This window comes from Streptomyces antioxidans, from assembly GCF_000968685.2.
Lineage (GTDB): Bacteria > Actinomycetota > Actinomycetes > Streptomycetales > Streptomycetaceae > Streptomyces > Streptomyces antioxidans.
Genome location: NZ_LAKD02000121.1, coordinates 1 through 56,591 on the forward strand (window position 1 = coordinate 1; position 56,591 = coordinate 56,591).

50 protein-coding genes and 2 pseudogenes (1 of these 52 running past the window's edge) are annotated in these 56,591 nt (G+C 70.7%); 25 read left to right on the forward strand and 27 right to left on the reverse strand.

Going from position 1 to position 56,591, the window contains the following annotated elements; translation table 11 throughout:
- Window positions 1-112: 112 nt before the first annotated feature.
- From VT50_RS34625 to VT50_RS40755, 4 genes are all read right to left on the reverse strand, one after another.
- Entirely contained in the window at window positions 113-1,585 is a 1,473-nt protein-coding gene (locus tag VT50_RS34625; protein WP_046089970.1) for a GntP family permease, read from the reverse strand.
- A gap of 196 nt (window positions 1,586-1,781) precedes the next feature.
- Window positions 1,782-2,195 carry a RidA family protein gene (locus VT50_RS34630; RefSeq protein WP_046089969.1) on the reverse strand — a complete coding sequence of 138 codons (414 nt, stop codon included), beginning with the start codon at window positions 2,193-2,195 and terminating at the stop codon, window positions 1,782-1,784.
- Window positions 2,192-3,022, reverse strand: coding sequence for an IclR family transcriptional regulator (locus tag VT50_RS34635; RefSeq protein WP_046089968.1), 831 nt, complete (start codon window positions 3,020-3,022; stop codon window positions 2,192-2,194). The genes VT50_RS34630 and VT50_RS34635 overlap by 4 nt, the downstream gene beginning before the upstream one ends.
- Complete coding sequence (locus tag VT50_RS40755; RefSeq protein ID WP_240529423.1) at window positions 3,019-4,629, reverse strand: PfkB family carbohydrate kinase; 1,611 nt, start codon at window positions 4,627-4,629, stop codon at window positions 3,019-3,021. Before VT50_RS40755 ends, VT50_RS34635 begins: the two co-directional genes overlap by 4 nt.
- Before the next feature lie 146 nt (window positions 4,630-4,775).
- Between VT50_RS40755 and VT50_RS34650 the strand changes: the two genes are divergently transcribed.
- The 3 genes from VT50_RS34650 to VT50_RS34660 all read left to right on the forward strand — a co-directional run bounded on the left by VT50_RS34650 (window position 4,776) and on the right by VT50_RS34660 (window position 9,848).
- Window positions 4,776-6,074, forward strand: a complete 1,299-nt coding sequence (locus VT50_RS34650; RefSeq protein ID WP_046089967.1) for an alanine racemase — start codon at window positions 4,776-4,778, stop codon at window positions 6,072-6,074.
- 536 nt (window positions 6,075-6,610) lie between these two features.
- Window positions 6,611-8,218 carry an N-acyl-D-amino-acid deacylase family protein gene (locus VT50_RS34655; RefSeq protein ID WP_046089966.1) on the forward strand — a complete coding sequence of 536 codons (1,608 nt, stop codon included), beginning with the start codon at window positions 6,611-6,613 and terminating at the stop codon, window positions 8,216-8,218.
- A gap of 85 nt (window positions 8,219-8,303) precedes the next feature.
- On the forward strand, window positions 8,304-9,848 hold the full coding sequence (locus tag VT50_RS34660) for a hypothetical protein (RefSeq protein WP_046089965.1): 1,545 nt from the start codon (window positions 8,304-8,306) through the stop codon (window positions 9,846-9,848).
- A gap of 156 nt (window positions 9,849-10,004) precedes the next feature.
- On the opposite strand, the gene VT50_RS34665 is transcribed toward VT50_RS34660, so the two are convergent.
- Window positions 10,005-10,706 (reverse strand): TetR family transcriptional regulator, encoded by a 702-nt coding sequence (locus VT50_RS34665; RefSeq protein WP_107424951.1) that lies wholly within the window; start codon window positions 10,704-10,706, stop codon window positions 10,005-10,007.
- 99 nt (window positions 10,707-10,805) lie between these two features.
- Between VT50_RS34665 and VT50_RS34670 the strand changes: the two genes are divergently transcribed.
- Window positions 10,806-11,792, forward strand: a complete 987-nt coding sequence (locus tag VT50_RS34670) for a quinone oxidoreductase family protein (RefSeq protein WP_046089964.1) — start codon at window positions 10,806-10,808, stop codon at window positions 11,790-11,792.
- Between the two features lie 298 nt (window positions 11,793-12,090).
- Here VT50_RS34670 and VT50_RS34675 read toward each other — a convergent pair whose 3' ends face one another.
- Entirely contained in the window at window positions 12,091-12,954 is an 864-nt protein-coding gene (locus VT50_RS34675; RefSeq protein ID WP_420822254.1) for an SDR family NAD(P)-dependent oxidoreductase, read from the reverse strand.
- A gap of 84 nt (window positions 12,955-13,038) precedes the next feature.
- On the opposite strand from VT50_RS34675, the gene VT50_RS34680 reads away from it, so the two are divergent.
- Complete coding sequence (locus VT50_RS34680; RefSeq protein WP_046089962.1) at window positions 13,039-13,710, forward strand: TetR/AcrR family transcriptional regulator; 672 nt, start codon at window positions 13,039-13,041, stop codon at window positions 13,708-13,710.
- 45 nt (window positions 13,711-13,755) lie between these two features.
- On the opposite strand, the gene VT50_RS34685 is transcribed toward VT50_RS34680, so the two are convergent.
- The 6 genes from VT50_RS34685 to VT50_RS34715 form a co-directional block, all read right to left on the reverse strand.
- Window positions 13,756-14,394, reverse strand: coding sequence for a TetR family transcriptional regulator C-terminal domain-containing protein (locus VT50_RS34685; protein ID WP_240529424.1), 639 nt, complete (start codon window positions 14,392-14,394; stop codon window positions 13,756-13,758).
- The gene (locus VT50_RS34690) at window positions 14,391-16,406 is read right to left on the reverse strand and encodes a CocE/NonD family hydrolase (RefSeq protein WP_046089960.1); all 2,016 of its coding nucleotides are present in this window, start codon (window positions 16,404-16,406) and stop codon (window positions 14,391-14,393) included. The genes VT50_RS34685 and VT50_RS34690 overlap by 4 nt, the downstream gene beginning before the upstream one ends.
- Window positions 16,407-17,055: 649 nt before the next feature.
- Complete coding sequence (locus VT50_RS40765; protein WP_276207362.1) at window positions 17,056-19,173, reverse strand: dipeptide ABC transporter ATP-binding protein; 2,118 nt, start codon at window positions 19,171-19,173, stop codon at window positions 17,056-17,058.
- Window positions 19,173-20,093 (reverse strand): ABC transporter permease, encoded by a 921-nt coding sequence (locus VT50_RS34705; RefSeq protein ID WP_107424952.1) that lies wholly within the window; start codon window positions 20,091-20,093, stop codon window positions 19,173-19,175. Before VT50_RS34705 ends, VT50_RS40765 begins: the two co-directional genes overlap by 1 nt.
- Entirely contained in the window at window positions 20,090-21,049 is a 960-nt protein-coding gene (locus VT50_RS34710) for an ABC transporter permease (RefSeq protein ID WP_046086923.1), read from the reverse strand. Before VT50_RS34710 ends, VT50_RS34705 begins: the two co-directional genes overlap by 4 nt.
- Window positions 21,049-22,692: an ABC transporter substrate-binding protein gene (locus tag VT50_RS34715; protein ID WP_240529425.1), complete on the reverse strand. Its 1,644-nt coding sequence runs from the start codon at window positions 22,690-22,692 to the stop codon at window positions 21,049-21,051. The genes VT50_RS34710 and VT50_RS34715 overlap by 1 nt, the downstream gene beginning before the upstream one ends.
- 264 nt (window positions 22,693-22,956) lie before the next feature.
- Here VT50_RS34715 and VT50_RS34720 point away from each other — a divergent pair, with 264 nt between their 5' ends.
- Window positions 22,957-24,168 carry a pyridoxal phosphate-dependent aminotransferase gene (locus tag VT50_RS34720; RefSeq protein ID WP_046086922.1) on the forward strand — a complete coding sequence of 404 codons (1,212 nt, stop codon included), beginning with the start codon at window positions 22,957-22,959 and terminating at the stop codon, window positions 24,166-24,168.
- 71 nt (window positions 24,169-24,239) lie between these two features.
- A complete protein-coding gene (locus tag VT50_RS34725; RefSeq protein WP_046086921.1) occupies window positions 24,240-24,650 on the forward strand; it encodes an SCO4983 family protein in 411 nt (136 codons plus the stop codon).
- A gap of 74 nt (window positions 24,651-24,724) precedes the next feature.
- Here the strand turns inward: VT50_RS34725 and VT50_RS34730 are convergent, their stop codons facing one another.
- Window positions 24,725-26,575 (reverse strand): phosphoenolpyruvate carboxykinase (GTP), encoded by a 1,851-nt coding sequence (locus VT50_RS34730; protein WP_046086939.1) that lies wholly within the window; start codon window positions 26,573-26,575, stop codon window positions 24,725-24,727.
- 269 nt (window positions 26,576-26,844) lie between these two features.
- On the opposite strand from VT50_RS34730, the gene trhA reads away from it, so the two are divergent.
- Entirely contained in the window at window positions 26,845-27,546 is a 702-nt protein-coding gene (gene trhA / locus VT50_RS34735) for a PAQR family membrane homeostasis protein TrhA (RefSeq protein WP_046086920.1), read from the forward strand.
- Between the two features lies 1 nt (window position 27,547).
- Entirely contained in the window at window positions 27,548-28,249 is a 702-nt protein-coding gene (locus tag VT50_RS34740; protein WP_053048602.1) for a TetR/AcrR family transcriptional regulator, read from the forward strand.
- 599 nt (window positions 28,250-28,848) lie between these two features.
- Here VT50_RS34740 and VT50_RS34745 read toward each other — a convergent pair.
- A complete protein-coding gene (locus tag VT50_RS34745) occupies window positions 28,849-30,882 on the reverse strand; it encodes a thioredoxin domain-containing protein (RefSeq protein ID WP_046086919.1) in 2,034 nt (677 codons plus the stop codon).
- 240 nt (window positions 30,883-31,122) lie between these two features.
- On the opposite strand from VT50_RS34745, the gene VT50_RS34750 reads away from it, so the two are divergent.
- Window positions 31,123-31,689: a Uma2 family endonuclease gene (locus tag VT50_RS34750; protein ID WP_046086918.1), complete on the forward strand. Its 567-nt coding sequence runs from the start codon at window positions 31,123-31,125 to the stop codon at window positions 31,687-31,689.
- 908 nt (window positions 31,690-32,597) lie between these two features.
- On the opposite strand, the gene VT50_RS34755 is transcribed toward VT50_RS34750, so the two are convergent.
- The 3 genes and pseudogenes from VT50_RS34755 to VT50_RS34765 all read right to left on the reverse strand — a co-directional run.
- The gene (locus VT50_RS34755; protein ID WP_240529426.1) at window positions 32,598-33,224 is read right to left on the reverse strand and encodes a DUF4365 domain-containing protein; all 627 of its coding nucleotides are present in this window, start codon (window positions 33,222-33,224) and stop codon (window positions 32,598-32,600) included.
- A gap of 209 nt (window positions 33,225-33,433) precedes the next feature.
- Complete coding sequence (locus tag VT50_RS34760) at window positions 33,434-33,631, reverse strand: hypothetical protein (RefSeq protein WP_046086917.1); 198 nt, start codon at window positions 33,629-33,631, stop codon at window positions 33,434-33,436.
- A 44-nt stretch (window positions 33,632-33,675) separates the two neighbouring features.
- Window positions 33,676-33,846, reverse strand: a pseudogene (locus VT50_RS34765) (DUF255 domain-containing protein); the annotation flags it as partial.
- A 122-nt stretch (window positions 33,847-33,968) separates the two neighbouring features.
- Between VT50_RS34765 and VT50_RS34770 the strand changes: the two are divergent.
- Window positions 33,969-37,247 (forward strand): tetratricopeptide repeat protein, encoded by a 3,279-nt coding sequence (locus tag VT50_RS34770; RefSeq protein ID WP_206269533.1) that lies wholly within the window; start codon window positions 33,969-33,971, stop codon window positions 37,245-37,247.
- Window positions 37,248-37,298: 51 nt separating this feature from the next.
- Here the strand turns inward: VT50_RS34770 and VT50_RS34775 are convergent, their stop codons facing one another.
- Both VT50_RS34775 and mca read right to left on the reverse strand, forming a co-directional pair.
- Entirely contained in the window at window positions 37,299-37,571 is a 273-nt protein-coding gene (locus tag VT50_RS34775; RefSeq protein WP_046086936.1) for a hypothetical protein, read from the reverse strand.
- A gap of 7 nt (window positions 37,572-37,578) precedes the next feature.
- Window positions 37,579-38,451, reverse strand: a complete 873-nt coding sequence (gene mca, locus VT50_RS34780; protein ID WP_046086916.1) for a mycothiol conjugate amidase Mca — start codon at window positions 38,449-38,451, stop codon at window positions 37,579-37,581.
- Window positions 38,452-38,547: 96 nt separating this feature from the next.
- On the opposite strand from mca, the gene VT50_RS34785 reads away from it, so the two are divergent.
- Both VT50_RS34785 and greA read left to right on the forward strand, forming a co-directional pair.
- Window positions 38,548-38,952, forward strand: a complete 405-nt coding sequence (locus tag VT50_RS34785; protein ID WP_046086915.1) for a DUF4307 domain-containing protein — start codon at window positions 38,548-38,550, stop codon at window positions 38,950-38,952.
- A gap of 188 nt (window positions 38,953-39,140) precedes the next feature.
- Window positions 39,141-39,638 (forward strand): transcription elongation factor GreA, encoded by a 498-nt coding sequence (gene greA, locus VT50_RS34790; RefSeq protein ID WP_046086914.1) that lies wholly within the window; start codon window positions 39,141-39,143, stop codon window positions 39,636-39,638.
- Window positions 39,639-39,739: 101 nt separating this feature from the next.
- Here greA and VT50_RS41570 read toward each other — a convergent pair.
- Window positions 39,740-40,303: pseudogene (locus tag VT50_RS41570) on the reverse strand (phage terminase small subunit).
- Window positions 40,304-40,500: 197 nt separating this feature from the next.
- On the opposite strand from VT50_RS41570, the gene VT50_RS34805 reads away from it, so the two are divergent.
- Entirely contained in the window at window positions 40,501-41,100 is a 600-nt protein-coding gene (locus VT50_RS34805) for a hypothetical protein (protein WP_046086913.1), read from the forward strand.
- Between the two features lie 357 nt (window positions 41,101-41,457).
- Here VT50_RS34805 and VT50_RS34810 read toward each other — a convergent pair whose 3' ends face one another.
- Both VT50_RS34810 and VT50_RS34815 read right to left on the reverse strand, forming a co-directional pair.
- Window positions 41,458-41,685 (reverse strand): DUF397 domain-containing protein, encoded by a 228-nt coding sequence (locus VT50_RS34810; protein WP_046086912.1) that lies wholly within the window; start codon window positions 41,683-41,685, stop codon window positions 41,458-41,460.
- Window positions 41,678-42,562 carry a helix-turn-helix domain-containing protein gene (locus VT50_RS34815; protein ID WP_046086911.1) on the reverse strand — a complete coding sequence of 295 codons (885 nt, stop codon included), beginning with the start codon at window positions 42,560-42,562 and terminating at the stop codon, window positions 41,678-41,680. Before VT50_RS34815 ends, VT50_RS34810 begins: the two co-directional genes overlap by 8 nt.
- A gap of 237 nt (window positions 42,563-42,799) precedes the next feature.
- Here VT50_RS34815 and VT50_RS34820 point away from each other — a divergent pair, with 237 nt between their 5' ends.
- From VT50_RS34820 to VT50_RS34830, 4 genes are all read left to right on the forward strand, one after another.
- Window positions 42,800-43,243 carry an ATP-binding protein gene (locus VT50_RS34820; protein WP_046086910.1) on the forward strand — a complete coding sequence of 148 codons (444 nt, stop codon included), beginning with the start codon at window positions 42,800-42,802 and terminating at the stop codon, window positions 43,241-43,243.
- Between the two features lie 673 nt (window positions 43,244-43,916).
- The gene (locus VT50_RS40770; protein ID WP_075200379.1) at window positions 43,917-44,174 is read left to right on the forward strand and encodes a helix-turn-helix domain-containing protein; all 258 of its coding nucleotides are present in this window, start codon (window positions 43,917-43,919) and stop codon (window positions 44,172-44,174) included.
- A gap of 301 nt (window positions 44,175-44,475) precedes the next feature.
- Window positions 44,476-44,661 carry a hypothetical protein gene (locus VT50_RS39180; RefSeq protein ID WP_143645310.1) on the forward strand — a complete coding sequence of 62 codons (186 nt, stop codon included), beginning with the start codon at window positions 44,476-44,478 and terminating at the stop codon, window positions 44,659-44,661.
- Between the two features lie 86 nt (window positions 44,662-44,747).
- Complete coding sequence (locus VT50_RS34830; protein WP_046086935.1) at window positions 44,748-45,617, forward strand: aKG-HExxH-type peptide beta-hydroxylase; 870 nt, start codon at window positions 44,748-44,750, stop codon at window positions 45,615-45,617.
- Window positions 45,618-45,622: 5 nt separating this feature from the next.
- On the opposite strand, the gene VT50_RS34835 is transcribed toward VT50_RS34830, so the two are convergent.
- The 4 genes from VT50_RS34835 to ilvA form a co-directional block, all read right to left on the reverse strand.
- Window positions 45,623-46,306: a pentapeptide repeat-containing protein gene (locus VT50_RS34835; protein WP_046086909.1), complete on the reverse strand. Its 684-nt coding sequence runs from the start codon at window positions 46,304-46,306 to the stop codon at window positions 45,623-45,625.
- Between the two features lie 232 nt (window positions 46,307-46,538).
- On the reverse strand, window positions 46,539-47,336 hold the full coding sequence (locus tag VT50_RS34840; protein WP_046086934.1) for an ABC transporter permease: 798 nt from the start codon (window positions 47,334-47,336) through the stop codon (window positions 46,539-46,541).
- A gap of 5 nt (window positions 47,337-47,341) precedes the next feature.
- The gene (locus tag VT50_RS34845) at window positions 47,342-48,316 is read right to left on the reverse strand and encodes a daunorubicin resistance protein DrrA family ABC transporter ATP-binding protein (protein ID WP_046086908.1); all 975 of its coding nucleotides are present in this window, start codon (window positions 48,314-48,316) and stop codon (window positions 47,342-47,344) included.
- A 231-nt stretch (window positions 48,317-48,547) separates the two neighbouring features.
- Window positions 48,548-49,888: a threonine ammonia-lyase gene (ilvA, locus tag VT50_RS34850; RefSeq protein ID WP_240529428.1), complete on the reverse strand. Its 1,341-nt coding sequence runs from the start codon at window positions 49,886-49,888 to the stop codon at window positions 48,548-48,550.
- A gap of 338 nt (window positions 49,889-50,226) precedes the next feature.
- Between ilvA and VT50_RS34855 the strand changes: the two genes are divergently transcribed.
- The 3 genes from VT50_RS34855 to VT50_RS34865 all read left to right on the forward strand — a co-directional run bounded on the left by VT50_RS34855 (window position 50,227) and on the right by VT50_RS34865 (window position 51,728).
- Window positions 50,227-50,727 (forward strand): MarR family winged helix-turn-helix transcriptional regulator, encoded by a 501-nt coding sequence (locus VT50_RS34855; RefSeq protein ID WP_206269534.1) that lies wholly within the window; start codon window positions 50,227-50,229, stop codon window positions 50,725-50,727.
- Between the two features lie 72 nt (window positions 50,728-50,799).
- A complete protein-coding gene (locus tag VT50_RS41490) occupies window positions 50,800-51,477 on the forward strand; it encodes a sigma factor-like helix-turn-helix DNA-binding protein (protein WP_167396652.1) in 678 nt (225 codons plus the stop codon).
- Window positions 51,474-51,728 (forward strand): hypothetical protein, encoded by a 255-nt coding sequence (locus VT50_RS34865; RefSeq protein ID WP_046086906.1) that lies wholly within the window; start codon window positions 51,474-51,476, stop codon window positions 51,726-51,728. Before VT50_RS41490 ends, VT50_RS34865 begins: the two co-directional genes overlap by 4 nt.
- A gap of 69 nt (window positions 51,729-51,797) precedes the next feature.
- On the opposite strand, the gene VT50_RS34870 is transcribed toward VT50_RS34865, so the two are convergent.
- Window positions 51,798-52,961, reverse strand: coding sequence for a cystathionine gamma-synthase (locus tag VT50_RS34870; protein ID WP_046086905.1), 1,164 nt, complete (start codon window positions 52,959-52,961; stop codon window positions 51,798-51,800).
- 231 nt (window positions 52,962-53,192) lie between these two features.
- Here VT50_RS34870 and VT50_RS34875 point away from each other — a divergent pair, with 231 nt between their 5' ends.
- The 4 genes from VT50_RS34875 to VT50_RS34895 all read left to right on the forward strand — a co-directional run.
- Window positions 53,193-54,290 (forward strand): hypothetical protein, encoded by a 1,098-nt coding sequence (locus VT50_RS34875; protein ID WP_046086904.1) that lies wholly within the window; start codon window positions 53,193-53,195, stop codon window positions 54,288-54,290.
- Window positions 54,291-54,455: 165 nt separating this feature from the next.
- Window positions 54,456-55,142 carry a peptide-methionine (S)-S-oxide reductase MsrA gene (gene msrA, locus VT50_RS34880; RefSeq protein ID WP_046086903.1) on the forward strand — a complete coding sequence of 229 codons (687 nt, stop codon included), beginning with the start codon at window positions 54,456-54,458 and terminating at the stop codon, window positions 55,140-55,142.
- A gap of 299 nt (window positions 55,143-55,441) precedes the next feature.
- Entirely contained in the window at window positions 55,442-55,795 is a 354-nt protein-coding gene (locus tag VT50_RS34885) for a DUF6247 family protein (RefSeq protein ID WP_046086902.1), read from the forward strand.
- A 621-nt stretch (window positions 55,796-56,416) separates the two neighbouring features.
- Window positions 56,417-56,591 carry the start of a hypothetical protein gene (locus VT50_RS34895; protein ID WP_046086901.1) on the forward strand. Its footprint extends 218 nt past the window's final position, so only the first 175 of its 393 coding nucleotides appear in the window; the start codon lies at window positions 56,417-56,419; its stop codon lies beyond the right edge, outside the window.

Sequence of the window (56,591 nt, forward strand, 5' to 3'; positions counted from 1 at the left end):
TTCATCTCCGCCGTCAAACACGGGGAATTCCCCGCCTCCTGAACCGACCGGCCCCCCACCGCAGAAGCGAACGGCCCCCGACCGGGGGCCGTCGACATGTGGGCGCCGCCCGCTAGATGACGATGCTCAGCAGGGCCGCGACCACGAAACCGGCCACCGACAGCACCGTCTCCAGGACCGTCCACGACTTCAGCGTGTCGGTCTCGGAGATGCCGAAGTACTTCGCCACCATCCAGAAGCCGCCGTCGTTCACATGCGAGGCGAAGATCGAGCCCGCCGAGATCGACATGATGACCAGCGCCAGATGGGCCTGTGAGTAGTCGCCCTCGGAGAGCATCGGGGTGACGATGCCCGCCGTCGTGACGATCGCGACCGTCGCCGAGCCCTGGGCCACCCGGAGCACCACCGAGATCAGCCAGGCCAGCACGATGACCGGCAGGCCCGCGCTGTCGAAGGCGTCGGCCAGGGCCTGGGCGACACCGCTGCCCTTGAGGACCGCGCCGAAGACCCCGCCCGCGCCGACCACCAGCAGGATGTTGCCCACGGGCTTGAGGGAGGCGGTGGAGACGGTCTCCAGGGACTTGCGGGACCAGCCGCGCCGGATGCCCAGCAGGTAGTAGGCGAGGAGCAGGGCGATCGTCAGCGCCACGAAGGGGTGGCCGAAGAACTCGATGACCGAGCGGCCGGTGCTCGGGTCCAGCGCGACCGAGGAGAACGTGGCCAGGAGGATCAGGACCAGCGGGGTGCCGATGATCGTGAGCACCGTGGCCACCGAGACCGGCCGCTCGGCCGGGGTGGCGCCGGAGGCCCGCTGCTGGGCCGCGACCGCCTCCCGGGACTCCTCGGCCGCCTCCACCATGTCCTGCGGTACGGGCACGAAGATGCGGTTGCCGATCCAGGCCGAGTAGCCCCACGCGGCCAGCACCGACGGGATGCCCACGACGATGCCCATCAGGATGACCCAGCCCAGGTCGACATGGAGCAGTCCGGCCGCGGCCACCGGGCCGGGGTGCGGCGGCAGGAAGGCGTGGGTCATGGACAACCCGGCCAGCATCGGCATCGCGTAGAGCAGGATGGACTTGCCGCTGCGCTTGGCGGCCGCGTAGACGATCGGCGCGAGGACGAAGATGCCGACGTCGAAGAAGACGGGTATGCCGAAGATCAGACCGGTGAGCCCCATCGCGAGCGGCGCCCGCTTCTCCCCGAAGAGGCCGAGCAGCCGGGCACTCAGCGCCTCCGCGCCGCCGGAGACCTCGAGGATCGCGCCGAGCATGGTGCCCAGGCCGATGATGATGGCTATGTGGCCGAGGATGCCGCCCATACCGGATTCGATGAGCGAGACGGCGTCCGACTTCTGGACCGTGCCGAAGAGTTCGGTGACCGAGAGACCGGCGGCCAGACCGACGGCGATGGAGACGCCGAGCAGCGCCACGAAGGGCTGCAGCCGGACCTTGATGATCAGGTAGAGCAGTAGCGCGATGCCGAGGGCGGCGACGGTCAGCAGACCGGCGGTGCCGTCGATGAGGGCGAGCAGACCACCGGTGTGGGGTGGGGTCTCGGCAGCGGGAGCGGCCGCGAGCAGCATGGGGAACTCCGGAATGTGGGTAGGGGGTACCGCCGCACGGCGGGGGGCCGCGCGCGGGGAAAGCCTGGGTGCGGGTGATCAGGGCGCGAGCTTCCGGCGACGGGGACGGGGACGGAGGTGGAGGTCGAGATGGGGATGGGGAGTTGGAACCCGTGGCGGGCGGGGAAAGCTCCCGCCCGCCACGGGGGTTCGGGGATCAGCCCAGTACGGCGAGGGCGTCGATCTCGACGAGCAGACCGGCAGGGAGCCCGACGTAGACCGTCGTACGGGCGGCCGGGGCCTCCTTCAGGTCGGCGAAGAACTCGTTGTAGATCTCGTTGAGTTCGGCGAAGTGGCCGGTGTCGGTGAGGTAGATCCGCACCATCACCACGTCCTCCCAGCTCGCACCGCCCTCCTCCAGCACGGACTGCACATTGCGCAGGGTCTGCAGGGTCTGCTCGCGCAGGGTGGGCCCGACGGGGGCGGGGGCCTGGCCCGGGACGGCGGGGCCGAAGCCGACCTGACCGGCGACCTGGAGGATGTTCCCCTTCTTCACGCCGTGGGAGAACTTGGCGGGCGGGGTGGTGTGGGTGGCCGGGGTGATCGCGGTCTTCTGCAGCTTCTCGGTCATGAGGAGGTCTCCTCGGCTCTCTTCTCGGGGGTTTGGTGCGATGGTTCGGATGAGGGGGTGGCGGCCGACGCGTCGAGGGACACGGGGGCACCGCCCGAGTATTCCCGGCTGATCTCCTCCGCCGTGCGGCGCACCAGCGGCAGCAGGGAGAGGAGTTCGTCGGCGCTGACGACGACGTTGGGCGCCGATACCGAGCAGGCGGCGACGACCCGTCCGTCCGCTCCCCGGATCGGTGCCCCGACGCAGTTGATCGACTCCTCGTGGCCGCCGAAGTCGGTGGCCCAGCCCTGGTCGCGCACGGTCGCCAGCTCCTTGAGGAACGCGGCGGCGTTGGGCGTCGAACGGGGCGTGTACGCGGGGTAGGTGAGCCGTTCGGCCAGCGTCCGCCGCTCGGGCTCGGGCAGATCGGCCAGCAGCAGCTTGGCCACGGCGGCCACGGTGATGGCCACGGGCTTGCCGATCCGTGAGTACATCCGCACCGGGTAGCGGCTCTCGACCTTGTCGATGTAGAGCACCTCGTTCTCCTCGTACACCGCGAGGTGGACGGTGTGCCCGCAGCGTTCGTTGAGCGCCACCAGATGGGGGTGGGCGATCTCGCGCACGTCGAGGTTCTCGACCGCCTCCTGCGCGAGCGCGAAGAGGCGGGCGCCGAGGCGGTAGCGCTGGTCCTGCTGGCGGTAGACCATGCCGTGCTCATGGAGGGTGCGCAGCAGCCGCAGCGCGGTCGACTTGTGCACGCCCAGCCGCGTGGCGACCTGCTCCAGATTGGCCGGTCCCTCCGCCAGCAGCGGCAGGATGGTCAGCGCTCGGTCGACGGTCTGGCTCATGAGTCGGTTACCTCCACCGCTGCGGTCTCGGCCCACTTTTCGGCGGGACTCGGCAGATCTGTCCAGCCGGGGCCGAATCGCAGTGTGCCCCACCGCGTGGCATCGAGTGCCACCAGGTGGTCGGCGTACTCGCGGGCGGGCGGGGTGCCGAGGTCGCCGGGGACGGTGAGGGCGGCGGCGGCCATGAGGTGGCCGTGGCGCAGCCGTTCGGCGATGGGCAGTCCGCGCAGGGTGCCGGAGAGGAAACCGGCGGCGAAGGCGTCGCCCGCGCCGACGGGGGCGACGACGTCGACGTGCGGGGCGGGTTCGAAGGTGATGTCGTCGGCGCGGTCGCCTGGGCGGCGGGCATCGGTGTCATGGCCTGGGCGGCGGGCATCCGCGCCGCCGTCCGAGCGGCGGTCGTCGGCGCGGTCGCCTAGGCAGCGAGCGTGGACGTCATCCCCTGAGCGGCGCGCATCGGCGTCACCGTCCGAGCGGCGCGCGTCGGCATCGGGGCCTGAGCGGCAGACGTCGGCGCCGTCGCCTGAGCGGTGGGCATCGGCGCCGTCGCCTGAGCGGCGGTCGTCGGCGTCATCGCCTGGGCGGCGGTCGTCGGCGTCATCGCCTGGGCGGCGGGCATCCACACCGTCGCCTGAGCGGCGGGCGTCAGCGCGGTGGTCTGAGCTGCGCGCGTCGGCGGCGGCGCCTCGGCCGCGGGCGTCGGCGCCGTCGCCTGAGCGGCGCGCGTAGGCCGTGGCCCCGGCGCCGCCCTGCTTGACGACCAGCACCTCCGGCTCGGGCAGCGCCGCCCGTATGGCCTCCGGGCCGCGTACCCCCCAGACCGCCGCGGCCTCGTCCTCGCCGACGAAGACGAGGTCGCAGCGGCGGGCGAGGTCGAGCAGGACCGCAGGGCCGGTTTCGCCATCGGCTCCCGCTCCCTCCACCTCCCCCTCCCCCTTCTGCCAGAGCGAGACCCGGTAGTTGAGGTCGAAGGAGACGAGGGGGCGACCGGGGGCGCAGGCGGTCAGCTCGTGCATCAGCGCGCGGCAGTCGCCGGAGAGGGCCGGGGTGATCCCGGTCAGGTGGAGCACCCGGCCGGACCAGGCCCGCGCCCGGGGGATGAGCGCGGGGGACATGGCCGCGGCGGCGGATCCGGCCCGGTAGTAGACCACCTCGGCGAGCGGTTCCGGGGCGGCGCCGCCGTCCCGGTCGGCCGTCTCGGAGCCGACGGCCCGCTCCCCCGCCGTACGGAAGTAGATCCCGGTGGGGCGGTACGGGTCGCGCTGGACGTACGCCGTGTCCACGCCGGTGGCCGCGATCTCCCGTACGAGGTGCTCGCCGAAGCCGTCCGTGCCCACCCGGCTGATCCAGCGCGCGCTGTGCCCGGCGCGGGCCAGACCACAGGCGACATTGGACTCGGCGCCGCCGATGCCCCGGGCGAAGGAGGGGACATCCGCCAGTCGGCCCGGTCGGGACGGCACGAAGGTCACCATCGACTCGCCGAGACATACGACGTCGACACCATCGGCGATGACGTCGGCGTCGACGACATCACCGACAACATCACCGACAACATCGCCGGCGTCAGCGACGCCTTCGGCGGCCTCGGCGCTGGAGAGAGGGGACACGGTTGGGTCTCGCTCCTCGTGGATGGGCGGATGGGGGGCAGCCACACACCGTTGACCCGGTGCTGGGCGGGATGTTAGACAGCGCTAAGCGTTATGCGCAATGAACGTTGCAGAGATTGCAACCGAAATCGTTATGGAGGCGCTCCATGGCCACCGACCATCGCGACCAGGCCGTCGCCGCCCTCGCGCGGGAGCGCGTCGACCACCGCTTCAAGGGGCTGCCGCCTAGCGCCGAGGGCCTTACGGTCGGCGAGCTCGCCGCCGAGCGGCGCTCCCTGTTCACCGGTGGCTTCACCACGCCCGTACTGGCGCTGTCGGCCGAGGCGCTGGAGCACAACCTGGTGGCGATGGAGCGCTACTCCGCCGCCCATGGGCTCGCCTTCGCCCCGCACGGCAAGACCTCCCTGGCCCCGCAGCTCTTCGAGCGCCAACTCGCGCACGGGGCCTGGGGGATCACCGCGGCCGTCCCCACCCAGGTGCGGATCTACCGGGCCTTCGGCATCCAGCGGATCTTCCTCGCCAACGAGGTCGTCGACGCCGCCGCCCTGCACTGGCTCGCGGCCGAACTCGACGCCGACCCCGATTTCCGCTTCATCGCCTACGTCGACTCGGTGCGCGGCGTGGAGCTGATGGACGCGGCCCTGCGGGAGGCGGGCGCGCGGCGGCCGGTCGATGTGGTGGTCGAGCTGGGCGGCGGCGAGGGAGCGCGCACCGGGGTCCGTACGGAGGCGGAGTGCGCGGCGGTCGCCGACGCGGTCGCGGCCACCGGGACCCTGCGGCTGGTCGGGGTGGCGGGTTACGAGGGCGAGGTGCCGAAGCCGGACGGCGAGCGGGTACGCGCGTGGCTGCGCCGCCTGACGGCACTGGCGGCGGACTTCGACGCGGCGGGCCGCTTCGGGGACGTGGACGAGGTGGACGAGGTGGTGGTCAGCGCGGGCGGCAGCGCGTGGTTCGACGCGGTGGCGGACGTCTTCGCGGAACTGCCCACGCTGTCGCGGCCGGTGCTGAAGCTGCTGCGCTCGGGGGCGTACGTCTCCCATGACGACGGCCACTACCGGCACATCACCCCGTTCAACCGCGTCCCGGAGGAGGGCGAGCTGCACCCGGCCTTCCGCCTGTGGGCCCAGGTCGTCTCGCGCCCCGAACCGGGCCAGGCGTTCCTCAACGCGGGCAAGCGGGACGCGGCGTACGACCTGGACATGCCCGAACCCCAGCTGATCCGCTCCGCCCGGGACGCCACCACCCGCCCCGCCACGGGCCTCACCATCACGGCCCTCTCCGACCAGCACGCCTGGGTCTCGGTCGCGGACGACACGCCCCTGGAGGTCGGCGACTGGGTGGCCCTGGGCCTCTCCCACCCCTGCACCAGCTTCGACAAATGGCAACTGATCCCGGTAGCGGAGTCCAACGGCACCGTCACGGACTACATCCGCACCTTCTTCTAACCCGCCCCACCCTCCCCCGGGGCTCCGCCCCGGCACGGTTCCCCAAAGGCGCCGATCAGGCCGGGCCCAAGCCCCGGTCGGCCCCGGCGGGCGGAGCACAAGGCCAACACTGGACTCGGGCGCAGTGCACCCAGCTTGCGGGCCACGAGACCCGCGGCCGGGCCATAGGCGCAAGCCCCGTCGGCCCCGGCGGCCGAGGCTGGCGGTGTGGGGGACCCGGAGGGTCCCCCACCGAGTCAGGGCGGGTGGGTGGGACAACGGACGGTGCGCGCCCGCGCTGGGCCCGGGCGCAGGAGCCCGGGTTACGGGCCGTGAGCCCCGGGGCGGGGGCCATGGGCCCTGGTGGCCGGGGCGCGCCCGCGCTGGGCCCAAGACGCAGGTCGGGCGGCTCACGGGCCGTGCGGCCGGACCAAGGGCGCGAGTCCCCTGTGGGTGTGGGGGACCCGGAGGGTCCCCCAGCGGGTAAGGGCGGGTGGGTGGGACAACAAGACGGCGGGCGCCCCAAGGCGCGGGCGGCAGGAAGAGAGGGCAACCCCATGCAGCTGGTCATCCGCGGTGCGGACGTCATCGACGGCACCGGACAAGCCCGGTACCGGGCAGACGTGGCCGTCGACGGCGGCCGGATCGCCGCCATCGTGCCCGAGGGGAGCGGCCGACGCCCCACCGCCCACCGCGTGGTGGAGGCCGACGGCCTCGCCCTCTCCCCCGGCTTCATCGATATGCACGCCCACAGCGACCTCGCCCTGCTCCGCGACCCCGACCACTCCGCGAAGGCCGCCCAGGGCGTGACCCTGGAGGTCATCGGCCAGGACGGGCTCTCGTACGCGCCCGTGGACGACCGCACGCTCGCCCAGATCCGTACCGCCATCACCGGCTGGAACGGCGACGGCTCCGACATCGACTTCACCTGGCGCACCGTCGGCGAGTTCCTGGACCGCCTCGACCACGGCTTCGACGGCCGGGGCATCGCGGTCAACGCCGCGTACCTCATCCCCCAGGGCACCGTCCGCATGCTCGCCCTCGGCTGGGCGGACCGCGACGCGACGCCCGCCGAGGTCGAACGGATGAAGGCGCTGGTGGCGGAGGGACTTGAGCAGGGGGCGGTCGGCCTGTCCTCCGGGCTCACCTACACCCCCGGGATGTACGCGTCCGACGCCGAGCTCACCGAGCTGTGCCGGGTCGTGGCCGCGTACGACGGCTACTACTGCCCCCACCACCGCTCCTACGGCGCCGGTGCCCTCCGCGCCTACGAGGAGATGGTGGCCCTCAGCCGGGAGGCGGGCTGTGCGCTGCACCTCGCCCACGCCACCATGAACTTCGACCTCAACAAGGGCCGCGCCCCCGAACTGCTCGCGCTCCTCGACACCGCGCTCGCCGACGGCGCCGACATCACCCTCGACACCTATCCCTATCTCCCCGGCTGCACCACGCTCGCCGCGATGCTGCCGAGCTGGGCGGCCGAGGGCGGCCCCGACGCGGCCCTCGCACGGCTGCGCGACGACGCCGAGGCCGAACGCATCCGGCACGTCATGGAGGAAGAGGGAGCGGACGGCTGCCACGGGGTGCCGATCAACTGGGACACGATCGAGATCTCCGGCGTGCACGACCCGGTCCTCACCGGATACGTCGGCAAGACGGTCGCCGCGAGCGCCCGCGAACGGGCCGAGGCGCCCTGGGTCACCGCGCGCCGCCTCCTCCTTGACGACCGCCTCGGCCCGACGATCCTGCAACACGTCGGGCACGAGGAGAACGTCCAGGCGATCATGAAGCACCCCGCCCACACCGGCGGCAGCGACGGCATCCTGCACGGCGCCAAGCCGCACCCCCGCGCCTACGGCACGTTCCCCCAGTACCTGGGCCGCTACGTCCGTGAGCTGGGCGTCCTCGCCCTGGAGGAGTGCGTGGCCCATCTGACCGCACGCCCCGCGGCCCGCCTCCGCCTCCCCGACCGCGGCCAGGTCCGCGAGGGCTACCGCGCGGACCTCGTCCTCTTCGACCCGGAGACGGTCGCGGCGGGCTCGACGTTCGAGGCCCCGCGCACCCTGCCGACCGGCATTCCCCACGTCCTCATCGACGGCCGCTTCGTCATCGAGGACGGACGGCGGACGGACGTCCTCGCGGGGCGCGCGATCCGCCGCGCGTGAGAGGTCGCGCGGCGGGCTCGCACGGCCGCATCGTGCACAGGGGCGGGGAAGTCCGTTGTCAGCGGGCAGTGTTACGTTCTGTGACATGACCGATCACGCGGACGTCACCGACCACGCGCTGCGGCTGCTGCGGCAGGACCGCCGCCTGGCCGAACTGGCCGCCTTCCCCTTCGACTTCGACCTGGACCGCGCCGCCCACGGCCATGTCGAGGAGGTCCGCCTCGCCTCGGGCGGGCCGCTGGAGACGGTGGCCGGGGACGACACCGGCGGTAGCTACTTCGTGTGCGCGGACGGCTCGGTGCTCTACGCCGACTCGGAAGGCGCCGCGGGGATCATCGGCTCCAGCGTCGACGAGGCCCTGGAGCTCGTGATCGGCCTCCCCGGCTGGCGCGGGTACACGGGTCTGTCGCCGGACGACGGTGAGGAGAAGATCCTGGCCCGCGTCGCGGAGACCGAGGAGGAGATCCGTGAGTACTACGGAATCGACGAGGAGCGGGCCGAGCTCCGCGCGGCGCTGGGCTTCCCGGAGCGTTCCCCGGTCGAGCTGGTGGGCAGGCTGCGTGCCGCGCTGCTGCGCACCGAGCCGCACTTCGTACTGCTCAACGCGGATGAGGGATGCGCGTACGACCGGCTGGGCCCGGCCGGTCCCCCGCTGTGGGAGCCGGTGCTCGCGGCGGGCCGCGCCGATCTCGCCCGGCTGCGGGAGGGCGACCGCACGGCGTGGTGTGACGTCGCCGAGGACCCGGTGCGGCGCCGGATCACCCTGCGGGCCGCGCAGTTCGACCGCGCCGAGGGCGATCTGGAGCCGCTGCGGCATCTGCTGCGGCACGAGACGCGGTCCTCGATGACGGACGAACTGCGGCTCGCTGCCGTGCTGGTGGGGCTGTACGGGGACACCGGAGACCTGCCGCTGCTGCTCGAGGTCCGGGAGACGGACTTCGACACGATGTGCGGCCTGGGCGGCATGCCGGAACCGGGCGCGAGCGCGGACGAGTTGCGGCAGTGGGCGCGGGCGCTCGACGAGTCGATGTTCGGGACGGACCCGTCGGACGAGCCGGTCTCCACATGGACCGGCCTGGCGCGGGACCAGGGGATGACGGAGCTCGCGCGGGTGACCCTGATCCGCAAACTCGACACCATCTTCATGGACCAGGGCAGACTCCACCGCCCGGAGGCGCCCCGCGCCCTGGCCACAGCTCCGCTGAGCGGGCTCGCCCGGGACTTCGAGGAGCTCGGTGACCTCCCCCAGGCGCTGCGCGCCCAGCGCCTGTACGCCGCCCTTCAGCAGACGGCACGGGACCGGGCCTCGGCCCGGCACTCCCAGGCCCGCCTGGAGCGGGAGGCGGGCCGACTGCCGCAGGCCGCGGACAGCCTGGCCGCCGTGCGCGAGGCCCTGGCCGCCCCGGGCGATGACTCGGCGCGCCACTGGCGGCAGGTCAACCTCGGCCGCTTCATCGCCGAGGAGCACTACCGGCTCGCCCTCGCCCTGGCCGACGCGGGCCACCCCGAGGAGAGCCGCGCCCTCCTCACGGCAGCCGACGCCATACTCGGCGAGCTCTCGGAGAACGCCGCGAGAGGCGTCCGCGAGCTCGCCGAGCGGGCCGCCACGAGAGTGCGGGAGGTCAGCTGACGACAGCGGGGTGGGGGTGGTCGGCGGGGTGGGGGTAGTCCGAGCCGACAGGCATTCACGACCGACAGCGACGACCAGCCGCTGGGACCAGCCACGACGATCGGCCGCGACCACGGGCCGCGACGACCAGCCGCTGGGACGAACGCCCGCGCCCCATCACGTACCGCCGAGTCCCACCGCGCACGCCTCGAGGAGGCCCGTCAGCCGCGGGGAGAAATCCAGCGCGACATGCCCCCACCGCGGCTCCTGCTCGTACAGCGCCGCAAGGGTGGGGGTCGGATGGGAGACCTGCCAGAGACCGGCCGCCAGCATGATCGCGGCTGCCAGCAGGCTGGTGATCTGCTCGACCGTCATCGTGCTCGCGTGATCCAGCGTGGCGGCGATCTCATCGTGCGCGGCGAAGGAGTTGGTCTTGTAGCGGCGGGCCCGTTCGATGTCGACGTCGCCTTCGAGGTACAGCGTGGCGTGCGTCAGGAGATCGCAGAACACCGGTAGCGCGACCAGGGTCTGGCTGACCACCGCCGCCGTCTGCGCGGGCCCGAGCCGGGACCGGGAGGGCGCCGGACGGTGGGCAGGACCGGCCCGGTCCGCGGCCCCGCTCTTGATCGCGTCCTTGACCGCGTCCTTGATCGCGTCCCGCCACTGGCCCCAGCCCCGCTCGGCCAGCTCCAGCAGCAGCTCCTCCTTGCTGGCGTAGTACCGCCGTACGCCGGTGCGGTGCAGTCCGGCCCGCTCGGTGACGGCGGCGAGCGTGATGTACCGGACGCCGCCGAGTTCGCTCGCAAGCGCCTCCGCCGCCTTCAGCAGATCGTCCGCACGGCGTGCCTTGTCCTCGGCCGATCGGGCTCGTTGATGCACTCCAGCACCTTAACGCACACAGGGATGCGTTATCCCGGCCCGCCATGGTAGCGTCGATTTAACGCATCATGGGGTGCGTTAAATGTGGGAGGAATCGCCATGAAGGCCGTACAGGTCGCCCGGTTCGGCGAACCGGGCGTGCTCACCCTCACCGAGCTGCCCGATCCGGTCCCCGGCCCCGGCCAGGTCGCGATCGACGTCACCCATGCCGCCGTCGGCCTGATCGACGTCTACCTCCGGCAGGGGCTGTACAAGGACCGCGAGGGGCTGCCGCAACCGCCGTACGTCCCCGGCCTGGAGGTTGCCGGGACGGTGCGCGCGCTGGGCGAGGGCGTGACCGGGTTCGCCCCCGGGGAGTCGGTGGTGGCGCTCTCCTCCGGCGACGGGAAGGGCGGGTACGCGTCGGTGTTCCTCGCCGACCAAGCCCATGTCGTCTCGACGGAGGGCCATGCCATCGACCCCGCCCTCGCCGTCGCGGTGATCCCCAACGCGCTCATGGCCCATGTCGCGCTCACCGGCGCCATCCGGGTATCCGCGGGTGAGAGCGTCCTCGTCCACGGGGCACTGGGCGCGCTGGCGGCCACCTTCCCCGGCATCGCGCGGCAGCTCGGCGCCTCACGGGCGGTCGGCACGGTCCGCACCGAGCGGCTGGGCGCGGCGGCGGCCACCAAGCTGCCGTACGACACCATCGTCGACTCGGCGCGGCTGCCGGAGGTTCTCGGCGGCGAGACGTTCGACGTCATCGTCGACCCCGTCGGCGGGCCCGTCCGCGCCCAGAGCCTGGACCTGCTCGCGCCCTCGGGCCGCCTGCTGCTGGTCGGCAACGCCAGCGGCGACTGGAACCACGGCGGCATCGACGGCAACCGCGTCTGGTACGGCAACTTCACCGTCACCGGCTTCAACGCCGGTGGCTACCTCCCGGCCCACCCCGAGGCCTTCGCCCCGGCCGCGCGGGCGGCACTCCAAGCGGCCACGGACGGCCTCGTCGACGTGGAACTCGAAACACTCCCCCTGGCGGAGGCCGCCACCGCCCACCAGCGCCTGGAGAACCACACGGCAGGCGGCCGCACAGTCCTCACGATGTGACAGCCCCGGCCCCTATGGCTGCCCGGCGGATCTGCCCCACCCCGCCCCTTCCCGATACCAGGGGCTCCGCCCCTGGACCCCGGGGGTCTGGGGCGGGCCCCCACCACACGGCAGAACCGCACATCGACGCCGCGGGGAAGCGGGGAGCAGCAGGCTTCGCTACCGGACCCCGGGGGCTGGGGCAGGGACCCAGTTCCGGGGAGGGGCGGGGTGGGGGACGGCACGCCGGGGGCGCCACGACGGCCGGGGCCGAGCCCCCCACCACCCCGCGGAGCCGCACAGCCCACCGTGGGCGGCCCTAGGCCGCCGGAAGCTCTGCCGGGTACGGCTCACCGAAGTCCGCCGAGCGGCTGACCTCCTCCCAGGCAGCCGCCTCGGCGAGCTGATCCCTGGAGTAGTCCCGCGCCATGCTCGCCGCGTTCACGCCCAGCGGAAGGTGGCCAGGCACCTCACCACGGCGCACGGTCCGCACGATGATCTCCGCGGCCCGCCGAGGATCCCCGGCCGCCCCGTCCGCGCTCTGCCGCACCCGCCGGTTCATCTCCCCGACCGTCGCGTCGTAGGCGTCCGGAATCGGGTGGACCGTCATCGAGGAACCGGCCCAGTCGGTGGCGAAGCCGCTCGGCTCGACGACCATGACCCGCACGCCCAGCGGCGCGGTCTCCGCGGCGAGGACGCGGCTGAAGCCGTCCACGGCGAACTTGGCGGCCTGGTAGGAGGCGATGCCCGGCGATCCGCCGACCCGCCCGCCGATCGAGGAGATCTGCACGACGGTGCCCGCCCCCTGCTTCCGCAGGACGGGCAGGGCAGCCTTCGTGACGTGGTAGACGCCCCAGAAGTTCGTCTCGAACTGGGCGCGGAAGTCCTCGTCGTCCGAGGTCTCGATGGGCGACACATTCGCGTATCCCGCGTTGTTCACGAGCACGTCGATGCGCCCGAAGCGGGCGAGCGCCGCGTCGACGGCCTCGCGCGCCGCCCCGGGGCGGGTGACGTCCAGCGCGAGGGGGTGGACGCGGTCGCCGTACTCCTCGAACGCCTCCGCGACCGCCTCGAGGCGGCGGGCGGTGGCGACGACGCGGTCACCGGCCTCGAGGGCGGCGGTGACCAGGGCGCGGCCGAGACCGCGCGACGAACCGGTGATGAACCAGACCTGTGAATCCATGACCTGTGCACTCATACTGTTAGTACAACACCGTTCTCTTATTTACGCAACGCCGTTCCGTTAAGGGTTCCTATGATGTCCGGCATGACAACGCCTGCCTTCCAGCGTGCGCGCAGTGCCCAGGCCAAGCAGGCGCGGGAAGCGGCGATCCTGGACGCGGCCCGCGCCCTCGCCCGCGAGCGCGGGGTCAGGGACATCACCCTCACCGACATCGCCGGGGCCGTGGGCATGCACAAGTCCGCCCTGCTGCGCTACTTCGAGACGCGGGAGCAGATCTTCCTCAGGCTCACCGCGGAGGGCTGGCGGCAGTGGTCCGCCGAACTGCGCGGCGAGCTGGCACGCCGGACCCGCGCCACGGCCCCGGAGGCCGCCGAGGTCGTCGCCGCGACGCTGGCCGCCCGGCCGGTCTTCTGCGACCTGCTGGCCCAGGCGCCCATGAACCTCGAACGCAATGTGTCGATCGGCGCGGTGCGCGACTTCAAACTGGTGACGCTCGAGGAGATCGAGCTGATCGGCGACGAGCTGCGACGGCTGCTCGGCCTGACCGAGCTCCAGACCGTCGACCTCATCGCCACGGCGACCAGCCTGGCCGGGGCGCTCTGGCAGATGGCCACCCCCGGCCCGCGCCTGCGCGAGCTCTACGAGACCGACCCCCGCCTCGGCCACGCGATCGTCGAGGTGGAACCCCGGCTGTGCCGCGTCCTCAGCGCCTTCCTCAGCGGCCTCGACGCGACCCGCTCGACGACGGAGGGCTGAGGCGGCCGTCGCGCGGGCACCACGCTGCCCCCGGGAACCCGAGCCTCAGCCCCGCAGCTCCGCGTCCACGAAGCGCCGCAGATGGCGCCGGGCGGCGGGCACGCTCAGGGCCGGGACCTGGCGGAGGCGGCGCAGGGCGAGGCCGTCGGCCAGGGCGGAGAAGCGGAGGGCGAAGTCGGCCGGGTCGTCGCAGCGGAAGTCGCCCTCGGCGCGGCCCCGTTCCACCAGGGCCCGGATCTCGCCGTGCCAGCTCTCGTACCGCTCGGCCTGGCCACGGGCGAAGGCCTCGTCCCGTTCGCCCGCGTTCCAGTAGTCGAACCACATCCGCCAGTGCCGGTCCGTGTCCTCCGTGAAGAGCGCGTCGACGAGCAGTCGCAGCCCCTCCGCGCCGCTGGTGGCCTGCCCCGCGGCGTCGCTCAGCGCGGCGTAGTAGCGCTCGATGTGCAGCACCATCGCCTCGGAGAGCACTTCCTGCACGCTCTCGAAGTGGTACGTGACCGTGCCGACCGACACCCCGGCCGCGGCCGCCACCTCGCGCACCCCCACCGCCTTGGTGCCGCGCTCCGCGATGAGCGGCACCGCGGCCTCCACGATCAGCCGGCGGCGCACCTCGGTGGGCTGCCGGGTGCGGGCGGAGGCGGCGACGGCGCGGCGCGGTGGGCGGCGCTCGGACCGGGACGTCACGCGGACGTCCTCGGTGTGGTGCGGTGCCATGCGCGCGTGGCCACTGTCTCTCCGTTCGCCCGTGCCTCGATGCTGCTGTCCATGATGAATTCCTCCGCCGTGGCCCGCAGTTCCATGGCGGTGACGACCTCCGCCTCCCAGTCCCCGCGCCGCAGCCGGATGGTCCACCGAGAGCTTGCCACGGCCGACAGCGGATCGTCGGAGCGGATGCGGTAGGTCTCGCGGGCGCTCTCCTCGTAGCGCAGCCCGTCCGGATAGGTGCGGGAGCCGCCGTAGTTGGGGTCCACCTCCAGCGTCCACTCCCCCGTGGCGACGTCATGGGTGACGGTGCGTTCGGGGCGGGGTTCGGCGGACGGGGCGGTGGTCACGGGGAGCGGCGGGGCCTGCTCGGGCTCCTCGAAGGTGATCGGCTGCTCGCGTGCGGCGTCCGCGCCCGGGTCGCGTACGGGCAGCAGCAGCGCGCTCCCACCCGGCCATACGGTCAGCTGGCCGCGCTCGCCGTGCGGCCAGACCCACGGCCAGTACGCGTCCGAGACCGCGACCCTGACCCGGTGGCCGGGCGGGAAGGCGTACCCCGTCGCGTTCAGCTCGAACTCCACGTCCTCGTACGTCCCCGGCCGCCACTCCACCGCCCGCTCCCGCCCCTTCCGGGACATCAGGTTGAGCACGCCCCGGGTGACCAGGGTGGAGGAGCCGTCGGGTGCCACATCGCAGACCCGGACGATGACATGGGCGCGCGGGGTGGCGCTGTCCAGCCGCAGCCGTATCCGGGGGCGGCCCAGGATCTCGACCCGCTCGCGCAGTGCCGCCGAGTCGAAACAGACCGAACGGCCGTCCTCCGCGCGCTGGTCGGGCGGCAGATCGGTGGCGTTGCCGAAGGGGAAGAAACGGCCCGCGTCAAGGCCGGTGTGGAGCGGGGAGCGTACGATCACCGGCTCGTCGGCCGGGCCGCCGAGCGGGCGTTCGTCCCAGCGGACGGACGGCGACGGCCAGGCGTCCTCGCCGACCCAGCGGCCGGGCATCGTCGCGTATGAGGTGGCGGGCGGTACGGGGTCGTTGATCCAGGCACGGAGGATCGGCTCGTCCAGCACGCCGGTCGGCTCGTCCTTGAGCCAGTGGTCCCACCAGCGCAGGGTCTCCTGGAGGAAGCCGATCGCCGGGCCCGGGGGCAGCCCACGGTCCGGGTACTGGTGCGACCAGGGGCCGATGAGCCCCCGTACGGGCGCGTCGAGGTGTTCCAGCAGGCGCAGCACGGTGTCCCGGTACGGATCGGCCCAGCCGCCGACCGCGAGCACGGCGGCCCCGATCGCGCCGTAGTCCTCGCAGACGCTGCCGTGCCGCCAGTAGGCGTCCCGCTCCTGATGGGCGAGCCAGGTGTGGAGATACGGCTCCAGCGCGTCAAGCCGCTCCCGCCACATCGGCAGCCAGCGGTCCTCGCCGACAGAGGCGGGGTGCGGGGGGCGGGCGGTGAACGCGAGCATGGTCCCGGCCCACGCGAGCATGTCGATGCCGAGGACGGCGCCGCCGGTGTAGTGGACGTCGTTGTCGTAACGGTCGTCGGTGGAGCAGACGGTGACGACCGCCTTCAGCGGGGCGGGGCGGAAGGCGGCGATCTGGAGGGAGTTGAAGCCGCCCCAGGAGATGCCGAACATGCCCACCTTGCCGGTGCACCAGGGCTGTGCGGCCAGCCAGTTGACGACATCGACGCCGTCGGCGAGCTCGGTCGCCGTGTACTCGTCGAGCATCACGCCCTCCGAATCCCCGCTGCCGCGCAGATCGACCCGTACGGAGGCGTAGCCGTGCCCGGCGTACCAGGGGTGACGCTGCGCGTCGCGCGGGGCGGTCCAGTCACTCTTGCGGTACGGGAGGTATTCGAGCAGGGCGGGGACGGGGGCGGTACCCGCGTCCACCGGCCGCCAGATCCGTGCGTGCAGCCGCGTCTTCCCGTCCCGGGTGGGGATCCACACGTCCTCGACCAGCACCTCGCGGTCGAACGTCTCGCGGTACTTCACGAATCTCCTCTGGCGGGGGTTGGGGGTGCGGTGTGGGTACGCGTGCGGGTGCGGGTGCGGGTGCGCCTGCGGCGGGCAACTCCCCCACCCCGCCCCTTCCCGAACCATGGGCTCCACCCCCGGCCCCCGCTCCTCAAACGCCGGAGGGGCTTGAGTTGCGCGGCCTGGTGGGCACAGGGCCAGTCGCCTGGTTGTGGGCAATCGTTCCGCGGGGCGGAACGGGTGGGCACAACCCGGCCACCAGGCCGCGCGTGGCGACGAAAGCTCAAGGGACGCAGACCGGGTTCGGGAAGGGGCGGGCTGGGGGCTAGCCATCCGCTGACCGCCAGCGCCGCACTCCCAGCGGTAGCTGGCGGCGGAACGGACGGGCACAGCCCGGCCACCGGGGTACGGGCGGCGGCGATACCTCGGGGGGCGGCTCCTGGGGCGGAGCCCCAGCGGGGACCGGGGCCGAGCCCCGGTTCGGGAAGGGGCGGGGTGGGGGCTAGGGTCTGTCGTCAGAGGGGGCACCCTGCTCCCGGCGCCTGGCACGGCACCTCGCTGCGTTGTCGCGTCGCCCAAGTACGCCCAGTACGAGGGCGACGCTCCGCCTTGCGAGGCACCGCACCAGACGCCGCTCGCGGCCGGACGCCCCCTTTGCCGACAGACCCTAGCCATCCGCTGGCCGCCAGCGCCGCACTCGGTGGCCACCGCCCAGGTCGTCCCAGAGCGCCCCCGGCTCCGCCGCGTCCGCCCACTCCTCAGCGGCGGCGACGGCACCCTCGGCCTCCGGATCCGGCTCCAGCGCCGCCGCCATCAGCGCCCTCGTGTACGGGTGGCCCGGAACCGCGAAGACCGCGTCCGTCGGACCCTCCTCCACCACCACCCCGTGCCGCAGCACCACCACCCGGTCCGCGATCCCCCGCACCACCGCCAGGTCATGGCTGATGAACAGGCAGGCCAGCTCGCGCTCCCGGCGCAGATCGTCCAGCAGGCGCAACACATCCGCCTGTACGGACACATCCAGCGCCGTCGTGATCTCGTCCGCGATCAGCAGATCGGGCTCACCGGCCAGCGCCCGCGCGATGCCGATGCGCTGGCGCTGGCCGCCGGACAGCTGGGCGGGGAGCCGGTCGGCGAAGTCGGGGCCGAGGCGGACGTCGGCGATCAGCTGACGGGCCCGCGTCGCCGCCTCGCCCCGCGACCCCGCCGTGCCGAAGAAGTGCAGCGGTCGCCGCACCGCATCGCCCACCGAACGCCGCGGATTGAGCGAGGTGTCGGCGTTCTGGAAGACGAGCTGGACGGCACGGCGCAGGGCGAGCGGCCGCCGCCGCGCGGGGGCGGCCAAGTCGCCGTCCCTGCCCGGCGAGGTGCCGGACGAGCCACCAGACGAGCCGTTCGAATCGCTCCCCGGCGAGCCGCCACGCGGGCCGTCGCCACCGTACGAGCCATCAACCGGGCCGTCGCCGCCCGACGAGCCACCAACCGGGCCGTCGGAGTCGCCACCGGACGACACACCCAGCGGACCATCAGCCCGGCCACCCGACCCGGCCCCTGACACAACGCCGGACAAGCCACCACGCGAGCCACCCAACGAACCACCAACCGGACCGTCACCGCCCGACGCGCCACCAACCAGGCCGTCGGAGTCGCCACCGGACGACACACCCAGCGGGCCGTCACCGCCCGGTCGGGCGCCCAACCGGCCACCCGACCCGCCCCCAACCACAGCCCCAGCCCCGCCCCTAGCCGCAGCCCTCATCGTTCCGCCCGACGGTGCCCGCAGCCCCGCCAGCGACCACGCGATCGTCGACTTGCCGCTCCCCGACTCGCCCACCAGGGCCAGCACCTCACCGCGCCGCACCCTGAAGGAGACCCCGTCCACGGCGCGGCTCGCCCCGTAGTCGATCGTCACCTCCCGTACGTCGACCACGTCCACCGCGCCCACCGAGTCCGCCCTCGGCCGGATCTCCCGCGTACCGTCCTCCCCCACCACCGCCAGCCCCGCGTCCGCGATGCGCGGGACGCTGGCCAGCAGGCGGCGGGTGTACGGGTCGGCGGGGGCGGCGAAGAGCCGCCGGGTGGGGGCGGCCTCGACCACCCGGCCCGCGCTCAGCACACACACCTCGTCCGCCATCCGCGCGACCACGCCCAGGTCGTGGCTGACCAGGACGGCCGCGAGGCCGAGTTCCTCGCGCAGGGCGCCGATCAGGTCCAGCACCCCGCGCTGGGTGATCACATCGAGACCGGTCGTGGGCTCGTCCAGCACCAGCACCTTGGGCCGGGCCGCGATCGCCATGGCGATGGCGACACGCTGCTGCTGTCCGCCGGAGAGCTCATGCGGATAGCGGCGGGCGAGCTCGCGCGGGCGCTCCAGCCGCACCTGCTCCAGCAGGTCCGTGACGGGCACCTCGCCGCCCGCCTCCGCGATCTGCCGTCCGATCCGCATGGACGGCGTCAGGGCGTGACCCGCGTTCTGCGCGACCATCGCGACCGTACCGCCGCGCAGCCGCCGCAACTCCCGCGCGGACAGCGCGAAGACGTCCTCGCCGTCCACCGCGACCCGCCCACCCGTGATCCGTGAGCCGTGCCGCAGATGCCCCAGAAGCGTCGCGGCGACCGTCGACTTGCCGCTGCCGGACTCGCCGACCAGGGCCAGCGTCCGGCCGGGGCGCACCTCAAGCGACACCTCCTGGACGACGGGCACCTCGCGCCCGCCCGAGCCCGAGCGGTACGCGACGGACAGCTCGTCCACCGACACGATGGGGGCCTTGGGAGCCGTGGTCATCAGACGCCCTCCCTGATCCGGTCCACGCCCCACGCCTTCGACAGGCCGTCGGCCGCGAGGTTGAGCCCGACCACCATCGTGGCCAGACCGATGATCGGCGCGAGGCTGGCCATCGGCACCACCGTGATCGCGGTGCGGTTCTCCGAGACCATCAGCCCCCAGTCCGGAGTGGGCGGATCCGCGCCGAAGCCGAGGAAGGACAGCGAGGAGATCAGCAGCACCACCCACGACGCCCGCATCGCGAACTCCACGCACACCACATCGCTGATGTTGGGCAGCACCTCGCGGCGCAGAATCGCCCAGGTGCCCTCGCCCCGGGCCCGCGCCGCGGTGACGTAGTCCTGGGGGGCGACGGCGAGCGCGGCGCCCCGCACCACCCGCACCACCTGGGGAACGCAGACGACGGCGATGGCCAGCACGATGACCGAGGGTCCGGTGCCCAGCGCGGTGACGATCACCAGCAGGACGAGGATCGCGGGGATGGACAGCACCGCGTCCAGGACGCGCATCACCACATCGTCCAGCCAGCCGCCGCGCAGCGCGGCGGCACAGCCGAGGACGGTGCCGAGGGCGATGGTGATGAGGGTCGCGGTGACGGAGACGCCGAGTGCATACCGCCCGCCGTACAGCACCCGCGTCAGCACGTCGCGCCCGTACTGGTCGGTGCCCGCCCAGTGGTCGGCGCTCGGCCCGAGCAGCGCGTGCGCGGCGTCGCCCGTGGTGGGGTGGTAGGGCGTGAGCAGCGGGGCGAGCAGCGCGACCACCACATGGACGGCGACGATCACGAGCCCGATCACGGCCGGGCGGGAGGAGCGCACCGTGCGCCAGGTGCGGGCGGCGAATCCGGGCCGTACGGGCGCGGGGCCCGCGTCGGACGGCTCGGCCCCGGCCGCGCCCACGGGCAGCTTCAGGGAGCTCATCGAATCCTCCCTCCTCGGGTGCGGAGCTTGGGGTTGAGGGCCATGGACCCGAGGTCGGCGGCCAGGTTGCAGCTGACGTAGACGACCGCGCTGATGAGCGCGATCGCCTGGATGACCGGCAGATCGCGGTTCTGCACGGAGGTGAGCATCAGCTTCCCGACGCCCGGGTAGTTGAAGACGTTCTCGACCACGGCGACGCCGCCCACCAGCCAGGCCACATTGAGCGCGATGACGTGCAGCGTGGGCAGCAGCGCGCTGGGCAGCGCGTGCCGGGTGACCACGCGCCAGGTGGTCAGCCCCTTGAGCCGGGCGGTGGTGACGTATTCGCTCGCCATGACGTCGATCACCGAGGTACGGGCCATCCGTACGATGTACGCGGCCATGACGATCGCGAGCGAGGCGGCGGGCAGCCACACCGCCGGGAGCAGCTGCCCGACCCCGGCCCCCGGCCCGTACAGCACCACCGCGGGGAGCACCGGCACGGTGACGGAGAAGGCGAGCACCAGCACCGTGGCCACGACGAATTCGGGGACGCTCATCCCGACCAGGCTGACCGTGGAGATCAGGTGGTCCGGCCAGCGGTCGCGGTAGAGCCCGGCCAGGACGCCGAGGACGACCGAGCCGGTGACCGCGAAGAGGACGGTGACGACGGCGATGAGCGCGGAGTTGCCGAGGTACTGGGCGACCTCGCCGCCCACCGGCTTGGTGGTGACCAGCGAGGTGCCGAAGTCGCCGTGCAGCGCGCCCTTGATCCAGTCGAAGTACCGCTCCCAGGCGGGCCGGTCCAGACCCATCTGCTGGCGCAGCGCGGCGACCGCGTCGGGGGTGGCGTCCCTGCCGAGCACCTGGGTGGCGACATCGCCGGGCAGCGCCTGGACGGCGAGGAAGACCATGACCGAGGAAAGCAGCAGGGTGCCGAGCGCGGCGGCCACCCGGCGGAGGAGGAAGGAGAACATCACGCCCCCTTCAGCCCGATGTGCAGGTAGTCGAACTCGAAGCCGTGCTCGGCGTAGCCGCGCACCTTGCGGGAGATCCCGACGAGCCGGTCGGCGAACATCGGGGTGATCGCCCCGCCCCGCTCGACGACGATCGTCTGCGCCTGTCCGTACAGCTCGCGCCTGCGGCCGGTGTCGGTCTCCCGGCGGGCCCGGTCGAGCAGCGCGTCGAACTCCTTGTCCGACCAGGCGGTCTCGTTGTACGAGGAGCCGCCGCGGAAGACCTGGTTGAGCAGCTGGTCGACGGGGCGCCCGGTGTACCAGTAGGTGGCCATGAGCGGCTTCTTCATCCAGATCTGGGTGTAGTACGAGTCCGCGGCGGCGGTCTTGACCCGGATCCGGATGCCCGCCCGCGCGGCCGACTCCTGGTAGGCGAGGGCCATGGGCGTGAAGATCGGGTCGTAGGAGGAGGTGTGGAGGTCCATCGCCAGCCGCTCGTGCCCGGCCCGCCTCAGCAGGTGGCGGGCCTTCTCGGGGTCATGGGCGGGGTGGGCGGCGATATGGGCGGGGTCGTTCGGCGGGACGGGGTTGTCCCACCCGGCCGTGCCCGCGCCCTGGAGGGCGGCCTTCAGGATGTGCGCGGGGTCGTAGGCGAGCTTCATCGCCTGCCGCACCCGCAGATCGGTGAAGGGCTTCTCGGTGGTGAGCATCGGCAGCACGTACCACTGGGCGTTCTCGGCGCGGGCGATGGTGGCGCGGTCGGAGGCGGCGATGACCCGGGCGGTGGCGAAGTCGAGATTGGTCTGGGAGAGCAGATCGACCTGCCCGGCGAGCAGGGCGTTGGAGCGGGCCTGCATATCGGCCACGGTGTAGAAGTCGATCGCGTCCAGGACCGGGCGCCCGGCCCAGTGGTCGGCGTAGGCGGTGACCCGGCCGGGCCCGGCGGCGGCGAAGGAGACGAGCCGGAAGGGGCCGGTGCCGATGCCGGTGCGGCCGATGGAGCCCGCGCTGCCCTCGGGCACGACGTAGCAGTTGTAGTGGGTGAGCAGGCTGGGGAACTCGGCGTGCGGGCTCTTCAGGGGAACGACGAGGGTGTGGGCGTCGGGGGTGCGCAGCCGCCCCGGGTCGACCAGCGGGGACAGCACGGGGGCCTGCGGGGAGGCGGTCGCCTTGTCCAGGATGTGGCGCAGGGTGTAGGCGGCGTCGGCCGAGGTGAAGGCGCGGCCGTCGTGGAAGGTGACGCCGCGGCGCAGCCGGAAGGTCCAGGTGGCCGCCTTGGCGTCGGGCTCCCAGGACTCGGCGAGGTCGGGGGCGACGGTGCCGTCGGGCGCGATCCGGACGAGGCGGTTGTAGAGCGCGCCGAGGTATTCGTACGCGGACAGCGCGCTCGCGGGGTCCAGGGTCTCGGCGTCGGAGGCGGGCGGGCGGGCGATGCGCAGGGTGCCGCCGCGGTCGGGCCGCCCGGCCGGGCCCCGGGTGGGCACGGCCCTCGACGGGGAGGCGGAGGCGGCTCCCGAGCAGCCGGTCAGCGCGGCGGAGCCACCGAGCGCGGCGGCGGCCGCGGCGGCGGTGAGCACCGAGCGCCGCGGTATCCCGGCGGGGGCGGTGCGGTGGGAGATCTCGGCCCTCATGCGGTGGGGGATCTCGGACATCGACGGGGACATGAACGGGGGCACCCTTCCCTTACTCGTTCAGCGGAACGATTGGGTGAAGTGCGTGAACGATAGCCAGCCAACCCGTTCGGGCCAACCCTTCTCTCGCGGAAATTAACGCCGGAAACAGACTCGTTATCCCGCGCGGCTTGGCGCGCCTGTGCGGCGCACGGGATCGCGGCCGCCCCGCCCGGCACTCCCGCACACCGTCCACGTGGCGTCCACGTGGCGAAAAACACCGAGCGGCTGCGGATACGCCGCCGTAAGGTGGCCGACATGCAGGTGATCCAGTCCACGAAGCTCGCCAACGTCTGCTACGAAATCCGTGGCCCGGTGCTCGAGGAGGCGATGCGGCTGGAGGCGGCAGGACACCGCATCCTTAAGCTCAACACCGGGAATCCGGCGACGTTCGGCTTCGAATGCCCCCCGGAGATCCTCGAGGACATGCTCCGGAACCTCGGCGACGCCCACGGCTACGGCGACGCCAAGGGCCTGCTGTCCGCGCGGCGCGCGGTGATGCAGCACTACCAGACCCAGGGCATCGACCTCGACGTCGAGGACATCTTCCTCGGCAACGGCGTCTCGGAGCTGATCCAGATGTCGATGCAGGGGCTGCTGGACGACGGCGACGAGGTCCTTGTCCCGGCCCCCGACTATCCGCTGTGGACCGCCGCGGTCTCGCTCGCGGGCGGCACCGCCGTCCACTACCGCTGCGATGAGCAATCGGACTGGCTGCCGGACCTCGCCGACATCGAGCGCAAGGTCACCGACCGCACCAAGGCGCTCGTCATCATCAACCCGAACAACCCGACGGGCGCCGTCTACGGCGAGGAGATGCTGCGCGGCCTCACCGACATCGCCCGCCGCCACCAGCTGATCGTCTGCTCGGACGAGATCTACGACAAGATCCTCTACGACGGCGCCACCCACACCCCGACCACCACCGTCGCCCCGGACCTGCTGACCCTCACCTTCAACGGGCTCTCCAAGGCGTACCGGGTGGCGGGCTACCGCAGCGGCTGGCTCGCGGTCTGCGGCCCGAAGTCGCACGCCGCCAGCTATCTGGAGGGGCTGACCATCCTGGCCAATATGCGGCTGTGCGCCAATATGCCGGCGCAGCACGCGGTGGCCACGGCGCTCGGCGGCCGTCAGTCGATCAACGACCTGGTGCTCCCCGGCGGGAGGCTGGTGGAGCAGCGGGACACGGCGTACGAGCTGCTGACCCAGATCCCGGGCGTCACCTGCGTCAAGCCCAAGGGTGCGCTGTACGCGTTCCCCAAGCTCGACCCCAAGGTCTACAAGATCAAGGACGACCGGCAGATGGTCCTGGATCTGCTGCGGGCCGAGAAGATCATGATCGTGCACGGCACGGGGTTCAACTGGCCGGAGCCGGATCACTTCCGCATCGTGACGCTGCCCGCCAAGAAGGACCTGGCCGACGCGGTGACCCGGATCGGGAACTTCCTGGACGGATACGGCCAACCCTAATCTTCTAGTTGCCGCTCAACTTTAGACAGAGTCTAAGTTAGGATGGTCTCCTCACCTCCTGGAGGCCATCCATGTACGAACCGATCCGCACCAAGTCGGTCCACAGCATGGCCGAGCCCACGCCCGACTTCCCGCACCGATCCCGCGAGGAAGAGCTGGACATCCGGCTGGCCGGACATCTGACCGCACTGCTCACCGTGACGGACGAGCTGCGCACCCTCACCCCGGACCCCTCCCTCGACGACGCCGCCCAGCGCCTCGCCGAGCAGGCCGCCCGGCTGCGCGACGGCCGCGCCCCGCTGCGCGCGGCGCCCACGACGGCGGCCACGGACCCGACGCATATCGCCGCCCTCCACCAGCGCGCCCACACCCTGGCCGGATGGGCCCTGGTCGTGGCCACGTCCCGGGAGGACACGGCGGCCACGACGCTGGCGGCCGAGCGCATGCGCTCCCACGCGTCCGCCCTGGGCCTCGCGGCCTGAGACAGACGGCCGGGGCCCGTGCCGCAGCGCTGCGGCACGGGCCCCGGCCCACGGAGCGCGGTGGCGGTGGCGGCTCAGCCCAGGCGCTTCACCAGCGCGTGGTACTCGTCCCACATCTCCTCGGGCGTGTGCTCGCCGAAGGTGTTCAGGTGCTCGGGCACCAGCCCGGCCTCATCACGCCAGACCTCCTTGTCGACCGTGAGCAGCAGCTTCAGCGAGGCGTCATCCAGGTCCAGACCGTCGGTGTCCAGCGCCTCGGGCGTCGGCAGCACCCCGATCGGGGACTCCACGCCCTCGGCCCTGCCGTCCAGGCGGTCGACGATCCACTTCAGCACCCGGCTGTTCTCGCCGAAGCCCGGCCAGACGAAGCGCCCGGCGGCGTCCTTGCGGAACCAGTTGACGTAGTAGATCTTCGGCAGCTCGGCGGCGTCGGCGTTCTTGCCGACCTCCACCCAATGGCCCATGTAGTCGCCCATGTTGTAGCCGCAGAACGGCAGCATGGCGAACGGGTCGCGGCGCAGCTCGCCGACCTTGCCCTCGGCCGCGGCGGTCTTCTCGCTCGCCACGTTGGCGCCGAGGAAGACACCGTGCTGCCAGTCGAAGGACTCGGTCACCAGCGGAACGGCGCTGGCCCGGCGGCCGCCGAAGAGGATCGCCGAGATCGGCACGCCCTTGGGGTCCTCCCATTCGGGCGCGATGATCGGGCACTGACCGGCCGGGACGGTGAAGCGGGCGTTGGGGTGGGCCGCGGGCGTCTCGCTCGCCGGGGTCCAGTCGTTGCCCTTCCAGTCGGTCAGATGGGCGGGCGGCTCCTCGGTCATGCCCTCCCACCACACATCGCCGTCGTCGGTGAGCGCCACATTGGTGAAGACCGAGTTCCCCCACAGGGTCTTCATCGCGTTGGCGTTGGTGTGCTCACCGGTGCCGGGCGCGACCCCGAAGAAGCCCGCCTCGGGGTTGATCGCGTACAGCCTGCCGTCCTCGCCGAACCGCATCCAGGCGATGTCATCGCCGATCGTCTCGACCGTCCAGCCCGGGATGGTCGGCTCCAGCATCGCGAGATTGGTCTTGCCGCACGCGCTCGGGAACGCCGCGGCCACGTACTTGGCCTCGCCGCGCGGCGGGGTGAGCTTGAGGATCAGCATGTGCTCGGCGAGCCAGCCCTCGTCCCGCGCCATCACGGAGGCGATGCGCAGGGCGTAGCACTTCTTGCCGAGCAGGGCGTTGCCGCCGTAGCCGGAGCCGTACGACCAGATCTCCCGCGTCTCAGGGAAGTGCGAGATGTACTTGGTCGGGTTGCACGGCCACGGCACATCGACCTGGCCCGGCTCCAGCGGGGCGCCGAGGGTGTGCACGGCCTTGACGAAGAAGCCCTCGTCCCCGAGGACGTCAAGGACCTCCTGCCCCATGCGGGTCATGGTGCGCATGGAGACCGCCACATAGGCGGAGTCGGTGATCTCGACACCGACCGCGGAGAGCGGCGAGCCGAGCGGGCCCATGCAGAAGGGCACGACGTACATGGTCCGGCCGCGCATCGAACCCCGGAAGACCCCCTGCTCCCCGGCGAAGATCTCTCGCATCTCGTCGGGGTGTTTCCAGTGGTTGGTCGGGCCCGCGTCCGCCTCCTTCTCGGAGCATATGAACGTACGGTCCTCGACGCGCGCCACATCGCTCGGGTCGGAGGCGGCGTAGTACGAGTTGGGGCGCTTGATCGGGTCAAGGCGGGTGAAGGTGCCCTTCTCGACGAGCTCCGCGCACAGGCGGTCGTACTCCGCCTCCGAGCCGTCGCACCACACCACCCGGTCGGGCTGGGTGAGGGCGGCGATCTCGCGGACCCAGGAGACGAGCTCCTGGTGGTTCGTGGGGCTCGGGGTGGTGGTGTTCGGGGTGGTGGTGTTCGGGGTGGTCGTGAGGGAGGAAGCCACATTGCTGGGCGCCACGATCGCTCCATCCCGCCGGAACCGCACATGCTCCGGCGTCTTGATTGAGGGTTTGGACGGATATGTGCACTCATATCCGTTTATGGAGACAGCTACCCCTTGGGGGCTGCGACCCGGATGCTCAGCTCATCCGGTGCCGACCGCGCTCATTTGATCATCCGACTGTACGGGGCATCTGTCCAGTGGGCGCCTTGGTGACCATCACCACTCGACATGGATCGGTAACTTACGGTGGCGTAGGTAGCATGAGCGCCATGACTGCCGCCGCGCCCGATGCCGCCGTTGAGAATCCCCCAGGGCCCGAAGCGACCCCACCGCTCCCGCTGAAGCCGATGCTGCGCGGCTGGCTCCATGCCGGCATGTTCCCCGCGGCGCTGGTCTCGGGTGTGGTGCTGACAGCCCTCGCCGACAGTCCGCGCGGGCGGCTGGCCTGCGCCATCTACACGCTCACCGCATGTGCGCTGTTCGGCACCAGCGCCCTGTACCACCGCGGCAATTGGGGTCCGCGCACCGCCGCGGTGCTGCGGCGGCTGGACCACGCCAATATCTTCCTGATCATCGCGGGCACCTATACGCCCTTCACCCTGCTGCTTCTGCCCCAGGGCAAACAGCAGCTGCTGCTGTGGCTGGTGTGGGCCGGGGCGCTCGCCGGAATCGCCTTCCGGGTCTTCTGGGTCGGCGCCCCCCGCTGGCTGTACACCCCGTGCTACATCGCGCTGGGCTGGGCGGCCGTCTTCTTCCTGCCCGACTTCCTGCGCACCGGCGGCATCACGGTGATGACGCTGATCGTCGTCGGCGGGCTGCTCTACAGCGTGGGCGCGGTGATCTACGGCACCAAGCGCCCCAACCCGTCGCCCCGCTGGTTCGGCTTCCACGAGCTGTTCCACAGCTTCACGCTGGCCGCCTTCGTCGTGCACTACATCGGGATCTCCCTGGTGGCGTATCAGCACGCCTGAGATGCCCGAGGACACACCGCCCGCGTCCCGGACCGGCCACGGACCCACGTCGCGGTCCGACCACGAGCCCGGGCGCGGGCTGCGCGAACGGAAGAAGATCAAGACCCGGCAGGCGATCCGGCGCGCTGCCCTGCGGCTCTTCGCGGAGCAGGGCTACGAGGCCACTCCGGTGGACCGGATCGCACGGGCCGCCGACGTCTCCACCAGCACCGTCTTCCGCTACTTCCCGGCCAAGGAGGACATCGTCCTCACGGACGAGTACGACGCGCTCATGGCGGAGGCGATCCGCGACCGCCCGCCGGACGAACCCCCGGCCGTCTCCCTGCGCCATGCGCTGGTGGGGCTGCTGGGGCCCTCGGCGGGCGAGGAACGCGAGGAACTGCTGGCCCGGCTGCGCCTCATACGAGAGGTCCCAGCGCTGCGCGCTCGGATGAGCGGCTGTCTGGCCGACAGCGGTGGGCTGCTGCGCGAGGCCCTGGCCGAGCGCGGCGGCCGGGCCCCGGACGACTTCGAGGTACGGATCGCGGTGGGCGCCGTCCTGGGCGCCCTGCGGGAGGCCGTCTTCCACTGCCTGGACCACGGCCCGACGGCAACCGCGGCAACCGCCACCACCCCCACCCCCACAGCCACCACATGCGCCGAGAACATGGCGACGGCCATCAACCGAACGCTCGATCTGCTCGCCCGAGGCCTGCCGCTGTGAAGGCTCTACGACCAGCAAGGCACCCCAAGCCGCGCCAAGGGCCAGCCTGAGCCGGTCCGAAGGCGACCCAAGCCGGTCCGAAGACCAACCCGGCCCGAGCCGAGGCCAACCCCGAAGCACCCCAGAGCCAACCGCAGGGCAGGCCGAAAGCAAGCCCGAGCAAGCCCGAGGACAACCCAAGCCAGTCCGACGGGCGACCCAAGCCGAGCCGAAGACCAACCCGGCCCGAGCCGAGGCCAACCCCGAAGCACCCCAGAGCCAACCGCAGGGCGGGCCCAAAGCCAGCCCGAGCAAGCCCGAGGACAACCCAAGCCAGTCCGACGGGCGACCCAAGCCGAGCCAAGGGCCAGCCGGGCCGGGCCGAGGGCCAGCAGTCCGAGCCGCCCACCACAACCGGTTCCACCCCGGGCCCCGCTGCTCAAGCGCCGGAGGGGCTGAAATCAGCCCCTCCGGGGTCCAGGGGCGGAGCCCCTGGTTCGGGAAGGGGCGGGTCGGGGAACGCCCGCCGCAGGCGTAACCGCGGTCCATGCGCACCCCCGGCCGGGGCGCGGTCCCACCCAAGCTCAGCCCCCAGCCTGCCGGAGCAGCCCCGCCCGCGCTCAACCCCCCAGCTTGGCCGTCAGGGCCTCGACATCGGCCGTAGGCGCATCGCAGGTGAAGCCGCGGCAGACGTATGCCGCCGGGCGGCCCTCCAGGAGGGGGCGGTCCTGCAGGAGCGGGAGCTCGTCGGAGCCGGGCTCGCCGACCGCGACGACCACCCCCGGGGCGGTGGCGAGCAGCGCGGCACGGTGCAGGGCGCGGGTCGCCGGATCGTCGTCGGGGCCGACCACGGCCACCTCGCGCGGCCCGTCGAGCCGGGCCTCGGCCACGGCCAGGCCCCAGCCGACGAAGCGCGGCACCCGGGAGCCGAGGGCCCGCACCACGGCGAGGGCACGCTCGGCACCCTCCCGATGGCGCGCTCCACCAGTGATGGCGGCATAGGACAGCAGGGCCCCCGCGGCGGCCGTCCAGCCGGACGGCGCCGCGTTGTCCGTCGGGTCCTGGGGGCGGCGGATGAGCGCCTCGGCGTCGTCGGCGGTGTCGAACAGCGTGCCGTCCTCGTCCGTGAACCGGCTCAGCACGGTGTCCAGGAGCAGCCCGGCGAACTCCACCCACGCGCTGTCGCCGCTGACGGCGGCGAGCGCGAGGAAGCCCTCGGCCACATCCCCGTAGTCCTCGAGCACGCCCGCGTGGCCACCCGCGGTGCCGTCGAGCGAGGTGCGGGCCAGCCGCCCGCGCTGGTCCATGTGGATGCGAACCAGCAGCTCGGCGGCTTCGGTCGCGGCGTTCACCAGGTCGGGGCGGTCGAAATAGGCACCGGTCTCGGCGAGCGCCGCGATGGCCAGCCCGTTCCACGCCGCGACGATCTTGTCGTCGCGGCCGGGCCGGGCCCGCAGCTCCCTGGCGGCCAGCAGCCGCTCCCGTACGGAGCAGACGCGGGCGGCGTCCGTCAGCCGCTCTCCATCGGGCAGCTGGAGCACGGAGGCCCCGTGCTCGAAGGTGCCCTCCCGCGTGACGCCGAAATACCCGGCGGCGAACTCCGCGTCGGCCTCCCCCAGCACCTCGCTCAGCCGCTCGGGGGTCCACACGTAGTACGCGCCCTCGACATGCCTGCCGGTGCCGTCGTCGCTGTCGGCGTCCAGCGCGGAGGCGAAGCCGCCCTGTTGGGTGCGCAGCTCACGGACCATGAAGTCCGCCGTCTCCAGGGCGACCCGGCGCGCGAGGTCCGAGCCGGTGGCCCGCCAGAGATGGGCGTACACGCGGCACAGCAGCGCGTTGTCATACAGCATCTTCTCGAAGTGCGGCACGGTCCAGGTGGCGTCGACGGAATAGCGGGCGAAACCGCCACCGAGCTGGTCGTAGATACCCCCGCGGGCCATCGCCTCGCAGGTGGCCGACACCATCTGGAGCGCGCCCTCGGAGCCGGTGCGGGCATAGTGGCGCAGCAGGAACTCCAGCGCCATGGACGGCGGGAACTTCGGCGCACCGCCGAACCCGCCGCGGATGGCGTCGAATTCGCGGGTCAGGGCCATGAGCGCGCTGTGCAGATCCTCCTCGCCCGGCGGCTGCGGCGCGTCCGAGCCCAGGGCGATACCGCCGCGCTGGGACAGGTCCTCCACGATCCGCCCGGCGACATCCCGCACCTCGTCGCGGCGATCCGACCAGGCGGCGCTCACACCCTCCAGCACCTGCCGGAAGGACGGCATCCCAGGCCGGGGGCGGGGCGGGAAGTACGTGCCGAAGTAGAACGGCTGGGCCTCGGGGGTCAGGAAGACCGTCATGGGCCAGCCGCCCTGGCCGGTGGCGGCCTGCACCGCCTCCATATACACCGCGTCGACATCCGGCCGCTCCTCGCGGTCGACCTTCACGGAGACGAAGTGGGCGTTGAGATAGTCGGCGGTCGCCTTGTCCTCGAACGACTCGTGCGCCATGACATGGCACCAGTGGCAGGCCGAGTACCCGACGCTGAGCAGCACCGGCGCCCCTCGCCGCTCGGCCTCCGCGAACGCGTCGGGCGACCAGGGCCACCAGTCGACCGGGTTGTCCGCGTGCTGAAGCAGATAAGGCGAGGTCGCACCAGCTAGCCGGTTCATACGCTCCAGCCTCTCACAGCGCCTGGCGCGAACAGCGAAACCTTCATCAGCCCCCGCTTGGCCGAATTGCGCTTATGGGCCATCACATGGTGGGCAACTCGTCCTCCGAAGGTTGGCATCCGAAGGTTGGCATCAAACCCTTCCTGGCGCTTCCGCGGGGTCGGGCAGCCCGGCACCTCGAAACAGTAGGCTGGGCGCAGCAGCGCCGGACCTGCCAAGGCCTCTCGAAGGAGGTACATCATGACTGCCGAGATGGTGGCGCCCGCGTGGATGCATGCGCAGATCAGCGCGGAACAGTACGACTCCTGGTCCGAGGAGCAGTGCGCCGGCATCGAGATCGTGGACGGGATGGTCGTTGTGAGCCCGAGCGCCTCCAAACGGCACAACCGGCTGGCGCGGATCCTGGCCAATGCCCTGGACGCCGCCGCAGGCCCGGACTGGAACGCCGACACGGACTTCGACGTCCGCCTGCAGGACGTTCCGCTCACCAACCGCCGTCCGGACGTCATCGTCTACCGGGCGGAGACCATCGACCTCACACCCACCCGTCCCGAGCACGTGCTTCTGGTCATCGAGGTCGTGTCGCCCGGTTCGGAAACAACTGACCGGATCGTGAAGGTGGACCAGTACGCCAAAGCCGGCATCCCCTTCTACTGGCGGGTCGAGCAGGCCGCCACCGGTGTCCCCATCATCTATACCTATGTCCTCGACCCCGCCACCAAGGCTTACAGGGACGGCGACATGTTCACCGGCGCCATCAAGACCGCCGCGCCCTTCTCCGTCACTGTCGACCTGGAAGCCGTCTGACAGCGCTGAAAGATCATTTCCGCATGACGGAGCACAAGGGAAAGCGGAAATTCCGGGAGCACCTGGAGGCTCTTTTCGCTGCGGCCGGCTCCTCTAAGCCAGCCGCCATTTGCTCTACGAGCAAGGATCGAATAGGGCGAACTTCCCTGTCCGTGCAGCGCATCAGCGATTGGCGAACCGGAAAGCATATACCGACAAATAAGCTATTTCGAGAGTTTCTCCGTGCGGTCGACATCTTGGCTCGGCAGCGAAACACCGCTCTCCCTGCCACACTCGCCGACCCGGCAGTCTGGGATCGCTTACTACGCGCGGCACGAGCCAAGACTGCCACTCCGGCACAGGGCGAATCGCGTCACATCACGGCTGGCGCAGTCCGGATCCCGATCGGCCCGGTGACTGAGTCCGGGCCCCTGGAACTGGGCCTGCACCGAACGAGTCGCCCTGAGGGTGCTCCTCCGCTACCGACCTATGTACCACGGGACGCGGACAGCACAATCTCGGCTCAACTGGTAGAAGCCGGGGAGACCGGTGGCCTCGTCCTATTGGTCGGCGAGTCCACAGCCGGAAAATTGCGGTGCGCCTTCGAGGCTGTACGACGCGAACTGTCCGCGCTGCGCGGCCTTACTGCCCCCGAGCGGGTCTTGACCTTCCGCGCCTTTGCCCGAGCAGTTGCGGACGTGGACAACTACCCCACGCGCCGTTCGGCACGATCGGCCCTGCGCTCCCCTTCGGGTCACCTACATTGATGAGACATTGAAGTGACCGGCGCGACGTCAGATGTCGCAGCGCCAAGGAACCGCAGTGTCAGGCAAGATCGCTCTGCTCGACCGGTCGGCGCCACCACTCTGTGGATTTGAAGCACCCAATGAGCGAGTGTGCTTCCGCACTGTTGAGGATGACACTGCCGATCATCGGGATGGGATAAAAGCGGAGCATTTCCTCCTGAACTGCACGGGATCCCAGTCGAGATCATGATGTAGCAGGACTGCGAGTGGCTCCCCACGCTGCTGCCAGAAGATCATGGGCTCGCCGTACTCGTTCTCGAAGGGCTTAACGATGTCGTTCGGAGTGAACTTAACGTCCGCCATGTCAGCCCAACGGCCAACCCCTTGACGTTCCCAAACCAGCAAATTCCGCATGCCCTGCACGAAAGCCCCAATAGTGTCGTCGTCCAGCACGGACTCCCGTGAGACAACAACAGATTTCAACGTCTTGCGCAGCGCGTCGGCTCGGCGCAGCTGACGTGTCGCATTGGCCCAGAAAAGGCCTCCCCGCTCAGGATCATGGACTACGCAGAGCACCGGCAGACTACCGTCGCGCCAGTTGCCCCCGTGACCCCCGACTCGGACGCGATGGCCCTTTCTGGTACGCGTCGAGACTCCACCTTTAACCTGCACGGCTATGGAGTCTGCTGTTCGCTCGCCGTTCTGCACGAAGGTGACGTGCAAGTCCTCACCGTGGTCGTTACCGCCGTCGACCTCCTGCACGATGTGCCCGTGGCGCTCCAACAGCGCACGCACCTCATTCACGGCCATGCGCCCAACGCGCCGGCTCTCAGGCACCTTCGGCATCCTGCCCCCGCCCCTTTGCCCTACGGGGACAAGGCTAGAACAGGCAACAACGTACCAACCACTCCTAAGTAAAGGACAGTGCATCCGGGACGAGGCCGCCCCCGGCACGAAGAGGCTTGCGCGGCTGATCGCGGTGAACCTGCGATCACCGTTCCATGCCCGCCGCTCCGTGCTCAGAAAGAGACCAGGGCAACGGGCGGGCAGGTCATCTCCTGCTCGCCTGTTACGAGGTCAGGTTGCCTCGGGTCGTCCAGCTCTAGGATCGCCATGACGCTCGACCACTTCTCCATGGACCAACCAGGTGAGGCGGCTAGCTGCTCCTGCGTCCAGGCGTCGATCTGGGCGTCAAGGTCATCACCTTCGGTGCTCATGGCGCCGCTTTATGGCGTCACGCCTGGTTGGCACTTATGGGTTCAGCAAGTGCATTGGCACCATGGCAGCTCGAATAGCCGACGCTCAGCAGCACGGGCACCCCACGGCGACGCGCTTCCTCGAACGCCTCGTCCGACCACGGCCACCACTCGACCGGGTTCTCGGCGTGTTGCAGCAGATAGGGGGACGTCTCATGCGCCAGGCGGTTCGGCATGGGTCCATCCTCTCCCACCCGGCGAAGCAGGCGAAGTTATCCACAGGGGAGTTATCCACAGGCCTGCCGGATAGGACCCAGAAACGGGACACTGAGGGCACTGCTGCAGGAGGGGGATCACCATGCCAGCGTCACTGGCGGTGCTGCGGGACAGCCACCGGACGGAGGTCGAGCGGCTGCTGTCGCGGGCCGTGGAGGAGGAGGTGCGCCGCTCGGGCGGGCGCACCGACGGCGGGGTGCTGCTCAGCCGGGCGCGCGGCGCGCTGGACGAGATGGCCGCCACCGCCGCGGAGGAGTACGGGGCGTATGTGCGCGCGCTGGAGGAGTCGGGCACGGGCGGCGGGCCGCTCTCCGCCCGGCTGTCGCGCGGGCGGCTGGGCACCCCGGCGCTGGCCGCGGCGGTCGCCGCGGTGGCGGCCTTCGGCGCGGACCTCGGGTACGGCACCTCGGCGGGCACGGCGCTGGGCGCGGGGGTCACCGCCGCCGTGGCCGGGTCGGCCGCCGCCGTCGTCAAGCTCACCGCGGGCCACTGGCCCGCCGCGCACCGCCAGGCCGCGCTGCGCAACCAGCCCGGTGGGGCCGAGCAGTTGCGGCTTCAGTGGCTCACGGCGGTCGAGGTGCGGGGCATCCGGCCGTTCTTCGACCAGCACCGGATGACCACGGCCGCCACCCGCCAGGGCGGCGGTCCGGCGAAGCGCTCCGGCTCCGCCGGCGGGCAGCCGAAGCTGCGCGGCGCGGACCGCAGCCAGGCGGCCCGCAGGCGCACCGTGCTGGAGCAGTCCTTCGCCCATCTCCCCGAGGCGGACGGCCCGTTCGCCGGGCGCCATGCGCAGATCACGCAGATCGCGCAGTGGGTGCGGCAGGCCCGCGCGTCCACGGAGACCAAGCCCACGGTGGTGCTGCTGGAGGGCCCGCCGGGCTCCGGCCGGACGATGCTCGCCGTGCGGGCGGCCCACCATCTGCGCGATGAGTTCCGCGGCGCGTGCCTGGTCGACCTGCGCGGCGACAGCCCCGAGCAGGCCCCGCTGCCGACCCGCGACGCGCTGCTGCACCTGCTGAACCGGCTCGGCGCACCGCGCGACCAGCTGCTCTTCCGCGAGCGCTCCTCGCAGGACCAGCACATCAGACGGCTCACCGAGCTGTATCACCAGTATCTGACCGGGCTGCCGGTCACCATCGTGCTCGATGACGCCCGCGACGCCGAGCAGGTGCGCACGCTGATCCCCGAGCGATCCGACGGTCTGGTCCTGATCACCTCGCGCGCCCCGCTCGGCCTGCCGGACGACCTCGCCGCCTGGGTGCACCGGATCGAGGTGGGCCCGCTGGACGAGCCGGGCGCCGAGGAGCTGCTGCGGGAGTCAGCCGAGGAGCCCACCGGCGCGGGCCCCTATGACGGGCAGTCCGTGGAGCGGATCGCCGAGCTGTGCGGGCGGCTGCCGCTGGCCCTGCGGATCGCGGGCTCCTCGCTCGGCCCCCGCTCCCCCGCCGCCCTGGTCACCGACCTGGAGGGGTACGGCCCGGTGGGCCCGATCGAGCGCGCCCTGTGGCTGCGCTACACCGACCAGCAGGAGGGCGCCCGGCGGCTGCTGCGCCGGCTGGCGCTGGCCGGGCGGGCCAGCCTGGGCGGCGCGGCGGCCGCGGCGCTGCTGGACGCCGATGAGCAGGAGGCCGGCCGCCATCTGGCGGCGCTCGGCCGGGCCGGGCTGATCCAGCATGTGCGCGGCAGCCGCTACCGCCTCCACGACCTGGTGCGCTCCTTCGCCCATGCCCGGCTGCTTGACGAGGAGCAGCCGGAGCAGCGCACCGCCGCGCAGGAGCGGCTGATCCGCAGCTATGCCGAGCTCGCGGACTCGGTGATCCGGCTGGTCGACGGCAAGACCTCCACCCGTGCCGACATCTTCGGCAAGGGCGCGGCCCACGGCTTCGGCTCGCTGGACGCGGCGCTGCGCTGGCTGGACGACGAATCGAGCTTCATCACCGCCGCGCTGCGCCATGCCGAGGGCGTGGACCAGTCAGCGGTGCTCCACCTCCTGGGCGCCCTGTGTGACTACTGCCTGCTGCGCGGCGACCTCTACCGGCTGGGTGAGATCAGCGAGCTCACCCAGGCGGTCGACCAGGGGCTGCTGATGCGGTCCGTGCAGTGGCGCACCGGTATCGCGGCCCGCCAGCTCGGCGAGCTGGACCAGGCGCGCACCACGCTCTCCTCGGTGGTGGACCTGTATTTCGAGGCGCAGCACCAGGCGGGCGCGGCCCGCGCCCTGTGCAGCCTCGGCATCACCCTGCACCACCAGGGCAATCTCGTGGAGGCCGCGGCCAAGCTGCGCGAGGCGCTGGAGCTCCAGCGGGCCGAGGAGCTGCGCGGCGACCGGGCCTGGACGATGCACGCCCTGGCGGCGGTGGAGCGCGACCGGGGCGGGCTGACCGAGGCGCTGGAGCTGCTGGGCGAGGCCCTTGAGCTGCATGAGGAGAGCGAGAGCCTGCACGGCCAGGCGTGGGCGCACTTCCAGCTCGGCCAGGCATGTCTGCGGATGGGCGATGTGCCGCGCGCCGAGACCGAGCTGGGGGACGCGCTGGACGCCTACAGCCGCACCCATGACCAGCGCGGTGAGGCTTGGGCGCTCACCCAGCTCGCCCGGGCCCGGCTGGTGGCCGGGGAGGCGTCGGTGGCCGTCGACCAGCTGCGCCAGGCCCTCACCCGCCACCGGGAGAACGAGGACGCGCGCGGCGAGGCCTGGACGCTGTACTACCTGGGCCAGGCGCTGGAGGAGCGCGGCGACCATGACTCGGCGGTGCGCGAGCTGGAGCGGGCCCGCACGATGTTCAGCCGGATGCGGGATGTGTACGGGCTGGCGTGTGCCCGTCACCACTCGGCGCGGGTCACCCGTGATCTGCGGGCGGCGCAGACGGGCTCGCTGCGCAACAGCGGCTTCGCCCGGCAGCTGCTCCAGGACGCGCGGCAGGACTTCCACCGGGTGGGGGTGGCCCATGGCGAGGCGTGGTCCTGTATCGAGCTGGCGGTGATCGACGCGGGAAACGGCAAGGCGGCGCAGGCGCTGGAGCTGGTGGACGAGGCGGCCGTGCTGTTCGCGGGGTACGGGGACCGGCGCGGCCGTTCCTGGGCCCGCTTTCTGCGCTGCACCCTGCTGCCGTTCGCCTCCGCCGGGGGCTCGGTCATCGGCACGGCGGTGGCCCAGGAGGAGCTGGCGGAGCTGGTGCGGGAGATGCGCGAGGAGGGCACGGCGGGCGATTCCCGGCTGGAGGGGTGCGCGGAGGCGTTCGCGCTGGTGCTGGAGCGCGGCGTCGAGCCGGAAACGGGGTGGCAGGCATGGCAGCTCGGCATGGTGCCGAGCCGCCACTCGCGCGAGGTCATGGCCGTGCTGCCGGACCGGCCCCGTGCCTGAGCGAGCGCTCCGCAGAGGCGGCGAAGAGCGCCGATCGGGCCCGGCCAGGGTTCAGGCCGTGCGCTCCTCGCCCTTGGCGCCCTTGGCGGTGCCCTTGGCACCTTCGGTGGAGGCAGCCGCCGGAGCCTTGCCGGGCTCCCCCGGCGCCTCCTCGAAGTTCACCCGCTTCATGTGCTTGTTCATGGACTTCATCAGCAGCCACACCGCCGCGCCGATCACGGCGAAGACGATGAAACCGAGGACGCCCGGGGTCACCTTGTTCTCGTCCAGGTCCTTGGCGAGCGGGACGAGATGCGTCATGGCGAGGGTGCTGGTGGCGCTCATCATGGGCTCAATTGTTGCGGATGCCCGCGAAGAGGTCGTCCTCGGGGAGGGAGGTGTCCACGAGCGACTTGGCGAGCTCGTACTCCTCGGTGGGCCAGACCTCCTTCTGGATGTCCATGGGCACCCGGAACCAGCCGCCGTCGGGGTCGATCTGCGTACGGTGCGCGATCAGCGCCTTGTCGCGGATCTCGAAGAAGTCGGCGCAGGGCACATAGGTGGTCAGGGTGCGCTCGGGGCGTCCGAACGTCTTCCAGCGCTCCAGCCACTCCCCGTACGGCGAGTCCAGCCCTCGGGCCAGCAGCGCCTCGTGCAGCGCCACGGTGCGCGCCCGGTTGAAGCCCTGGTTGTAGTAGAGCTTCTGCGGCTGCCAGGGCTCCCCGGCCTCCGGGTACTTCTCGGGGTCACCGGCCGCCTCGAAGGCCAGCACCGAGATCTTGTAGGTCATGATGTGGTCGGGGTGCGGATAGCCGCCGTTCTCGTCATAGGTGGTGATCACCTGCGGCTTGAACGAGCGGATCAGCTTCACCAGGGGCTCGGCCGCGGCCTCCACGTCCTGCAGCGCGAAGCAGCCCTCGGGCAGCGGCGGCAGCGGATCGCCCTCGGGCAGTCCGGAGTCCACGAAGCCCAGCCACTCCTGCCTGACGCCGAGGATCTCGCGCGCCTCGTCCATCTCCTTGGCGCGGACCTCGTGAATGTTCTCCTCGATGTAGGGGTCACCCTGGAGCTTGGGGTTGAGGATGGAGCCGCGCTCGCCGCCTGTGCAGGTCGCGACCAGCACGTCCACCCCCTCGGACACGTACTTGGCCATGGTGGCCGCGCCCTTGCTCGACTCGTCATCCGGGTGCGCGTGCACGGCCATCAAACGCAGCTGCTCAGTCAAGTTCGATCCTCAGTGATTCGTCGTGGAAGACGGCTTCTATAGTGACCTAAACCGGGGACGAATAATTCCGATCTCCCCCCAGCAGGAGGAACGCCCATGGCCGCGGTGCGCGAGGGGCTGCCCGACGGGCGTTACGGCCGGTCCGCGGACGCTCGGGCGGACCGGACGCTGAAGATCGTCGGCGCGGTGCTCGGTGCCGGGCTGCTGGCCCTGATCGCCTGGTTCGGGTATGACTACATCGCCGGTCAGGACGTCAGCGGCCGGTTGACCGGTTTCAAGGTGGTCGCCGACGACGCCGTCGAGGTCCGGCTGGAGATCACCAAGGACAAGGGCGCCACGGGCGTCTGTACGGTGCGTACCCTAGACGAGTACCACGACGAAGTGGGCCGGAAGGACTTCACCTTCGGCCAGCACCAGGAGGACATGGTCAAGGTCGTCACCGTGCGCACCACGGCCCGGGCGACCAGCGCCGAGCTGATCGACTGCACGCCCGTTCGATAATCGAACTGGACGTGTCGGGCACCTGGCCCGATCTGACCAGCACTGACGCGTTTCCTGCGCATTGCGCCCAGTTCCCTCCTCCCCGTTTCTTGCCGGAATTGTTAGGCTCGTGGTTTCGCCCAGCTACGAAGGCGCACCCTTCTGAGTAGGGCGTTCATTTGTATTCCCAGTACCGACGAGGAGCACCTGTGACCCAGACCAGCGAGAACGTCACCTGGCTGACCCAGGAGGCGTACGACCAGCTCAAGGCGGAGCTGGAGTACCTGTCGGGTCCCGCACGTATCGAGATCGCGAAGAAGATCGAGGCTGCCCGGGAGGAGGGTGACCTCCGGGAGAACGGGGGTTACCACGCCGCCAAGGAGGAGCAGGGCAAGCAGGAGCTCCGAGTGCGTCAGCTGACGCAGCTCCTGCAGCAGGCGAAGGTCGGCGAGGCACCCGCGGACACCGGCGTGGTCGCCCCCGGCATGGTCGTCACCATCGCCTTCGACGGCGACCCCGACGACACCCTGACCTTCCTGCTCGCCTCCCGTGAGTACGCGAGCGCGGACGTCGAGACCTACTCGCCACAGTCCCCGCTGGGTTCGGGTGTGAACGGCAAGAAGGTCGGCCAGGACGCGGAGTACGAGCTGCCCAACGGTCGCACCGCCTCGGTGCGCATCCTGGAGGCCAAGCCCTACCAGGGCTGAGCGCCCGGTGTGGAGCCCCGGCCGAACGGCCGGGGCTCTCCCTCATCCCGCGCGCTCCCGTGGTCCGCGCCCCCGCGCTGCCACCCACCGGCTCGCCGACCTCATCCCGGTGGGAGAAGCGCGACGGGCCGACCAGCTCGACGAGGCAGAGGACCGCGAGGAGCGGGTCCTTCCCCCACCCCTTCATCCGCTGGAGGACGCCCTTGCGGTTGATGAACCGCCCGGCGTCGTCCACGGTGTACCAGTGGAGGACGGACCGGAGCTGTTCCCTGGTGAACTTCCAGGACCCGCTGTCCTTGGCGAGAAGGTCCTCCGAGCACCAGCCAGCGATCTGCCAGTTGAGCGTTTTGACGGGAAGGACCCAGCGGCCGAAGGTGTCCTTGACCCTGGTAGTCGGCGATGGCGAGGACCACGACCGGTGTCTCTTCCGGCTCGGGCTCCTGGAGCTCGATGCGCACGCGGCGCCGGTCCCCCTCGGTTGCCAGGAGGTTCCCGAGGGCGGAATACAGGGTCTGGGCCATCTGCGCCGACCGCTTGCCCGACTTCTTGTAGTGGGACAGGTCGTCACACAGGGTAAACGCCATCGCTCAGTCGGACTGCTGGTAGAAGTCGGCCTGGCCGGACTTCTTCAGCGAGTCGTAGAGCTCCTTGGCGATCAGAGCCAGTCAGGGTCCGCACGCGGAACCGTGACCTTGCGCATCATGCCGCGCTTGGTCTCCTGTTCGTCGGAGCCTTGCGGGCCCGCGGGCGAGCCAGATCCTCTTCGCGGTTCGGAACGGGGCCTCGAACGCCCACGGGCCACCTCCACGTCTGATGTGAAGTAGATGTGACGAGCATGGGCATGTGTCGACACAATCACGTTATGACGACATGGCTCTTGGCGATCCTCGCCGCGATTCTCAGCGCCGCAGTGGCGGTGTTTGGCACTTGGTACACGATGAAGGTCAACGCGGCCAAGGAGCGCTCGGACCGCGACAGTGAGCGCGCACGTGAGCTGCGGGACATCCTGATGGAGAAGCGCGACGCGATCCTTCAGGCCGAGGCAGCTCCGATTCGTGGGCCACTGAGGCCCATTGAAGCCGAAGCCGCGTTCCTGCACAGTGCGGAGCTGCGACACCGATTGAAGAGCAACTTCGAAGGTGCGGCTAACTCGTCGCTGATGGAGGGGGTCAACCGACTGGAAGTGGTCGAGACATACCTCGGTGACGCTATCGCCGACCTGGAAGCGGCCGTGAGGGGTGACCGTCTACCGGCCCCATCTCATAGGGCTGCCTGGTTCGACATGATTCGCGAGAATCAGCTCCCGTCACACCAGTCTTACCGAGAGATGGCGTCTGAACTGATGCGCCAGGACATCGATCCGGATTTTGAAGAACTGGCCTACGAGGATTTCTGTGAGGAGCGCGAACGCAGGATGCGACGTCGCCTGCCCTCACGGAAGTCGAGCGCCCCGAGGCGGTGAGTCCTCGGAGGGCGGGCGCCAGGCCAGGGGAGAGGGGCCCTGGGGCGCCTTGCGCGCTCGACCGAGACGGGCATCGGGCCGGGGGCAGTTTCGTCGTCGCTTCTCGGGAGCGCGCGGTCAGAGGAGGCCGATGGGCCTCGGTGCGGAGGAAGCGCCGCTCGATCGTCCGCCTCCTGCGGCTACGAGCGGCGGCCCCCTCCCTCGACGGCTTCCTGGCGTGATGCCACGAGCAAAGCAGCTAGCCGCGTGCGACAAGGGCCCCTGACCTAGCGGTCGGGTGCCCTAGTGTGCGTTGCGCCGAACGTCACGCAGCGACGGCGAGTGCGTGACGACGGCCAGGGTCGTGAACGAAGGAGGTCACGACGTCAGGGTGCCGTCCATGGCGGCAGCGACGAAGGTGGTCCAAGCCTGCCCGGAGAACCGCGCCGCGGGGTACTCCCTGTTCTTCGAGTCGCGCACCGCGATCCCGGAGGTGCCGGGAATCGGCGCGACCTCGACGCAGTTGCCATTGCCGGCGGTGTAGGAACTCGTACGCCACGCTGCACGCGTGAGGTCGACCTCGCGCAGGTCGGCCAGCTCATTCATCTCTGATCAGCTCTTCCTTGATACGTTCGACCAGCTCACGGCTATCTTCCTCCGAGAGCGCGGCACCGGACAAGTTGGTAAACAGACGGCTCAGGCGACGAAGAGCCAGCGGATCATCCCGGAACGCAGTGGTGTTCTCGGCTGACTCGGTGAATGCGACATCATCGGCATCCGAGTTCTTCCCTGTTCCGAAGAGCGTAAAAGCTCCAGTGCTGGCGCCCTTCTCGCCAGCCTGGAACGGGATGATCTTGAGGCTCACGTTGTCGAGGGCTGAAATCTCGATCAGGCGGTGGAGTTGCGCCCGCATCACGTCGCGCCCGCCGACCAGCAAGTGCAGGGCGGCCTCGGTCACCACCGCATCGAGGATCAGCGGCCCCTCCTCGCGCAGTCTCTCCTGGCGACGCGTCCGAACCTCGACGAGGCTGTCCACCTGGTCCGGGCCGAGCGCGGCATAACTGACACCGGTCACTGCCCTGGCGTACTCCTCGGTCTGCAACAGACCCGGGATCAGGAGTGGTTGGTACTCGTAGCAGCTCGTTGCCTCGGCCTCATAGGCGAGAAATTCGGCATAGTTGGCGCTGATCACGTCGTTGTAGGCGTACCACCACGGCGGGATTCGTTGACGGGCTTTGATCAGGAGCTCCTTAAGCTCTGAGAGCTTGGGCTCTTCGACCTCGTACAGCTCCATCAGCCCATCGAAGTCCTTCTTGGTGCAGACCCGCTTCGCAGTCTCGATACGGCTGACCTTGGAGTTGTGGCAGTTGAGGTGAGCGCCGACCTCTTCGGTGGTGAGGTCGTGCCGATCCCGCAGCAGACGAAGCTCGGTTGCCAGCCGCCGTCGCGCGCTGAGCGGGCTTCCGCCGGTGACGGCTGCCATTCGCCCTCCAACTGGACTGCTTCTGTAGGTGAGACCGAGGGTACCGCCTCGGTTCCGTCAACCCCGCTGGTCTCCATTGAGCCCTGCCGAGCATCATTTTGGCAATCTGCCACGCAATCGCTTGACCATCTGACTGTGCGCCATACATCATCTGAGTCATGACGCAGTGCGCCTCGGGCGTTACTGGACGTTGATCAGCCCTTCCCTGGCCTTGCCCGGGAGTGAGGAGGCGACGCGATGACCCGCCAGAAGGAAGCCCTGGAATACCGGCTGCGCACCGAGGCGGAGCCAAGCCAACTGATTGGGGTCCGCCGGAACGTCTCCACGCACCTTGATTTATGGGGCCTCGAACCCATGTCAGATGACGTGTGCATCGTCGCCACGGAGCTGCTGTCCAACGTGCACAAGCACGCCGGAGGAGGCCCGGCCGACGTCTCCCTCTGGTACCCCACCGGCGACACCCTCTGGCTGTTGGTCAGCGACTCCTCCTCCAACGTGCCGATCGTCCAGGACCCAGACGCCAAGACGACCTCGGGGCGAGGAATGAAGGTCGTTGCTGGACTCGCCGAGTACTGGTACGTGCTGCCGACGCGAACAGGCAAGATCGTGGCCTGCCAGTTCACTGTCCCGGCGAGCCTGCTTCCCACCCGCCGCGAGGCGCTGAAGAGGTGCCTGCCGTGACGCTGGTTGGTCGCGTGGTCCGCGAGCTGAACGCCTACCTGTGGGGACACCCCCAGGAACAGGCTCTCTTGGAGCCGTTATTTGCTGCGCTGCTTGACCATGCCCGCCAAGGCGGCTGTCTGCACGGCACCGGCCGTCCTCCAATCACCGCCGGCGCACTAGTGATCGATGAGCAGGGCCAAGTGCTCAAGGCGCGCAGCGAGCATGGAGCGTGGCGGTTCGTTGAGGCGCCACTGGTACCAGGGGACGCTACGCCGCGCTCTGCTGCGTTAAGAGTCATGCGCGAGACATTCGGGCCGCTGGAGGTATGGCCCTGGCCCACGTACGAGGAGATCCCCCTCGCGGTGGACGCGACACCCGCAGACCCAATGCGCGATCACAGCCGTGGAGGTACGGCTTCCGCTACGTCTTCGGAGCCTTCTCCTCGACGCTGCTTTCCGCAGCTCAGGACAGCGGCGCCGCTAATTGGATGCCGCGTACTTCAATCCGGTCGAATTCCCTTCAGGAGAGGGTGCGAGGAGTCCTCAATATCGGATGTACTGAATAAGACTCCCACCCCGGCCGAGGTCACATGTGTGCGAGCTCTCCAATCACTCGACCCGTGCGCAAGAGAGCTTGACCTTAGCCGGGGTGGGGTACCCACACGCGCCAACAAAAAGGAGGAGCGCGCTTAATGCATACACCGGTAATCGACCCGAAGGAGAGGCTGCTAGGTGGCCGACGCATCTCGGTCAGGGGCAACTTCAAGCGCGAGTACGATTCCGGAACGCCAATCCGTGTCCTGGTAGAGAAACCCGGCCGCTCGTACGAGTTCGTTCACAAGCTCCTAGAGAAGGCCGGTGTCACGTTCCGCGGCCGGGGAGGTGACACCAGGTCCCCCGAGGCGCGTAAGCGCCGTACAGCATGGACAGGGACCCACGGGACTAAGTAGTCGAGCCAAGCCCCGCCCTCCCAGTCAATACGGCAACGAACCCAACCGCCGTCACCCCGACAGGAAGGCGGGCGCCCACACCATATCCGGACGCCGTGCTGGCATTCCGGCATTTCAGCATGCCTTCATTCAATGAATTCACGAGTGGCATATTCCAATTCAAGAAATCATGGTTGTGGTGTTTTCGGCACCCCGTCAGGTCGGTAGTCTCCTAATCGCCGAAGAGGTTCCACGAAGTGATTGGAATCCTCTCCCGCTCACGCGCGTGATCCGTTCAGGAAGAATCGAAGAAGGAGGCGTGATGAGTACAACAATGACCCCGCCGCCGACCGTCGTCGGTATGTCCACCGACGCACTGTCGACCATCGTGGCGGCCGTCCAGGGCGACCCGGTGAGCCTCGCGGCCGGCATCCGGCGGCGGGTCGAGCAGTCCCGGCAGGGAACCCACGTTCAGATGATGGGCGGCTGGACGGACAACGACGCGTAGTCGTCTCCCAGCCCCTCTGATGCCCTGAGTGTGCCCGGAGCCGACGTCATGGCTCCGGGCACACTCTCACCAGGAAGGAAATGACTGTGCACTTCCTCAACATCGCCCACATCAGCGAGGCAATTGCCCGCCTCGTCCACGCCCAGAGCGGCGAGTATCCCCAGGACGCCCCAGCGCTGGGACCGGCCTACCGTCGAGCCATCTCCGGGCTCAGGCCCTTACCGGCCAAGGGCGAGGGCATCACCCTGTCCTACGAGGACGGTCCATGGGCGAGGTACTGCGAGACCGAGAGCATCTTCGAGCACATCTTCGCCGGGACCACTCACAGCGACGGGCCCACGCGCGAGCAGTGGGATGCGATGGTCCGCCGGGCCGTGCAGCACATCCACGAACTCAGTCCGGACCTTGGGCTGATGGTCGATCTGCTCGTGACAGATGTCGTGGTCGTCAACTCCAGGTCCGATGGCGGCGGGAGCACCAACACGCTACCCGGCCTGGTCGTCATGAGCCCCGGCGACTGGGACGTGCCCGAGTACGCCGAATGCCTCGTTCACGAGGGCCTGCACACGGGCCTCTTCGTAATGGATATGGTCTACGACATGTTCAATCTGCCGCCCAGCGAGATGGAGAAGGACGAGCACCGCGCGCTGTCCGCCGTCAAGATCGGCCAGAAGCGCCCGCTGCACGCCGCCTTCCACGCCGCCGCGGTGGCTGTCCCGCTGATGTACATGCAGCACCGCCGCGGTGTGGACACGCTCGTCTCCAAGTACACGACCTCGCTCCGTGCTGCATGCCGGGACATGAAGGCACACCGCCACGCCTTCACCCCTTACGGTCAAATGCTGCTCGCCGAGATGTCTGAGTGGGCTGAGGGTGAGCCGCTGGACTTCGATTACGTCACCCGATGCATCTCCAGCCCGGACTGGGCGGGCTTCGTGCCAGCGGTCACCACCTGACCCAGCTACTCGAAGAGGATGCCCGCTTCCCGTGCGAGGCTCAGGGCCAACTCCATCTGCCCTGGGCCTTGTACTGTGGCGCCCTTGAGGCTCGCGCCTCCGCCCACGTCAATGAGAGTGCAGTTCTCGAACCGCGCAATCCCGACCTGGCAGTTGGCCCACTGTGCTCCGGTCAGGTCGCAGCCCTCGAATTTCACATTGTGCATCTCGGCACCCTGGAAGTCCGCGCCCGCCATCTTGCAGTCGGTGAACACGACGGCGTAGAGCTTCATGTGGCGAAACAGGCCGGGGGCGATGACGCAGTTCTCCATGCGCACGTCCCGGAAGGTTCCAGACCTCCACGACGAGCCCGTGAATCGGCTCCCGCTCACCGCACACCGGATCAGTGAAACGTCCTGCGCACCTACTTCCGCGAAGTCGCACGTGGTGAAGCGGCAGTCGCTGAACTGGCTGCGGATCAGTCTTGTTCCGGTAAAGCGGGAGCTGTCGAACGTGCAGCCTTCCATTTCGACGGCCTCAGCCGTGAGCGCCACAAAGGGCGTTCCCTCGTACTGCACCCCACGAATCATCGCGTCGTCTTCCAGGCCATCTCTCGCCATCTCGGCCGACCGCAGGGTGGGTAAGACCTTCGGGGCAGTGGGGTTCTTGATGCGGGTGGTCCCGCCGCCTCGCCGAATCGCCTGAGTCATGCGAAGTCGATCCATTCGCCGGATGGTGTGGAGGGTGGAGACCAGAGTCTAGGCCGCGGAACCTCCTCCGATGGGCGATTGCGCTCCTCGAACGGAGGACTGGCGAAACCGCGCACTCGGCGCACCAAGCCACCTGCAAGTCTCAGGGTCAGAACCAAACGACACGAGATCGCGAAGGGTCCTGGTCCTTCGGGACCAGGACCCTTCGACCTGCATCGGGACGGCGTAGCCGTCAACCCGCCGCCCGGCGGTACTTGCGCACCGCCAGCGTCCGGAAGACCACGACGATCAGCGCCGAGTAGATCAGCGATGCCCAGACCGGATGCTGCATCGGCCAGGCGCCGGACTGGGACAGACCGGGGTCGCCGAAGAGCTGACGGCACGCCTGCACGGTGGCGCTGAACGGGTTCCATTCGGCGATATGCCGCAGCCACGGGGTCATCTGGCTGGAGTCCACGAAGGCGTTCGAGATGAACGTCACCGGGAACAGCCAGATCAGACCGCCGGAGGTCGCCGCCTCCGGGGTGCGCACGGACAGCCCGATCAGCGCCCCGATCCAGGTGAAGGCATATCCCAGAAGAAGCAGCAGGCCGAAGCCGCCCAGGATCTTCCCGACGTTGGTCGAGTCCGCGAATCCGGGACGCCAGCCCACGATCAGCGCGACGACGGCCAGCACCACCAGGGTGAGCGTCGTCTGCACCAGGTCGGCGAAGGTCCGGCCAGTGAGCACCGCGCCCCGGGCCATCGGCAGCGAGCGGAACCGGTCGATCAGCCCCTTGTGCATGTCCTCCGCGATCCCCGCGCCCGCGCCCGCGGTGGCGAAGGTCACGGTCTGCGCGAAGATCCCGGCCATCAGGAAGTTCTTGTAGACGTCCAGGTCGGTGCTGTTGCCGATCTTCATCGAGCCGCCGAAGACGTAGGTGAAGAGAATGACGAACATCACCGGCTGAACCAGCCCGAAGAGGACCATCTCCGGGATCCTGGTCATCCGGATCAGATTCCGCCGGGCGATGACCAGGGAATCGCTCATCGTGCTCACTTCGGCTCCCCCTTCCCGGCGCCATGGCCGGATCCGGTGCCATAGCCGGTGAGCGAGATGAAGACGTCGTCCAGGGTCGGACGGCGCAGCCCGATGTCGTCGATCTCGACACCACGGGTGTCCAGTTCGCGGATGACCTCGGCGAGCAGCTTGGCACCGCCCACGACCGGGACGGTGACCTTACGGGTGTGCTCCTGCACGGTCGTCTCGCCCTTGCCCAGGACCCGCAACACCTCCTCGGCCGCCGCGATGTCCTCGCGCTCATGCACCACGACCTCCACGCGCTCGCCGCCGATACGGGCCTTGAGCTGGTCGGAGGTGCCGCGGGCGATGACCCGGCCGCGGTCGATCACGCAGATGTCATCCGCCAGATGGTCCGCCTCCTCCAGATACTGCGTGGTCAGCAGCAGCGTCGTGCCCCCGGCCACCAGCTCCTGGATGACCTCCCACAGCGCCTGTCTGTTGCGCGGATCCAGACCGGTGGTGGGCTCGTCCATGAACATCACGGGCGGGCTGACCACCAGGGCCGCGGCGAGGTCCAGCCGTCGGCGCATTCCGCCGGAGTACGTCTTGGCGGTGCGGTCCGCCGCCTCCGCGAGGCTGAACCGCTCCAGCAGCTCACTGGCGCGGGCCTTGGCCTCCCGCGCCCCCATCTGGTAGAGCTGGCCGACCATGTGGAGGTTCTCACGGCCGGTCAGGTATTCGTCCACGGCGGCGAACTGACCGGACAGCCCGATGGAGCGACGGACTTCGTTGGGGTTCTTGAGTACGTCCACCCCCGCGACCACCGCCGTTCCGCTGTCCGGGCGCAGCAGCGTGGTGAGCACGCGCACCGCGGTGGTCTTGCCGGCGCCATTGGGGCCGAGCAGTCCGAGCACGGTTCCTTCCGGTACGTCGAGATCGACGCCGTCCAGAGCCTTTACGTCACCGAAGGTCTTCACCAGACCCTCGGCGTGAATAGCGCCTGGCATGTTGGCACTCCCGGGGTTGGGTCAGTTCCAGACTCAATCAAGGCATAAGTCCGCCCATATGGGCAGCGCTCGGTAGCAACTGGACGGCAATCGTAATCAAGACGCGATACATCGCGACATGTGCGAGGCGAACAAAAGGGAGAAGGCGAGCCGCGGAGCCCCCTCATCCCCGCGGGATGAGCCCCGGCCCCGGGCCTGGGTCTGGGTCTAGGCCCAGACCCGTCCTCCGCGTCAGGCCATCACCGTGTACCCGGCGCCGCGCAGCGCCTCCCGGACGTCCTCGCAGTGGTCCGGCCCCTTCGTCTCCAGGTGCAGCTCCACCTCGGCCTCGCTCAGCCCGAGCCGCGGATTGGTGCGGACATGGCTGACGTCGAGCACATTGGCGTCCAGCGTCGACAGCACCCCCAGCAGCGTGGCCAGCGCCCCCGGCCGGTCGGTGAGCCGCAGCCGCAGCGACAGATAGCGCCCCGCCGCGGCCATGCCGTGCCGCAGGATGCGCTGCATCAGCAGCGGATCGACATTGCCGCCCGAGAGCACCGCCACCACCGGGCCCTCGAAGGACTCCGGCGCCGACAGCAGCGCGGCCACCGGGCTCGCACCCGCGGGCTCCACCACCAGCTTCGCCCGCTCCAGACAGAGCAGCAGCGCACCGGACAGCTCGTCCTCGGTGACCGTACGGACCTCGTCGACGAGGTTCTCGATGATCTGGAACGGCACATCGCCCGGCCGCCCCACCTTGATGCCGTCCGCCATCGTCACGGGCGCGTCGATCATCACCGGCCGCCCCGCCGCCAGCGACGGCGGATACGCCGCGGCGCCCTCCGCCTGCACCCCCACCACCCGTACATCCGGCCGCAGCGCCTTCACCGCCACCGCGATCCCGGCGGCCAGCCCGCCCCCACCGATGCCCACCACCACGGTGCGCACCTCGGGGCACTGCTCCAGGATCTCCAGCCCCACCGTGCCCTGACCGGCGATGATGTCCGGGTGGTCGAAGGGGTGGATGAAGACCGCGCCGGTGCGCTCGGCGTACTCCTTCGCCGCCCGCATCGTCTCGTCCACGATCTGGCCGTACAGCCGCACCTCGGCGCCGTAGTCCCGGGTGGCCGCGATCTTCGGCAGCGGTGCGCCCTCGGGCATGAAGACCGTCGAGCGCACCCCCAGCAGCGAGGCCGCGAGGGCGACGCCCTGCGCATGGTTCCCGGCGCTCGCCGCGACCACCCCGGCCGCCCGCTCCTCGGGGCTGAGCCCCGCGATCCGCACATAGCCGCCGCGCAGCTTGAACGACCCGGTGCGCTGCAAGTTCTCGCATTTGAAGTGGACCGGCGCGCCGACCAGACCGGACAGATAGCGGCTGCCCTCCAGCGCGGTGAGCCGGGAGACCCCCGAGAGCGTCTTCTGCGCGCTGCGGACGTCATCGAGGGTGATCGCCGCCCCGGCCCGCCCGGGCTCCCCGGAGCCCCCGGAACCTCCGGATACGGAACCCTCGGACGCGGGGGCGGGAGAGGTGAGGTGCGAGGCCGGGACGGGCCCGGAGCCGGGCCCGTCCTCGTCGCCGTGTCGTGCAGCCATGGTCCCCAGTCTGGCAGCTCACCCCTGACCGGCCCCGGCGGCCCGAGCCGGTGGTGTGCGGACGCCGGGCCCATGGCATGCGGGCGCCGGGCCCATGGCATGCGGGCGCCGGGCCCATGGCGCATCGGTCTCGGGCTCATGGCGGGTCGGCGCCGGGCCCATGGCGCCTTGTTGCCGGGTGAGGGTCCGCCGACGGGCCACGGCACCGGGAAACGGTTCAGAACGGCAGGTTGTGGCTCGGGGGCCGTCAGGTTTCTGCAGCCCCCGTACGGGCGGGCCCCCGGCCGCGTACTCTGTGCCCCATCCCACAGACCACCGCATGAAGTGAGCCCTAGGCCATGCCCACCCAATCGGACATGACGACTCAACTCGACACCGGCGTACTGGACACACTCCAGCATCAGGTCGCCGTCTTCGCACGCCGTGCGGAACAGACCCGGCTCGGCGGCGTCGGCCAGGCCCGCAATTCCATGGACCGAGCCGCGTATCTGCTGCTCAACCGGCTCGACCAGGAAGGCCCCATGGGTGTCAAGGCGCTCGCGGGGAGCATGGGGATCGACTCGTCCACCGTGACCCGCCAGGTCGCCCCGCTGGTCGACTCCGGCATGGTCAAGCGCACCTCGCACCCCGAGGACGGCCGGGCGGTCGTCCTGCAACTCTCCCCACGCGGCAAGGCCCGCTTGGAGGAGGTGCGTTCGTCACGGCGCGATCTGATGTCCCGCGTGACCGGGGACTGGACGGCGGAGGAGCGCGATCTCTTCTGCGACCTCCTGACCCGCTTCAACGTCGCCCTCTCCGCCGCGCACACCACGGTGCCCCAGGCGGCGCCCGCCACCTGACCCCGGCGCAGACATCTTGACCAGGTGCCTGTGCCTGCCGTGTCCTAAAGAGAACGGGAGGCGGAGGGCGTGGTGCGAGAGCGGCGGGCAGCACGGGATGGCCGCCGGGCCCGGGAGTTCGAGGCATTCGTCGCGGGCGCGGGTGGCCGACTGCTGCATGCGGCCACGCTGCTCACGGCGGAGCCGACGGGGGACACCGAAGCCGCCGAGCGCCTGCTGACCGCCGCGCTCGCGCGCACGTACGCCCGCTGGGACCGGCTGCGCGGCGAGGACCCGTACGACCACACCCGCCGTACGCTGGCCGCCCTCTTCGCCCACCGGGGCCACCGCTACCGCCGCCCGCGCGGCGGCACCCTGGCCCGGCTCACCCCGCAGGAGCGGCTGGTGCTGGTGCTGCGGCTGTACGAGGGGGTCGCGGAGGAGCAGACGGCGGCGGCGCTGGGGCTCCCGGTCGAACGGGTCCGGGCGATCTGCACCCGTGCGGTCACGGCGATGCGCAGCGCGGCGCACCGGCGCGGCACGACCGGAACACGACCGTCCGCCGGAACGCCACACTCCGCCGGAACGCCACCGTCCAACGGCACTACCGGCACCGGCGTTACGGGCACCGGCATTACCGGTGGTGTCACCGGCCGCCGGGCGGCCACCGGCGGGACGGGGGCAAAAGCCCAGGCCGGGGCGGGGGCCGGAGCCGACACCGGGCCCCAGGCCCAGGCCGGATCCGGAGCCGACGCTGGAGCCGCCCCATGAGCTTCCCGGACCGCAAGGAGACCGAGGTCCGCCGCATGCTGGAGGGCGCGCACCCGGCACTGCCGCCGGATCTCGCGGGCCGGGCGGCCGAACGGGGGCGGCGGATGCTCCACCGCCACCAAGTGGTGCGCACGATCGGCTGGCTGCTACTGCTCGCCGCGGTCATCGCGTTCGGCGTCTGGGCGGCGATCGTCGAACCGTGGGCCGCGCCGCCGCCCACCGACACCACCCCTCCCCTCGAGGGATGGTGACCACCCTTCCCTAGGGGTGGACACCACCCTCAAAAGTCCACAGCTCAGGCATCAGCCCACAGCTGGCCGTCAGCCCAGAGCCTGCCCCAGATCCATCAGCAGATCGTCCACCGACTCGATGCCCACCGACAGCCGTACGAGATCGGCGGGCACCTCGAGCGCCGAGCCCGCCACCGAGGCGTGGGTCATCCGCCCCGGGTGCTCGATCAGCGACTCGACGCCACCGAGGGACTCCCCCAGCGTGAACAGCCGCGCCCGGTCGCACACCTCGACCGCCGCCTCCTCGCCGCCCGCGACCCGGAACGACACCATGCCGCCGAAGGACCGCATCTGCTTGGCCGCGATCTCGTGCCCCGCGTGCTCCGGCAGCCCCGGGTAGTAGACCCGGGTCACCTTGGGGTGCGCGGTGAGCATCTCCGCGATCCGGGTGGCGTTCGCGCTGTGCCGGTCCATCCGGACGGCGAGGGTCTTGATGCCGCGCATCACCAGCCAGGAGTCGAAGGGCCCGGCGATGGCGCCCATCGCGTTCTGGTGGAAGGCGAGTTCATCACCGAGGCCGGGGTCGGAGACGATCAGCGCACCGCCGACGACGTCCGAGTGCCCGCCCATGTACTTGGTGGTGGAGTGCACCACGACGTCCGCGCCGAGGGCGAGCGGCTGCTGGAGGTAGGGGCTGGCGAAGGTGTTGTCCACCACCAGGCGCGCCCCCGCGGTGCGGGCGACATCGGCGACGGCGGCGATGTCGGTGATGCCGAGCAGCGGGTTGCTCGGCGTCTCGACCCAGATCACCTTCGTACGGGGGCGGAGCGCGGCCCGTACCGCCGCCGGGTCGGAGCTGTCGGCGACCGACCACTCCACGCCCCAGCGCTCCACGACCTTCGCGAACAGCCGGAACGTACCGCCGTACGCGTCGTTCGGGATCACGACATGGTCGCCCGGCACCAGGAGCGTGCGCAGCAGGCAGTCCTCGGCGGCGAGGCCCGAGGCGAAGGCCAGGCCGCGGCGGCCACCCTCCAGCGCCGCCAGGTTCTCCTCGAGCGCGGTGCGGGTGGGGTTGGCGGAACGGCTGTACTCATAGCCGCCCCGCAGGCCCCCCACACCGTCCTGCTTGTAGGTGGAGACCTGGTAGATCGGGGGGACGACGGCGCCGGTGAGGGAGTCCGCCTCCTGGCCCGCGTGGATGGCGAGGGTCTCGAAACTCTGAGGGTGCCCCTGGGGGTGCTGGTGGCTCATGGGCCCGAGCGTAACGCCCGACGCGCCCGTGGCCGGATTCAACGACCGCAGGGGCACACGGGAACGACCGCGGAGGCGCATGGGAACGACCGCAGGGGCACATGGCCACGACCCCAAGGGGGCATGGCCACGACCCCAGGGGCACATCGGAACGACCGCGGAGGCGCATAGGCTGGACCACAAGCCGTTCCGCACCACAAGCCGTTACGGGCCTTCACACGGGGACACCTCATGGAGCTTCTGATCTTCCTCATCGCCATCGTCATGATCGGCGGGCTGATCGTCGTACCGGCCGTACGGCGGTTGCGCGGAGGCCACGGGGCCGTGCAGGGCGCGATGCGCGCCTCGGACCCGCAGGAGTACGGCTTCGTCCCGCGCGAGCGGCTGGACGTACGGCTGCCCGGCCCGGACCAGCAGCTGATCGACGCGCTGGAGGAGGTCCAGGCCCGGCAGGACTGGCAGCCCGCCGCCCGTCTGCTCGCCCTCACCGAGGCCACCTCGGAGCTGCGCTGGCAGCGGGTGCAGACGCTGGCCGGGGCGGCGGCCTTCGAGCTCGCCCAGGCCCCCGGCCAGGGCGGCATGTGGCTGCGCACCTGGCGGGTGGCGGCCCCCGAGGACCCGGGCGCGGCGGCGGTGCACGCGGAGTTCCTGGTCCGCCAGGCGCTGCTCGACCCGTCCTCGCAGGACTTCCGGATGATCCTGGAGGAGGCCAAGGACGTCTGCCACGAGGCGGCCCGGCTGGCCCCGGAGGACCCGGTGCCGCACATCATCGAGCTCGGCGTGGCCCGCGGGCTGCCCTACCGGCAGGCCGACTTCGAGGAGCTGTGGGCCAAGGTCACCAAGCTCGCCCCGCACCACATGGGCGCCCATCTGGCCGCCCTCCACTACTGGTGCGAGAAGTGGCACGGCTCCCAGGACCGTGCCGACGCCTTCACCCACGCGGCCGCCGCCTCCGCCCCCGCGAAGAGCCTGCTGCCCGCCCTCCCCCTCTTCGGCGTCTTCGAGCACCTGCCGGAGGCCAACCTCGTACGCACCCTCTACCGCAGCGAGGTGATCACGAAGGCGATGGAGGGCGCCCTCTACGCCGTCCGCCAGGCCCCCGCCGACCACCCGGTGCTGCCGCACGTCCGCCACCTGCTGGTCTTCTTCCTGGTCCGCGCGGAGCGCTACGCGGAGGCCCTGGAGCAGCTGCGCCATGTGGACGGCCACGTGGGCGCGGTCCCGTGGTCGTACGGGGCGGACCCGGCGGCCGAGTACACGGTCTACCGGGCGCTGGCGGTGGCGGGCTGGGAGGGCGGCGGCGGCACACCGGCGACGCTGCCGCGGTGACGCGGTGGCGGTGACGCGGCGGTGACGCGGTGGCGTCCATGAGCGCCAGCGCCCCGGAATTCCCGCACCCCCCAACCCGTTGACGTAAGGGCGCCGCGACTCGTATCCGACCAAGACGACGAAGGACGTGGCAGCCCCCGTACCCGTCCCGCGAGGAGCCCGAAGATGCTGTTCAGCCGCCAGAGGAACCACCTCCCCACCGCCGAGGAGGCGCTGAAGGGCCGCCCCGAACCGGGCTTCCGCGTCCCCGCCCGCCACACGGTCCTCGGCAACCCCCTGACCGGCCCGTACCCGGAGGGCCTGGTCGTCGCCGACTTCGGCCTGGGCTGCTTCTGGGGCGCGGAGCGGAAGTTCTGGCAGACCCCGGGCGTGTGGACCACGCTCGTCGGCTACCAGGGCGGCCACACCGAGAACCCCACCTACGAGGAGGTCTGCAGCGGCCTCACCGGCCACACCGAGGCCGTCCGCGTCGTCTTCGACCCGACGATCACCTCGTACGCGGCCCTCCTGAAGGTCTTCTGGGAGTCCCACGACCCCACCCAGGGCTTCCGCCAGGGCAACGACGTCGGCACCCAATACCGCTCGGCGATCTACGCCCACTCCCCCGAGCAGCAGTCCGAGGCCGAGTCCTCCCGCGCCGCCTACCAGTCCGTCCTGACCGGCTCCGGCTACGGCGAGATCACCACCGAAATCCTCCCCGCGGGCCCCTTCTACCCGGCCGAGCCCTACCACCAGCAGTACCTGGACAAGAACCCCGCCGGCTACTGCGGCATCGGCGGCACGGGCGTCAAGCTAAGTGACCCGTCCGATGGCGGATCCTGCCCGACGGGAATCGCTCCGGCTGGTGACTGAGGGGACGCTCCTCCCGGCGACGCGACAGCGATGCCGAGGCGCTCCTCCCACCCGGTACGCCGCACCAGCAGGTGCCGGGGCGCTGGTCTTCACGCAGGACGGGCACCTGTCACGCCTGGAGACCTGCTCCGAGGCCGACGCCCCGCTCACCGCATGGCCGGAGCCCCACTTCGCGGAGCACTCGGACACTGTCGCCGCCAAAGGCCGAGAGGCGCGCCCTCACTCGTTCGGGCGATGCGATCGGGCTCGCACTCGATACGCTGCTCCCAGGGATCAGAATCTCGCCCATGGGAGCAGCAATGACCACCTCCGCTACTGGGCAGCCACTCATCCCTCAGCCGCCTGCCACTGTCACGGCCCTTCGCCAGGCCGTCGCGCAGATCGCCCCCGCCGCTCTTCCCGCCTTCACGCGGGAGCTGGATCAGGCCGCCGACCAGTCCCGGCATGCCTCCGACCTGGCCCCTCTCCAGCGGTTCATCGCCCAGTGGGCCGTCTACGTCCACATTCAGCGGCAGCCGAACATCGCGAAAGAGTTCCGTCGCTGGGAGGACGCTGCCGAGACAGGCGACGCGACGCAGGCCCGACGTGCCGCGTCCGCAATCGGCAAGATCCTGGACGACGCACATGCCGCGCTCGGGCTCCCATCTCGATGAGCGTCGGCTGGCGCTGGGAGTACGACCCTGATCATGCTCACGTGGCAGGCGGCATCCCCGCTCACGTGGTGACCGAAGTGGAGCGTCTCGCCGGGCAACTGGTCGACCTGCCCGACATGGGCGTCGATGTCAGCGACTACGGCAACGGCCCGCGGGCCCGGGGGGATACGCCGCATGGACGCGGCAGGCGGCTATTTCTTCTTCCTGGTGGCACCACGAGACCAACTGATCGTGATCGTCCGCATCATGCCACCGTTCCAAGACCTCTAGACGGGCGCCGGGGCACATGGCAACACAGGCTCGGCGGCACGGGCGTGAGCTGTCCCATCGGGGTGGCCCCGGCCGACGGCTGAGGCTCAGCGCCGACCGGTACCTTCCCTCATCAAGGACTGAGGCCGCCGCGCGGACTGACCGTCCGGGGCGGTGTCGGGTACGAAATCTGAACGTACCTGTTACAAACTGCGCGAAGCCACCGCGCGACCAGCCACGCTCGTCCCGTATGCGACGGATCCGCGCCGTTCACACCTTCGACTTGATTATGCGTCACTTGCGTCACCCGCCGACCCATGCACTACCTTCCGCCGGAGCACCGACCACGCACGGCACCAAACGGAGGAAACCATGGGGAACCCACGCCGGATATCTGCATCGCTGGCCGTCGCGGCCGCCATCGGCCTTACCGGCTCGGCGCTCGCGACCACTCCCGCCGCCGCCCAGGCCGCCGGCTCCAACATCTTCATCAACACCGATCGGGCCGGTTCCTACTTCCTGCACAACGGGGACAAGGTGACCGTCG

Coding starts and splice junctions, on each gene's coding strand:
- VT50_RS34625 (WP_046089970.1), bottom strand. CDS start 1,585: ATGCTGCTCGCGGCCGCTCCCGCTGCCGAGACCCCACCCCACACCGGT.
- VT50_RS34630 (WP_046089969.1), bottom strand. CDS start 2,195: ATGACCGAGAAGCTGCAGAAGACCGCGATCACCCCGGCCACCCACACC.
- VT50_RS34635 (WP_046089968.1), bottom strand. CDS start 3,022: ATGAGCCAGACCGTCGACCGAGCGCTGACCATCCTGCCGCTGCTGGCG.
- VT50_RS34650 (WP_046089967.1), top strand. CDS start 4,776: ATGGCCACCGACCATCGCGACCAGGCCGTCGCCGCCCTCGCGCGGGAG.
- VT50_RS34655 (WP_046089966.1), top strand. CDS start 6,611: ATGCAGCTGGTCATCCGCGGTGCGGACGTCATCGACGGCACCGGACAA.
- VT50_RS34660 (WP_046089965.1), top strand. CDS start 8,304: ATGACCGATCACGCGGACGTCACCGACCACGCGCTGCGGCTGCTGCGG.
- VT50_RS34670 (WP_046089964.1), top strand. CDS start 10,806: ATGAAGGCCGTACAGGTCGCCCGGTTCGGCGAACCGGGCGTGCTCACC.
- VT50_RS34675 (WP_420822254.1), bottom strand. CDS start 12,954: ATGGATTCACAGGTCTGGTTCATCACCGGTTCGTCGCGCGGTCTCGGC.
- VT50_RS34680 (WP_046089962.1), top strand. CDS start 13,039: ATGACAACGCCTGCCTTCCAGCGTGCGCGCAGTGCCCAGGCCAAGCAG.
- VT50_RS40765 (WP_276207362.1), bottom strand. CDS start 19,173: ATGACCACGGCTCCCAAGGCCCCCATCGTGTCGGTGGACGAGCTGTCC.
- VT50_RS34705 (WP_107424952.1), bottom strand. CDS start 20,093: ATGAGCTCCCTGAAGCTGCCCGTGGGCGCGGCCGGGGCCGAGCCGTCC.
- VT50_RS34710 (WP_046086923.1), bottom strand. CDS start 21,049: ATGTTCTCCTTCCTCCTCCGCCGGGTGGCCGCCGCGCTCGGCACCCTG.
- VT50_RS34715 (WP_240529425.1), bottom strand. CDS start 22,692: ATGTCCCCGTCGATGTCCGAGATCCCCCACCGCATGAGGGCCGAGATC.
- VT50_RS34720 (WP_046086922.1), top strand. CDS start 22,957: ATGCAGGTGATCCAGTCCACGAAGCTCGCCAACGTCTGCTACGAAATC.
- VT50_RS34725 (WP_046086921.1), top strand. CDS start 24,240: ATGTACGAACCGATCCGCACCAAGTCGGTCCACAGCATGGCCGAGCCC.
- trhA (WP_046086920.1), top strand. CDS start 26,845: ATGACTGCCGCCGCGCCCGATGCCGCCGTTGAGAATCCCCCAGGGCCC.
- VT50_RS34740 (WP_053048602.1), top strand. CDS start 27,548: ATGCCCGAGGACACACCGCCCGCGTCCCGGACCGGCCACGGACCCACG.
- VT50_RS34745 (WP_046086919.1), bottom strand. CDS start 30,882: ATGAACCGGCTAGCTGGTGCGACCTCGCCTTATCTGCTTCAGCACGCG.
- VT50_RS34750 (WP_046086918.1), top strand. CDS start 31,123: ATGACTGCCGAGATGGTGGCGCCCGCGTGGATGCATGCGCAGATCAGC.
- VT50_RS34755 (WP_240529426.1), bottom strand. CDS start 33,224: ATGGCCGTGAATGAGGTGCGTGCGCTGTTGGAGCGCCACGGGCACATC.
- VT50_RS34760 (WP_046086917.1), bottom strand. CDS start 33,631: ATGAGCACCGAAGGTGATGACCTTGACGCCCAGATCGACGCCTGGACG.
- VT50_RS34770 (WP_206269533.1), top strand. CDS start 33,969: ATGCCAGCGTCACTGGCGGTGCTGCGGGACAGCCACCGGACGGAGGTC.
- VT50_RS34775 (WP_046086936.1), bottom strand. CDS start 37,571: ATGAGCGCCACCAGCACCCTCGCCATGACGCATCTCGTCCCGCTCGCC.
- VT50_RS34785 (WP_046086915.1), top strand. CDS start 38,548: ATGGCCGCGGTGCGCGAGGGGCTGCCCGACGGGCGTTACGGCCGGTCC.
- VT50_RS34805 (WP_046086913.1), top strand. CDS start 40,501: ATGACGACATGGCTCTTGGCGATCCTCGCCGCGATTCTCAGCGCCGCA.
- VT50_RS34810 (WP_046086912.1), bottom strand. CDS start 41,685: ATGAATGAGCTGGCCGACCTGCGCGAGGTCGACCTCACGCGTGCAGCG.
- VT50_RS34815 (WP_046086911.1), bottom strand. CDS start 42,562: ATGGCAGCCGTCACCGGCGGAAGCCCGCTCAGCGCGCGACGGCGGCTG.
- VT50_RS34820 (WP_046086910.1), top strand. CDS start 42,800: ATGACCCGCCAGAAGGAAGCCCTGGAATACCGGCTGCGCACCGAGGCG.
- VT50_RS40770 (WP_075200379.1), top strand. CDS start 43,917: ATGCATACACCGGTAATCGACCCGAAGGAGAGGCTGCTAGGTGGCCGA.
- VT50_RS39180 (WP_143645310.1), top strand. CDS start 44,476: ATGAGTACAACAATGACCCCGCCGCCGACCGTCGTCGGTATGTCCACC.
- VT50_RS34835 (WP_046086909.1), bottom strand. CDS start 46,306: ATGACTCAGGCGATTCGGCGAGGCGGCGGGACCACCCGCATCAAGAAC.
- VT50_RS34840 (WP_046086934.1), bottom strand. CDS start 47,336: ATGAGCGATTCCCTGGTCATCGCCCGGCGGAATCTGATCCGGATGACC.
- VT50_RS34845 (WP_046086908.1), bottom strand. CDS start 48,316: ATGCCAGGCGCTATTCACGCCGAGGGTCTGGTGAAGACCTTCGGTGAC.
- ilvA (WP_240529428.1), bottom strand. CDS start 49,888: ATGGCTGCACGACACGGCGACGAGGACGGGCCCGGCTCCGGGCCCGTC.
- VT50_RS34855 (WP_206269534.1), top strand. CDS start 50,227: ATGCCCACCCAATCGGACATGACGACTCAACTCGACACCGGCGTACTG.
- VT50_RS34865 (WP_046086906.1), top strand. CDS start 51,474: ATGAGCTTCCCGGACCGCAAGGAGACCGAGGTCCGCCGCATGCTGGAG.
- VT50_RS34870 (WP_046086905.1), bottom strand. CDS start 52,961: ATGAGCCACCAGCACCCCCAGGGGCACCCTCAGAGTTTCGAGACCCTC.
- VT50_RS34875 (WP_046086904.1), top strand. CDS start 53,193: ATGGAGCTTCTGATCTTCCTCATCGCCATCGTCATGATCGGCGGGCTG.
- msrA (WP_046086903.1), top strand. CDS start 54,456: ATGCTGTTCAGCCGCCAGAGGAACCACCTCCCCACCGCCGAGGAGGCG.
- VT50_RS34885 (WP_046086902.1), top strand. CDS start 55,442: ATGACCACCTCCGCTACTGGGCAGCCACTCATCCCTCAGCCGCCTGCC.